This window comes from Enterobacter cloacae complex sp. P17RS (assembly GCF_014895885.1).
GTDB classification, from domain to species: Bacteria; Pseudomonadota; Gammaproteobacteria; order Enterobacterales; family Enterobacteriaceae; genus Enterobacter; species Enterobacter bugandensis.
Genome location: NZ_JADBQK010000005.1, coordinates 3,513 through 59,938, shown reverse-complemented (window position 1 = coordinate 59,938; position 56,426 = coordinate 3,513). Strand labels below are relative to the sequence as shown.

Sequence of the window (56,426 nt, the reverse complement as noted above, 5' to 3'; positions counted from 1 at the left end):
AGCAGCAGGATCAGCCAGGCATTGTTGCGGCCAAAAAAGTCACGCAGCGGTTCGGCCACGGCCTGCTCCAGCGAGCGGGGAACCGGAATGACGTCGCTCGGTTCGGGTGCAAATAGCGTAGCGATAATGCAGGGGATGAGCAGGGCAGCCATCAGCCAGTACATGCCCTGCCAACCGAGATAACGGTCGGCCAGCCACAACGCCAGCCCGCCTGAGACCAGCATCCCGAGGCGATAGCCCAGCACGCTGATCGCCGCACCGGCACCGCGCTCTTCCGCAGGTAACACGTCCGTTTTCCAGGCGTCGAACACGATATCCTGAGAGGCGGAACAGAAGGCTATCACCACCGCAAGCGCGGCCATCCAGCGGAGCTGTGTTGTCGGCTCAAGAAAGCCCATCGCCGCAATCGCCAGCAGCAGCAGAACCTGAGTCATCACTAACCAGCCGCGACGACGCCCCAGAAACGGCGGCGTATAGCGATCCATCACCGGCGACCACAGGAACTTAAAGACATACGCCTGACCGACAAGCGAGAAGAAACCAATGGTTTTGAGATCGATGTTCTCAACCGTCATCCACGCCTGAAGCGTGCCGGAGGTGAGCGCGAGGGGTAAACCGGAGGCAAAGCCGAGGATCAGCAGAATTGCTGATTTCGGTTGCTGGAAAATGCGTAAGTAGTGACTGGACATGTTCTTATGAACTGACCCGGTGAAGCACCGGGTCAGTGAGCAGGATTAACGTGCGTTCTGCTTGATAAAGTCGTGAATGCTGGTGTCCTGCGCCATATCGGCGATGGTGTCCGTCAGCACGCTGTTAACGGCGTTAGCAATATTCTTGTTAGAGGCCTGGAACGCGCCTTCAACAGAGTAGCTGGCGCGGTAGTTTTTGGTCATCTTGTTGCCGTTCTTCGCGGTGGCAATGATGGCGATATCCGCTTTGGTCGCAATGTTGTAGCGCACGTTGCCCTGAGAGACGTCTGCGTACAGGTTGTTGACGATAATCTGCAGATCAACCGCGCCGCTTGGGCCAATCATGTAGCCGCGAGCGGTCATTTGCTTCTCAAGCACTTCCTGCAGCAGGAAGCGCAGGTCGCGGGACGCGGTCAGCGTCACCTGCTGGTTGTCGCGGGTCACTTTTGCCAGCGCCTGGTCCTGACGCTGATCGGCACCGTTAATGCTCACGGTGACGCCCATCAGGCTTGGGTCCTGCTGAGGCAGGGTGATTTTTGGTGAGACATCAATAGTGGTAGGCGGAGTCGCACAGCCTGCCAGCATAAAAAGGGCTACCAACGGAAAGAAGAGTTTTTTAAACATTTTCAGGTTCTCAACGAATCGTAAGCATTAAAGAGAGAAAAATTGCCGCCATCATATCATCGACTACGGCCAGGGGAAGTGGTCAACGCATGTAAATTCATCGTCTTGTCTGAAAACTGACCAGCTCATCCTTTTTCTCCTCCCGCCAGAGACGACAGGTATGAGTCTCACCGTGAACTTCATGCATTTGAATGAGAAAATCAGACGAAAGCTAAATATTTGTTGTCAAGGTGTAATGGAAACGGTAAAAGCGGCTAACATTTAAAGGGATGGGTGACATCTTAGCGTTGTCGGAGGAGTAATTTCATGATGATACGTGAACAGATAGAAGAAAAATTAAGGGCAGCGTTCAACCCTGTGTTCCTCGAAGTCGTCGACGAAAGCTATCGTCATAACGTGCCGGCAGGTTCTGAAAGCCACTTTAAAGTGGTTCTGGTTAGCGATCGCTTCACGGGAGAACGTTTCCTGAACCGACATCGCCTGATCTACAGCACCTTGACGGAAGAACTCTCCACGACCGTGCATGCGCTGGCACTGCATACCTACACCATTAAGGAATGGGAAGGCTTGCAGGATACGGTTTTTGCGTCGCCGCCTTGTCGCGGTGCAGGCACCATCGCCTGAAAAATCGGATTTGCAACGGCTGGAGCTTTTCCAGTATGTTGCTTACAGATTTCCTCAAAACGGCCTACGGGCCGTTTTGTTTTGTCTGAGTTTTGAGCGGATGGTGCGATTTTAAGGCTAAAAATAGCCTTAAAGTGTGAAAAAAGCCGCAGCAACATGCTCCAACCGTTCTCGACTCACCTAAGTGATGCCGCTATAATGCCGCGTCTTATTGAATGTCTTCGGGATGATTCTGGCGACAGGGAATGTGAATCTGCACTAAGAGAGCATCCCGGTATAACAGACAGATTCAGAGTTGACCGAGCACTGTGATTTTTTTGAGGTAACAAGATGCAAGTTTCAGTTGAAACCACTCAAGGCCTTGGCCGCCGTGTAACGATTACTATCGCTGCTGACAGCATCGAAACTGCTGTGAAAAGCGAGCTGGTCAACGTAGCAAAAAAAGTACGTATTGACGGCTTCCGTAAGGGCAAAGTACCAATGAATGTTGTTGCTCAGCGTTATGGCGCTTCCGTGCGTCAGGATGTGCTGGGTGAACTGATGAGCCGCAACTTTATCGACGCGATCATCAAAGAAAAAATCAATCCAGCCGGCGCGCCAAACTACGTGCCAGGCGAATACAAACTGGGCGAAGACTTCACCTACTCCGTAGAGTTCGAAGTGTACCCGGAAGTTGAGCTGAAAGGCCTGGAATCTATCGAAGTTGAAAAACCGATCGTTTCCGTGACTGACGAAGACGTTGACGGCATGCTGGACACCCTGCGTAAGCAGCAGGCCAACTGGAAAGAGAAAGAAGGCGCTGTTGACGCGGAAGACCGCGTAACCATCGACTTCACCGGTTCTGTAGACGGCGAAGAGTTCGAAGGCGGCAAAGCGTCTGACTTCGTACTGGCAATGGGCCAGGGTCGTATGATCCCAGGCTTCGAAGACGGCATCAAAGGCCACAAAGCGGGCGAAGAGTTCACCATCGACGTGACCTTCCCTGAAGAGTACCACGCTGAAAACCTGAAAGGTAAAGCAGCGAAGTTCGTCATCAACCTGAAGAAAGTTGAAGAGCGCGAACTGCCAGAACTGACTGAAGAGTTCATCAAGCGTTTCGGCGTGGAAGATGGTTCTGTTGCTGGCCTGCGTACCGAAGTGCGTAAAAACATGGAGCGCGAGCTGAACGGTGCTGTGCGTAACCGCGTGAAATCTCAGGCGATTGAAGGTCTGGTAAAAGCGAACGAAATCGACGTTCCTGCTGCCCTGATCGACAGCGAAATCGACGTGCTGCGCCGTCAGGCTGCACAGCGCTTCGGTGGCAACCAGCAGCAAGCGATGGAACTGCCGCGCGAGCTGTTCGAAGAGCAAGCGAAACGCCGCGTTGTTGTTGGCCTGCTGCTGGGCGAAGTGATTCGTACCCACGAGCTGAAAGCTGACGAAGAGCGTGTGAAGGGCCTGATCGAAGAAATGGCGTCTGCATACGAAGATCCATCAGAAGTGATCGAGTTCTACGGTAAGAACAAAGAGCTGATGGACAACATGCGCAACGTCGCACTGGAAGAGCAGGCTGTTGAAGCGGTACTGGCGAAAGCTAAAGTGACCGAAAAAGCGACCTCTTTCAACGAACTGATGAACCAGCAGGCGTAATTTCGCTCTAACGGTTTAAAGTTTGAACAAAAAACCCGTTGCCTTCCGGCGACGGGTTTTTTTTATCGCGGCATGGGTTCTGGAAGGGTGCTAAAACGCCCTTTCAGTGTTAGCGTTACAACAAAAGGTTGTTATGCTTGAAATAGGGCGTGGCGAACCCCATAAGTATGTAATCACGATGATTGAGACTGGCTGATAATCCGTCCATAAGGTTACAATCAGTACAGCAGGTGTTTTCAATTTTGAACCAGGAGACGGAAATGTCATACAGTGGCGAACGAGATAACTTTGCACCCCATATGGCGCTGGTGCCAATGGTTATTGAACAGACCTCACGCGGTGAGCGTTCTTTCGATATCTATTCCCGTCTGCTCAAGGAACGCGTTATCTTTCTGACCGGCCAGGTAGAAGACCATATGGCTAACCTGATCGTGGCGCAGATGCTGTTCCTGGAAGCGGAAAACCCGGAAAAAGACATTTACCTGTACATCAACTCGCCTGGCGGTGTGATTACGGCGGGCATGTCCATTTATGACACCATGCAGTTCATCAAGCCAGATGTCAGCACTATCTGTATGGGGCAGGCTGCATCCATGGGGGCCTTCCTGTTAACCGCAGGGGCGAAAGGTAAGCGTTTCTGCCTGCCTAACTCCCGCGTGATGATTCACCAGCCGCTGGGGGGTTACCAGGGGCAGGCGACGGATATCGAAATCCACGCCCGCGAAATTCTGAAAGTAAAAGCGCGCATGAATGAACTTATGGCGCAGCATACAGGTCAATCTCTTGAGCAGATCGAGCGCGATACCGAGCGCGATCGCTTCCTCTCTGCTCCAGAGGCAGTTGAGTACGGCTTAGTCGACTCCGTATTGACCCATCGTAATTGATGCCCGCGACGCGAGTGTGCCGCTATACTAAGGTAGGGCGGCACGCTGCTTAAAGCACACGCGTCTTAGAATGGCATTTGCGTCGTCATGTGCGGCACAAAGAACTTAAAAAGAGGTTTGGACTCATGACAGATAAACGCAAAGATGGTTCGGGCAAACTGCTGTACTGCTCTTTTTGCGGCAAAAGCCAGCATGAAGTGCGTAAACTGATTGCCGGGCCGTCCGTGTATATCTGCGACGAATGCGTCGATTTATGTAACGACATCATTCGCGAAGAGATTAAAGAAGTTGCGCCGCACCGTGAGCGTAGCGCATTGCCAACGCCGCATGAGATTCGTCATCACCTTGACGACTATGTCATCGGTCAGGAGCAGGCCAAGAAAGTGCTGGCGGTGGCGGTATACAACCATTACAAACGTCTGCGTAACGGCGACACCAGCAATGGCGTAGAACTGGGCAAAAGTAACATTCTGCTGATCGGGCCAACCGGCTCCGGTAAAACGCTGCTGGCGGAAACCCTGGCGCGCCTGCTGGATGTTCCGTTTACCATGGCGGATGCCACCACCCTGACCGAAGCCGGTTATGTGGGTGAAGACGTTGAGAACATCATTCAGAAGCTGCTGCAGAAGTGCGATTACGACGTTCAGAAAGCACAGCGCGGGATTGTTTATATTGATGAGATCGACAAGATCTCCCGTAAATCAGACAACCCGTCCATCACCCGTGACGTGTCGGGTGAAGGCGTGCAGCAGGCCCTGCTGAAGCTGATCGAAGGTACGGTTGCGGCCGTTCCGCCGCAGGGTGGACGCAAACATCCGCAGCAGGAGTTCCTGCAGGTCGATACCTCCAAGATCCTGTTTATTTGCGGCGGCGCGTTTGCTGGTCTGGATAAAGTCATTTCCCACCGTGTTGAAACCGGCTCCGGCATCGGTTTTGGCGCAACGGTGAAGGCGAAGTCCGAGAAAGCCAACGAAGGTGAACTGCTTTCGCAGGTTGAGCCCGAAGATCTGATCAAATTTGGTCTGATCCCTGAATTCATTGGCCGTCTGCCGGTTGTGGCAACGCTGAATGAGCTGAGCGAAGACGCGCTGATTCAGATCCTGAAAGAGCCGAAAAATGCGCTGACCAAGCAGTATCAGGCGCTGTTCAATCTGGAAGGCGTTGAGCTGGAATTCCGTGACGAAGCGCTGGATGCGATTGCCAAGAAAGCGATGGCCCGTAAAACCGGTGCGCGTGGTTTGCGCTCTATCGTTGAAGCGGCATTGCTCGACACCATGTACGATCTGCCGTCGATGGAAGACGTCGAAAAAGTGGTTATCGACGAGTCCGTGATCGGCGGCCAATCCAAGCCGCTGCTGATTTACGGTAAACCGGAAGCCCAGCAGGCATCTGGCGAATAATTCACCAAATCATACAAGCAGTTAATCAAAAAGGGGGGATTTTATCTCCCCTTTACTTTTTCCGTATTCATAGCGTTGAATGTGTGGGAAACATCCCCATATACTGGATACATGTTAATGGTTATGTGAAGCACTGTGACATGACCAGCTTACCTGGCGGACACTAAACTAAGAGAGAGCTCTATGAATCCTGAGCGTTCTGAACGCATTGAAATCCCCGTATTGCCGTTGCGCGATGTGGTGGTTTATCCGCACATGGTCATACCCTTATTTGTAGGGCGGGAAAAATCTATCCGTTGCCTCGAAGCCGCCATGGATCATGATAAAAAAATCATGCTGGTGGCCCAGAAAGAAGCATCAACGGATGAGCCGGGTGTAAACGATCTTTTCACCGTCGGGACCGTGGCCTCTATTTTACAAATGCTGAAGCTGCCGGACGGCACCGTGAAGGTGCTGGTCGAAGGCTTACAGCGTGCGCGTATTACCACGCTGTCAGACGATGGCGAACACTTCTCTGCCAAGGCAGAGTACCTTGATTCGCCTGAACTTGATGAGCGCGAGCAGGAAGTGCTGGTACGTACCGCGATTAGCCAGTTCGAAGGCTATATCAAGCTGAACAAGAAAATCCCACCAGAAGTGCTGACGTCGCTGAACAGCATCGACGATCCTGCGCGTCTGGCGGACACCATCGCTGCACACATGCCGCTGAAGCTGGCTGACAAACAGTCCGTGCTGGAGATGTCCGACGTTAACGAACGTCTGGAATACCTGATGGCGATGATGGAGTCTGAAATCGATCTGCTGCAGGTTGAGAAGCGCATTCGTAACCGCGTGAAAAAGCAGATGGAAAAATCTCAGCGTGAGTACTATCTGAATGAGCAAATGAAGGCCATTCAGAAAGAGCTGGGCGAGATGGACGACGCACCGGACGAAAACGAAGCGCTGAAGCGTAAGATCGACGCGGCGAAGATGCCGAAAGAGGCGAAAGAGAAAGCCGAAGCAGAACTGCAGAAGCTGAAAATGATGTCTCCGATGTCGGCTGAAGCAACCGTCGTGCGCGGCTACATTGAGTGGATGGTGCAGGTTCCGTGGAACGCCCGCAGCAAGGTCAAGAAAGACCTGCGTCAGGCCCAGGAGATCCTCGATACTGACCACTACGGCCTGGAACGCGTGAAAGACCGCATCCTTGAGTACCTCGCGGTACAGAGCCGTGTAAACAAAATTAAAGGCCCAATTCTGTGCCTGGTAGGACCGCCGGGGGTGGGTAAAACCTCTCTGGGCCAGTCCATCGCCAAAGCGACCGGACGTAAGTACATCCGTATGGCGCTGGGCGGCGTGCGTGATGAAGCGGAAATCCGTGGTCACCGCCGTACCTACATCGGTTCTATGCCGGGTAAACTGATCCAGAAAATGGCGAAAGTGGGCGTTAAAAACCCGCTGTTCCTGCTTGATGAGATCGACAAAATGTCGTCGGACATGCGCGGCGACCCGGCGTCTGCTCTGCTGGAAGTGCTTGATCCAGAACAAAACGTGGCGTTCAGCGATCACTATCTGGAAGTGGACTACGACCTCAGCGATGTAATGTTCGTGGCGACCTCCAACTCCATGAACATACCGGCACCGCTGCTGGACCGTATGGAAGTGATCCGCCTTTCCGGTTATACCGAAGACGAAAAGCTGAACATTGCTAAACAGCACCTGCTGCCGAAGCAGATTGAGCGTAACGCGCTGAAAGCCAACGAGCTGACCGTCGAGGACAGCGCGATTATCGGCATCATTCGCTACTACACCCGTGAAGCGGGCGTGCGTAGCCTTGAGCGCGAAATATCTAAGCTGTGCCGTAAGGCGGTAAAACAGCTGCTGCTGGATAAGAGCCTGAAGCACATCGTGATTAACGGTGACAATCTGCATGCCTACCTGGGCGTTCAGCGCTTCGACTATGGCCGCGCGGATAACGAAAACCGCGTGGGTCAGGTGACCGGTCTGGCATGGACGGAAGTGGGCGGCGATCTGCTGACCATCGAAACCGCCTGTGTGCCGGGCAAAGGCAAGCTGACCTACACCGGCTCGCTGGGTGAAGTGATGCAGGAGTCCATCCAGGCTGCGCTGACCGTGGTGCGCGCGCGCGCGGAAAAACTGGGTATCAACCCTGATTTCTACGAAAAACGCGACATTCACGTTCACGTTCCTGAAGGGGCGACGCCGAAAGATGGCCCAAGCGCGGGTATTGCCATGTGTACCGCTCTGGTTTCCTGTCTGACGGGCAACCCGGTACGTGCCGATGTGGCAATGACTGGTGAAATTACGCTGCGCGGTCAGGTCCTGCCAATCGGCGGATTAAAAGAAAAACTGCTGGCGGCACACCGCGGTGGGATCAAAACCGTATTGATCCCTTACGAAAATAAACGCGATCTGGAAGAGATTCCGGACAACGTGATTGCCGATCTGCAGATCCATCCTGTTAAGCGAATTGAGGAAGTTCTCAGTCTCGCACTGCAGAATGAACCCTCCGGAATGCAGGTTGTAACCGCAAAATAGTGACCTCGCGCAAAGAGCGTCAATAAAAACAAGGCTGGTAAGTCATTTCGCACTTGCCAGCCTTTTTTTGTATAGCTAATTTAGATTGCTGATTAGGTCAGCCATCAACAACGGGTGTTGTAAGGTCATGGCAGGCCTGATATAACTGCTGCGCGGTCGCGTTGTGAAGGACTCAGGCGCGATATAAATTATAAAGAGAGGAAGAGAACAGTGAATAAATCTCAACTGATTGACAAAATTGCTGCTGGTGCTGATATTTCTAAAGCTGCAGCTGGACGTGCGTTAGATGCATTAATTGCTTCTGTTACTGAATCTCTGCAGGCTGGGGACGACGTTGCACTGGTAGGCTTCGGTACTTTTGCTGTTAAAGAGCGTGCTGCCCGTACTGGCCGCAACCCTCAGACCGGTAAAGAGATCACCATTGCTGCTGCTAAAGTGCCGGGTTTCCGTGCAGGTAAAGCGCTGAAAGACGCAGTAAACTGATTGCTTTCCCGTTTCAGGGAAGCCGGATAGTACAAGGGCGCATCGTTTGATGTGCCTTTTTTGTTTGTCCAGACCTGATTTGTGCGAGTTTATGCGAGTTGTGGGCTGACAATCGCCCCGTTTTCTTGTCACAATACGCCTTCACGCGCGACGGGCAGGATTTTCCGTCAGCGTCAGGTAACCAGTCACCTACAGCGGAGTGTTGTTACACCATGATGGACAGCTTACGCACGGCTGCTAACAGTCTCGTGCTCAAGATTATTTTCGGTATCATTATCGTGTCGTTCATATTGACCGGCGTGAGCAGTTACCTTATTGGCGGTGGCGCGAACTATGCCGCAAAAGTGAATGGCCAGGAAATCAGCCGTGGTCAGTTCGAGAATGCTTTTGCCGGTGAGCGTAACCGTATGCAGCAACAGCTGGGCGACCAATTCTCTGAACTGGCGGCGAATGAAGGGTACATGAAAACCCTGCGCCAACAGACACTGAACCGTCTTATCGACGAAGCGCTGCTGGATCAGTATGCCAAAAAGCTGGGCCTTGGCATCAGCGACGAGCAGGTCAAAAAAGCGATCTTCGCCACTCAGGCATTCCAGTCTAACGGTAAATTCGACAACGCGCGTTACAACAGTATCGTTAACCAGATGGGCATGACGGCGGATCAGTACGCGCAGGCGCTGCGTAACCAGCTGACAACCCAGCAGCTCATTAACGCTGTCGTGGGTACCGATTTCATGCTTAAAGGTGAAACCGACGAACTGGCCGCGCTGGTGGCCCAGCAGCGCGTGGTCCGTGAAGCGACAATTGATGTGAACGCCCTGGCGGCGAAACAGCAGGTGAGCGACGCAGACGTTAATGCTTACTACGAGCAGAATAAAAACGCCTTTGTTTCTCCGGAGCAGTTCCGCGTCAGCTACATCAAGCTGGATGCAGCTGCGCTGCAGGAAAGCGCGTCTGATGCCGAGATCCAGTCTTACTACGACCAGCATCAGGATCAATTCACTCAGCCGCAGCGTAACCGCTACAGCGTGATTCAGACCAAAACTGAAGCGGATGCTAAGGCGGTACTGGATGAGCTGAACAAAGGCGCTGATTTCGCCACCCTTGCGAAAGCGAAATCCACCGACATTATCTCTGCGAAAAACGGCGGTGATATGGGCTGGCTGGAAGACGCAACCACGCCCGACGAGCTGAAAAATGCTGGCCTGAAAGAGAAAGGCCAGCTGTCTGGTGTGATTAAATCATCCGTTGGTTTCCTGGTCGTGCGTCTGGACGACATCACCCCGGCGAAAACCAAGCCGCTGGCTGAGGTTCGTGATGATATTGCCGCGAAAGTGAAACAGGAAAAAGCCCTGGATGCTTACTACGCGCTGCAGCAGAAGGTGAGCGATGCTGCCAGCAACGACAACGAATCTCTGGCAGGTGCAGAGCAGGCGGCGGGTGTGAAAGCGGTTGAGACCGGCTGGTTTGGTCGTGACAACCTGCCGGAAGAGCTGAACTTCAAACCGGTTTCTGATGCCATCTTTAACGGTGGTCTGGTGGGCGAGAACGGCACGCCGGGCAGCAACTCTGACATCATTACCGTTGACGGCGATCGCGCCTTTGTTCTGCGCGTCAGCGAGCACAAGCCAGAAGCGGTCAAACCGCTGGCGGAAGTGAAGGATCAGGTCGTCGCTCAGGTTAAGCACAACAAAGCAGAACAGCAGGCTAAACTGGACGCTGAGAAGATTCTGGCCGATCTGAAAGCGGGTAAACAGGACGCGCTTAAAGCGGCAGGTCTGAGCTTCGGTGAGGCGAAAACGCTGAGCCGTACCGGTCAGGACCCAATCAGTCAGGCCGCGTTTAGCCTGACGCTGCCGGCAAAAGACAAGCCAAGCTTCGGTACCACCACCGATATGCAGGGTAACGTTGTTCTGCTGGCGCTGGACGACGTGAAAGCCGGCACTCTGCCAGAAGCGCAGAAGAAGGCGATGGTTCAGGGCATTACTCAGAACAATGCTCAGATTGCTTTCGAAGCCATGATGAGCAACCTGCGTAAAGACGCCAAAATCAAGCTGGGCGATGTCATGACTCAGCAGCAGTAATTACGTGTCTGCTCGCAGATTTTCGTAACGCTCTGCAAAAACTAAAGGCCGCTTTCGCGGCCTTTTCCATTTCTGCAATCTGCTGTTTGTGCCTGTTTTCACAGGCGGCTATCGTTGCGTGGCTGTCAACAAACAAGGAGATAACAGCATGAAATGTGGAATCAAAGCCCTGTTAATTACGCTGGCTATTGCCACCACCGGGATGAGCGCGGGCGCGCAGGCGGCGACGCCCGCCGCCAAACCACAGGCTACGCAGAGCAAGTCTGACGCGGCCGCGCCGGTACAAGGGCAGATCAAAGCGGCTGACGCCGGTAAAAATGCGGATGATGACGGTACGCGGGTCAGCATTAACTCGGCCTCGGCAGAGGATCTCGCCCGCGCAATGAATGGCGTGGGCCTGAAAAAAGCGCAGGCTATCGTCAGCTATCGTGAAGAGTACGGCCCATTCAAAACGGTCGACGATCTCAAACAGGTTCCGGGCATGGGCAGCGCGTTGGTTGAGCGCAACCTCTCACACCTGACACTGTAATAACGCAATTTCTTGCACTGCGGCAAAAGTTTGCCAGGATAAAGAGGTCATACCAGTTATGACCTCTGATCCTATAACAATGAAAGGCTATTGCGCTATGCAGACAAAAATCAAAGTACGCGGTTTCCATCTTGATGTTTATCAGCACGTCAATAACGCTCGCTATCTCGAGTTTCTTGAAGAAGCGCGCTGGGACGGGCTGGAAAACAGTGAAAGCTTTCAGTGGCTGACCGCGCACAACATCGCGTTCGTGGTCGTCAATATCAACATCAACTATCGCCGTCCGGCCGTGCTGGGCGATGTGCTCACCGTGACCAGCCAGGTACAACAGCTAAACGGCAAGAGCGGCGTGTTAAGCCAGGTGGTGACGCTCGATCCAGAAGGGCAGGTGGTGGCTGATGCACTGATCACCTTTGTCTGTATCGATCTGAAAACCCAGAAAGCGCTGCCGCTGGAAGGGGAGCTGCGGGAAAAGCTGGAGTTGATGATCGCGTAGGATTTTGTCTTTTATAAAAGACAAAAGGATTTTTCAGGGATAGAATAATGGACAGGGACTACGTTGTTGAACGTTACCGGACCCGTGACGGGAAAGTGCCGTTTGAGGAGTGGGTAGCCAGAATGAATCGAAGGGATCCGGATACGGTTTTCCGGATCCTTATGCGGATCAACCGCGCAATAAAACGTAATTTTGGCGATTACAGATACCTCAGGGAAGGTGTTTGGGAGATGCGAGTCGACAGTGGCCCCGGCTACAGAATCTATTTTGCAGTAAAGAATCGGCAGGTTTTATTGTTACTTATCGGTGGTGACAAAAAGAGCCAAAAAGCGGATATCAAACTGGCAATAGATTACTGGAAAGATCATCAAATTAAAGGACAATCGAATGAGCGCCACTGAACGAAAATATTCGAGTTCTGTTAGCCATCATGATGCTGTTGTGAAAATGCTACGAGAGAATCCTTCCTACGCTCAGCGTTATTTGCAAACAGCCCTGGAAGAAATCTATGAAGACCAGGGGATCCCTGCCTATCTCATTGCACTCCGCCAGGTTATCGAAGCACGCGGTGGCATCGGAGAAATTTCTGCTAAATCAGGCCTCTCTCGTCAGCAGCTATACCGAACCTTATCAGACAACGGCAACCCAACGCTGACAACGCTGATGAAAGTCACCCGTGCTGCCGGTGTGAAACTGTTCGACAGCACGGTTAAGTAGCCCTATTTAAGCCCGGTCTTTTTCTGCATCGCGGCCATCACGCCGGCTTTATCGGCAAGATAGTGGTTAAGCCCGTTAGCGCGCAGATTACAGGCGGCGCACTGGCCGCAACCGTCGCCTTTGATGCCGTTATAGCAGGTGAGGGTTTCGCTGCGAACCAAATCCAGCTTGCCCCAGTAGTCGGCCAGCGCCCAGGTTTCGGCTTTATCCAGCCACATGAGCGGGGTTTCAAAGCGCGTCTCTTTCGCCATCCCCAGACTGACGGCGTGGTTGAGCGCTTTGACAAACTCATCGCGGCAGTCCGGGTATCCTGAGAAGTCGGTCTCGCATACGCCCGTAATTACCGCTTCGGCTTTTACCTGATAGGCATAAATCGCCGTCAGGGTCAGGAACAGAATATTACGCCCCGGCACAAACGTGTTCGGAATGCCGCTGGCATCGGGTTCGTAGTCCGGTACAGGAATACTGTCCCGGGTGAGGCTGCTGACGGCCAGTTCATTTAACAGCGTAACGTCCAGCACCTTGTGCGCGCGTGCCCCTAGTTTGAGGGCCAGTTCACGGGCAACGTCGATTTCAGCGCGGTGACGCTGGCCATAATCGAAAGTCACACAGTGAACTTCATCATACTGATGAAGGGCCTGAACCAGGCAGGTTGTAGAGTCTTGTCCTCCGCTGAACACGACGACGGCACGTTTCATAAATCATCTCGACTGTTACGGTAAAACCGTTATGTTACCGTCTGGCTACGGCGGCGACCAGCTTCTTCACGATTTGGGGGCGGGTAGCCAGGCTTCGGTAAAATCAAACCAGCCGCGGGTGTTGAGGCGTATGCCGTTTACTCCCGGCGGGGCGCTGATTTGATATTGATAGTTAAAAAGCGGCGTCAGCACCGCATTCTCCATCAGGCGGTTGAAAATGGCTTGCAGACCGGCGTGTCGGTCCCGAGCTTCGGCCTGAGACTGCACCGCATCCAGCGTGGCTTGCAGATGGGCGTAGGCCGGTGCGCTTAAGACGTGCGGCCACAGGGCATCGCAGCGCAGCCACTGCTCAAGCGTATACGCTGGCGCTTCGCCAATCAGCCTGTCCCCCATCATGATGTCTGCATCGGCAAGCTGCTGGCATCCGTCCCACGTCTTGGCGTCGTGGAAGATGACGGTCAGGTCACAACCCTGTTGCGCCAGGTACGCCTTTAACTGGCTGGCCATGGTGTGAAGCTCAACGGGAAGATGGTAAACCAGCGTCAGCGCCTCAGGCAGGGCAACGTCCGTTAAGTCAGGCCATTCGGGGATTGTCCAGCCGGGAAGCAGTTCCCCGGTGGGCGTAATGAGTCCTTCGTTGAGCGGAAGCGTGTGCAGAAGCCTGGAGAGATGGATGATATTGATAAGCCGCTTCGCCTGGATCTCACTCAGACGCGCGCTCTGTTTCAGCGTGAGGTAACAGAAGCCCAGGCTGGTGCTGCTGCTGACCAGCCTCAGGGTTTCAAGCTCATCGGCCTCGCCAATCGCAATTTGCACCGGGTGACGACAGCTGGTGCCCAGCCTGTAATCAAACAGCTGGGGGGTGATCCAGTATTCGATGGCTTTGAGCAGAGGATGGCTCAGGTGGTATTGCTCATGGCTTTCCAGACGAACCAGGTCGGGCTCAAAGGCGGCCAGCCGGAAGGGGCCGCAGCCAAGTTCAGGATAATCGGGATGCGCCAGACGGCTGCAGTAGGTTGCCAGCCTGTGCGCCAGCCAATAGTCCGGTTGATGCAGCATAAATGTCAGACACTGTGGATGCGTTGTTTCGATACGTAAAACGCTCCTGAACAGGGTGCGCAGGGCGGGAAGCGTCAACAGTGCCGTCAGGCTTCGCTGGAGCTGCGCCGTTTCTATTTTATCGCCGTTATGCCAGTGCAGGGTGGAGCGAATGTAGAAATGCCAGCGCAGCCCGTCAGCAGAGACCTCCCAGTGATGCGCGAGATCGCCCGTGGGTTCACTGCTGTTACCGTTAAAACGCGTCAAGCCTGAAAATACCTGTCCCGCCAGATGCTGCTCCGCCCGGCCAGGCAAAAAGCCCGGCTGAAGCGGCTCCAGCGAGCGATAGTAGGGGATGCGCAGCGTCGGCGTGTCGTTTTGCCACTGCCCGCCTAAAAACGGATGCAACAATGATCTCAGCGCTTCAGGAGCAAGCTGGGCCAGCTCCAGCGCGTTATGCTGCTGCCCGCTCTTCAGCGCCTCTTCCATCATCGCATTGCGCAGTGACTCCGGGCTGGCATGGAACGTCAGCTCACCGCGCTTGCCGCGACCAGACCGCGCGTGCCAGCTGAGCCAGCCCGCCTCCTGAGCCTGACGCAGCAGGGTGCGGACATGCCGCTCGCTACAAAAACAGCGGCTGGCAAGCTCACTTATGGTGACCTGCTGTGGAGCGCCAGCGGAAGGTTGCCACAGGCGTTGATACTGGTTAAGACGGTTAAGCTGGCGCATAAGAAACCCGGAACAATAATTTTCATCTATTCACTATTACTTCCGTATATCTCACACGATACTGATGCACAAGTTAATCGCATCACATTTCAGGAGTAATCATGGCCCGCCTCGCTGCATTTGATATGGACGGTACGTTGTTAATGCCGGATCACCGTCTGGGGGAGAAAACGCTGAGTACCCTGAAGCGTCTGCGCGAGCGTGATGTCACCCTGACGTTTGCCACTGGCCGCCACGTGCTGGAGATGCGTCATCTGCTGGGCACGTTTTCCCTGGATGCGTTTTTAATCACGGGTAACGGAACGCGCATTCACACCGTTGAAGGAGAGGTGCTGCACCGCCAGGATCTCAACCCGGAAGTGGCGGATATTGTTCTGCACAGCACGTGGGACACGCAGGCCAGTATCCACGTATTCAACGATCAAGGCTGGTTTACCGGAAGCGAAATCCCCGAATTGTTGCACGCGCATGTTTATAGCGGCTTCAAATACCAGCTTATGGATCTGCGCCGGATCCCCGCCCACGCGGTGACCAAGATTTGCTTCTGTGGCGATCACGACGATCTTTGCCGCTTACGCATTCAGTTAAATGAGGCGCTGGGCGACTGGGCGCACCTGACCTTCTCGGCGGTTGATTGTCTTGAAGTCCTGCCGGTGGGCTGTAACAAAGGTTCAGCCCTGGCGGTGCTCAGCGACCACCTGGGCTTAACGCTGCAGGAGTGTATGGCGTTTGGCGACGCCATGAATGACCGCGAAATGCTGGGCAGCGTTGGGCGCGGCCTGATTATGGGGAATGCGATGCCGCAGCTGATCGCAGAGCTTCCTCATCTGCCGGTTATCGGACACTGCGGCAACGAAGCGGTGTCCCATTTTTTGACGCATTGGCTGGACAACAACAACCTCCCATATTCCCCCGAATAGTGAGACCCTTCCAGCAAGCCAGACCTCGGTCTGGCTTTTTTTTATTTCAGCAGCTGCGCAATCTGCGCTTTCCACGGAGTGATGTCGCCGATGTTGGCCTGTACCCACTCCGCATTGTAGTAGGTCTCAAGGTAGCGCTCGCCGCTGTCGCACAGCAGCGTGACGATAGAGCCGGTACGGCCTTCCTCGCGCATGCGTGCCGCAAGCTGCAGTGCGCCCCACATGTTGCTGCCCGTTGATGCGCCCACCTTGCGGCCGAGCTGCGTCTCCAGCCAGTGCGCGGTGGCGACGCTGGCGGCGTCCGGCACCCGGAGCATTTCGTCGACAACGTCAGGAATGAACGACGGTTCCACGCGCGGGCGGCCAATTCCTTCAATTTTACTGCCCACCGGGCTGCGCAGGCCGGCATCGCGGCTTTGCCAGTAGTCGAGGAACACGGAGTTCTGGGGGTCAACCACCATCAGCTGGGTATCGTAGCCCTGACAGCGAATGTAGCGTCCGATAGTGGCTGACGTGCCGCCCGTACCGGCGCTCATCACAATGTACGACGGAACCGGATGCGGCTCGTGAGTCATCTGGCGGAAAATACTGTCGGCAATGTTGTTATTGCCGCGCCAGTCCGTTGCGCGCTCGGCATAGGTGAACTGGTCCATATAGTGGCCGTTTAGCTCGCGGGCGAGCATTTCAGAGGCGGCATAGATTTCGCAGGCGCTTTCCACAAAATGGCAGCGTCCGCCGTAAAATTCGATCTGCTCGATTTTTCGTTTTGCGGTGCAGGAGGGCATCACGGCGATAAACGGCAGGCCCAGCAGACGAGCGAAATAGGCTTCAGACACCGCCGTTGAACCGGATGAGGATTCAATGATGGTCGTGCCTTCTTTGATCCAGCCGTTGCACAAACCGTATAAAAACAGAGAGCGCGCCAGGCGATGCTTCAGGCTACCGGTAGGATGGGTGCTTTCATCCTTCAGGTAGAGCTGAATACCGTCAAATCCCGGCAGGGGGAGGCGAATCAGGTGGGTATCCGCCGAGCGCTGGTAGTCGGCATTGATTTCGCTGATGGCATGTTTAACCCAGGTGCTATTCATCGTAGTTATCCGTTTGTCATTTTGTGCCCAGCATAGCGAAAAGCACAGAAAAAATTGTTGCTATCTGGCCTTTAAAATAGAATGAAGGGAGAAAAATTTTCTCTATGAGGTGGGTATGCTAGATAAAATTGACCGCAAGCTCCTTTCATTGCTGCAAAGTGACTGTACCCTCTCTTTGCAGGCGCTGGCAGATGCCGTTAATCTGACCACCACACCGTGCTGGAAGCGCCTAAAAAAGCTGGAAGATGACGGCATTCTTCTGGGGCGCGTCGCATTACTCGATCCCGAAAAACTGGGGCTTGGGCTGACGGCATTTGTGCTGATAAAAACCCAACACCACAGCAGCGAGTGGTATTGCCGCTTCGTCACTCAGGTGTCTGAGATGCCCGAGGTGCTCGGCTTCTGGCGTATGGCCGGCGAGTACGACTACCTGATGCGCGTCCAGGTGGCTGACATGAAGCGCTATGATGATTTCTACAAGCGGCTGGTGAACAGCGTCCCGGGCTTGTCGGACGTCACCTCAAGCTTCGCCATGGAACAGATTAAGTACACCACAGCCTTACCTATTGAATAACTTCGTAAAATACCTTCAGGAACAAACCGCGTGCGATTATTTGCCCAATTAAGCTGGTACTTTCGTCGGGAGTGGCAACGCTACCTCGGTGCAGTCGCCCTGCTTATTATCATTGCCATTTTGCAGCTGATCCCGCCGAAGGTGGTGGGCTACGTCGTGGATGGCGTCACTGAACAGCATTACACCACCGCACGGGTGTTGATGTGGGTCGGCACGCTGGTGCTGACGGCGGTCATTGTTTATCTCCTGCGCTACGTCTGGCGCGTGCTGCTGTTTGGTGCGTCCTATCAGCTGGCCGTTGAGCTGCGTGAAGATTTTTACCGCCAGCTAAGCCGACAGCATCCCGAATTTTATCTGCGTCATCGCACCGGTGATCTCATTGCCCGCGCGACCAACGACGTCGATCGCGTGGTCTTTGCCGCCGGGGAAGGGGTGCTGACGCTGGTGGACTCGCTGGTGATGGGCTGTGCGGTGCTGATCGTCATGTCCACGCAGATCAGCTGGCAATTAACCCTGCTCGCCCTGCTGCCGATGCCGATCATGGCGCTGGCGATCAATCGCTACGGCGAACAGCTGCACGAGCGCTTCAAGCTGGCGCAGGCGGCGTTTTCTTCTCTGAACGATCGCACCCAGGAGAGCATGACCAGCATCCGCATGATCAAAGCGTTTGGCCTGGAAGATCGGCAGTCCGCGCTGTTTGCGGCCGATGCTGCAGACACGGGGGCGAAAAACATGCGCGTCGCGCGTATTGATGCGCGATTTGATCCAACGATTTATGTCGCAATCGGCATGGCAAACCTGCTTGCCATTGGCGGCGGGAGCTGGATGGTGGTGCAGGGCACATTGACCCTGGGGCAATTGACCAGCTTTGCGATGTATCTGGGGCTGATGATCTGGCCGATGCTGGCGCTGGCCTGGATGTTTAACATCGTAGAGCGCGGCAGCGCCGCCTACAGCCGCATCCGCGCCATGCTGGCCGAAGCGCCGGTGGTCAATGACGGCAGCGAAGCGGTGCCGGAAGGGCGCGGCGTTATGAACGTCGACGTTCGCAAATTTGTCTATCCGCAAACGGAACATCCGGTGCTGGAGAACGTTAGCTTTACGCTGCGGCCGGGCCAGATGCTGGGCATCTGCGGCCCGACGGGGTCCGGAAAAAGTACCGTGCTCTCTCTGCTTCAGCGCCACTTTGACGTCACCGAGGGCGATATCCGTTTCCATGATATCCCCCTGGCGAACCTGCTGCTGGATGAGTGGCGTGGCCGACTGGCGGTAGTCAGCCAGACGCCGTTTTTATTTTCGGACACCGTGGCGAATAACATTGCGCTTGGTCACCCGTCGGCGACGCAGGAAGAGATCGAACACGTGGCGCGCTTAGCCAGCGTACATGACGATATTTTGCGTCTGCCGCAGGGCTACGAAACGGAAGTCGGGGAACGTGGCGTCATGCTGTCCGGCGGGCAGAAACAGCGAATCTCGATTGCCCGCGCGCTGCTGCTGAATGCTGAAATCCTCATTCTGGATGATGCGCTCTCCGCCGTGGATGGTCGTACCGAGCATCAGATTCTGCATAACCTGCGCCAGTGGGGCGACGGACGCACGGTGATTATCAGCGCCCACCGTTTGTCAGCGCTCACCGAGGCCAGCGAAATTCTGGTCTTACAGCACGGACACATTGCCCAGCGCGGGCAGCATGAAACGCTTGCCGAGCAGCCGGGCTGGTATCGCGATATGTACCGCTATCAACAGCTTGAGGCGGCGCTGGACGATGCGCCGGAACAGGATCAGGAGGCCACCAATGCGTAAGCTCGGAACGATGTGGCCGACGCTCAAACGTCTGCTGGCCTACGGCTCGCCGTGGCGCAAACCGCTCTCCGTGGCCGTGCTTTTACTCTGGATAGCGGCGATTGCTGAGGTGAGCGGGCCGCTGCTCATCAGCTACTTCATCGACAATATGGTCGCCAAAAGCTACCTGCCGCTGGGGCTGGTGGCGGGCTTAGGCGTGGCCTACGTTGGGTTGCAGCTGGCGGCGGCAGGGCTGCACTATGCGCAGTCGCTGCTGTTTAACCGTGCCGCCGTGGGCGTGGTTCAGCAGCTGCGCACGGATGTAATGGACGCGGCACTTCGCCAGCCGCTCAGCGAGTTTGATATCCAGCCGGTCGGGCAGGTGATTTCGCGCGTGACCAACGATACCGAAGTGATCCGCGACCTGTACGTCACCGTGGTCGCGACGGTGTTACGCAGTGCGGCGCTGATCGGCGCGATGCTGGTGGCGATGTTCAGCCTCGACTGGCGCATGGCGCTGGTGGCGATTACCATCTTCCCGGCGGTGCTGATCGTGATGATCATCTACCAGCGCTACAGCACGCCAATCGTGCGTCGGGTGCGCGCCTATCTGGCCGACATTAACGATGGCTTCAACGAAGTGATTAACGGCATGAGCGTCATCCAGCAGTTCCGCCAGCAGGCGCGCTTTGGCGAGCGGATGGGCGAAGCCAGCCGATCGCACTATATGGCGCGTATGCAGACGCTGCGCCTCGACGGCTTCCTGCTGCGTCCGCTGCTCAGCCTTTTCTCTGCGCTGGTGCTTTGCGGTTTACTGATGCTCTTTGGCCTTAGCTCAAGCGGTACGATTGAAGTGGGCGTGCTGTACGCTTTTATTAGCTATCTGGGGCGCCTTAACGAGCCGCTGATCGAGCTCACGACCCAGCAATCGATGCTGCAGCAGGCGGTCGTCGCCGGCGAGCGCGTGTTTGAGCTGATGGACAGGCCGCGCCAGGCCTACGGTCGTGACGAGCGACCTCTGCAAAGCGGCGCCATTGCCTTTGATAACGTCTCGTTTGCCTATCGCGAAGACCGGCTGGTGTTGCAGGACATTACGCTGGATGTCCCGTCGCGCGGTTTCGTGGCGCTGGTGGGACATACGGGAAGCGGCAAGAGCACGCTCGCCAGCCTGTTGATGGGCTACTACCCGGTCACGCAAGGCGAAATCCGCCTCGACGGACGCCCGCTCGCGTCTCTCAGCCACAACGTGTTGCGTAAAGGCGTCGCGATGGTGCAGCAGGATCCGGTCGTCCTGGCCGATACCTTCTACGCCAACGTGACCCTGGGGCGAGACTACTCTCAGGAGCAGGTATGGGAGGTGCTGGAAAAAGTGCAGCTGGCAGACCTGGCGCGCGGGTTTAGCGACGGGATTAATACCCGGCTGGGCGAGCAGGGAAACAACCTCTCCGTTGGGCAAAAGCAGCTTCTCGCGCTGGCGCGGGTGCTGATTGAAACCCCGCAGGTGCTGATTCTGGATGAAGCGACGGCCAGCATTGACTCCGGCACCGAGCAGGCCATCCAGCAGGCGCTGGCCGCGGTACGCGACCATACGACGCTGGTGGTGATTGCCCATCGCCTTTCCACCATTGTCGATGCCGATACCATTCTGGTGCTGCATCGTGGACAAGCCGTAGAGCGCGGGACGCACCGTGAACTGCTGGAAGCCAAAGGGCGCTACTGGCAGATGTATCAGCTTCAGCTGGCGGGCGAAGAGCTCGCGGCCAGCGTGCGCGAGGAAGAGTCGCTCAGCGCCTGATGCACCAAAACAAAGCAACGCGCTAACAGTCATTCCTGTTGGTGCAATACTGAAACGCACCGTGCACCGACATGGTGCGTTTTTTTTCGCCGGTTCGTTAAGGAAGACGGCATAACGCTCGTCGCACCGCTTTTCTCTCTCGTTTTCATTTCTGGCACATCCCTTGCAATACCTTCTGCGTGAGCTGCGGCCATTACCGAATTCTGACTGGAGGGGATCTATGAAGCTGGTTACGGTGGTAATCAAACCATTCAAACTGGAAGACGTGCGTGAAGCATTGTCCTCAATGGGTATTCAGGGACTGACTGTCACCGAAGTGAAAGGCTTTGGTCGTCAGAAGGGTCATGCCGAGCTTTATCGCGGGGCGGAATACAGCGTTAACTTTCTGCCAAAAGTAAAAATTGATGTCGCGATTGCTGACGATCAGCTTGATGAAGTGATTGATGTGATTAGCAAAGCGGCCTACACCGGCAAAATTGGCGACGGCAAAATTTTCGTTGCCGAACTGCAGCGCGTCATTCGCATTCGTACCGGCGAATCTGACGAAGCGGCACTGTAAATAACGCCTGGCACACAGTGATAGGGATCGAGAAAATGAAGATAGCAACACTTAAAACGGGTCTGGGTTCGCTGGCACTGCTGCCGGGCCTGGCGCTGGCTGCTCCTGCCGTGGCAGACAAAGCCGATAACGCCTTTATGATGATCAGCACCGCGCTGGTGCTGTTCATGTCTATCCCGGGCATTGCGCTGTTCTACGGCGGCCTGATCCGCGGCAAAAACGTTCTCTCCATGCTGACGCAGGTTGCCGTGACGTTCGCGCTGGTCTGCGTGCTGTGGGTGGTTTACGGTTACTCGCTGGCCTTCGGTACCGGCAACGCCTTCTTTGGTAACTTCGACTGGGTAATGCTGAAAAATATTGAGCTGACCGCGCTGATGGGCAGCTTCTACCAGTACATCCACGTCGCGTTCCAGGGCTCGTTCGCCTGCATTACCGTCGGGCTGATTGTGGGCGCGCTGGCGGAGCGCATCCGTTTCTCTGCCGTTCTGATCTTCGTGGTGGTCTGGCTGACCCTCTCCTATGTGCCGATTGCGCACATGGTCTGGGGCGGTGGTCTGCTGGCAACGCACGGCGCGCTGGACTTTGCGGGCGGTACCGTTGTCCATATCAACGCCGCGGTAGCGGGCCTGGTGGGCGCATACCTGATTGGCAAACGCGTGGGCTTCGGTAAAGAGGCGTTCAAACCGCATAACCTGCCGATGGTGTTTACCGGTACGGCTATCCTCTACTTTGGCTGGTTCGGCTTCAACGCCGGCTCCGCAAGTGCCGCGAACGAAATCGCCGCGCTGGCGTTCGTGAACACCGTTGTGGCGACGGCGGGTGCAATTCTCTCCTGGGTATTCGGTGAGTGGGCGGTACGCGGTAAACCTTCCCTGCTGGGTGCCTGTTCAGGGGCGATTGCCGGTCTGGTCGGTATCACCCCGGCGTGTGGCTATGTGGGTGTCGGTGGTGCGCTGCTGGTGGGACTGGTCGCGGGCCTGGCAGGTCTGTGGGGCGTCACCGCACTGAAACGCGTGCTGCGCGTGGATGACCCTTGCGATGTGTTCGGCGTCCACGGCGTGTGCGGCATCGTCGGCTGTATCATGACCGGCATCTTCGCCGCGAAATCACTGGGTGGCGTGGGCTACGCAGAAGGTGTCACCATGGTTCATCAGGTGCTGGTGCAGCTGGAAAGTATCGCTATCACCGTGGTGTGGTCTGCCGTTGTCGCCTTCATTGGCTATAAGCTGGCGGATATGACCGTTGGGCTGCGCGTACCGGAAGAGCAGGAGCGCGAAGGTCTGGACGTCAACAGCCACGGCGAGAATGCGTATAACGCCTAATAAAAAGCAAAACGGCAACTTCGGTTGCCGTTTTTAATGTTTATTCCCTCTCCCATGGGAGAGGGGCAGGGTGAGGGCATCAGGCCGCACACTATCACCCGCGATTACGCATTACCCCTTCCTGCACCGTAGAAGCGACCAGCACGCCGTCCTGGGTATAAAACTCTCCACGCACAAACCCGCGAGCGCTCGACGCTGACGTACTCTCCACGCTGTAAAGCAGCCACTCATTCATATTGAACGGACGGTGGAACCACATGGAGTGATCGATGGTTGCGACCTGCATCCCTTTTTCAAGGAAACCAACGCCGTGCGGCTGTAGCGCAACCGGCAGAAAGTTAAAGTCTGACGCGTAGCCCAGCAGATACTGATGCACGCGGAAATCTTCCGGCACGGTGCCATTGGCTCGGATCCAGACCTGACGTTTCGGCTCGGCGGTGTGGCCTTTCATGGGGTTGTGGAACTCAACCGGGCGGATCTCCAGCGGTTTATCGCAGAGAAACTTCTCTTTGACCTGCGGCGGAAGCAGATGCGCCAGCGCGCGGGCGATATCGGTCTCTGATTTGAGTTCGTCCGGCGACGGTGCTGGCGGCATCACTTTCTGATGTTCATACCCCGGTTCCGGCGCCTGGAAAGAGGCGGTCATATAAAAGATAGGCTTACCGTTCTGAACGGCCGCCACGCGGCGTGCGCTGAAGCTGTTACCGTCTCTCAGGACTTCAACGTCATACACGATCGGTTTTGCGCTGTCGCCAGGGCGTAAGAAATAGCTGTGGAATGAGTGCACCAGACGGTCTGCAGGGACGGTCTCCTTTGCAGCGTAGAGCGCTTGTCCAACGACCTGGCCGCCGAAAACCTGACGTAAGCCGAGGTCTTCGCTCTGCCCGCGATAGAGTCCTTCCTCAATTTTTTCCAGATTCAGTAATGTCAGCAGATTGTTCAGTGCCTGACTCATAATTGTCCTCAATAAACGCCGTAGCGAAAGATAGGCAGAGTATAACGCAGAAATGAAAGTGGTCCGATGGGTAGAATAATCTGAATGTCGGCACGTTTTTAGGCATTAATCGGTGATCTGTGCCACACTTAAAAACGTTATGTGATTGAAACGACATCGGATGGGATCGATCCCGCTGGTGCATTGATGATAAGGAGACTTCAATGAAACTCGTGCCCATGCTAAGTGGTGTAGCTATTGCGGTGGCGTTGTCCGCCTGTGCCGGTAAGAGCGCCCAGGTGCCGGTACCAGCTGCAGATCCGAACGGGATTAATACCCTTTCACAGCAATCCATTCAGCAGCCTAACGTTTCCGGTACAATCTGGATTAAACAGAGAGTCGCTCTGCCGCCGGATGCGGTATTAACGGTCACGCTGTCTGATGCTTCCCTGGCGGACGCGCCGTCGAAGGTGCTGGCTCAGCGCGCGGTCCGTACTGAAGGTAAGCAGGCTCCGTTTAGCTTCGTGTTGCCGTATAACCCATCAGACGTGCAGCCGAATGCCCGTATTCTGCTGAGCGCAGCGGTAACCATCAACGGCAAGCTGGTCTTTATCACCGATACGGTCCAGGAAGCGATTAACCACGGTGGAACCAAAATCGACCTGAATCTGGTGCCGGTGCAGCAAACCGAAGTCCCGGTTGCTCCACAGACCAATCAGCCGTCCCTGCCAACCCCACCGACCCAGATGTAACTGTTGCTCTTACCCTCTCCTTCGGGGGAGGGTTTAGTACACCCAGCGGTATTTCTGCAAATCAATCTGTCCTGCGCCCGACACCTGCACACCCTCTGAAAGCAATGCCTGACGCTGACGCTGGCGATCCGGCCCGGTCAGCGAGATAGCGCCATGACGGTTCACCACACGATGCCAGGGCAGCGTACTGCCTTCCGGCAGCCGCTTCAGGACGCCACCGACCTGTCGCGCCGCGCGTGGAGAGCCTGCCAGCCTTGCCACATCACCGTAGGTGGTGACGTAGCCTTCCGGAATCGAGGCCACGATTTGCCATACGCGCTGGGGAAAGGAGTCGTTTTCGTCCATACCTTCACCTGTGGGGATGTTTGGACCGTCATGGTAAACGAAGATCGCCCTGATTGCTGCGCCTGTTTGCGCAAGAAACCAGCATCCGGTTCCTGGTCGCTTGCAATTGGCTCTTCGCACAGGGATAATGCGCCAGCGCGTTGGTTATCAACGCTCTCAATGGGGGCTCTGTTGGTTCTCCCGCAACGCTACTCTGTTCACCAGGTCAGGTCCGGAAGGAAGCAGCCAGGGCAGACGACGTGGGTGCCGGGATGTAGCTGGCAGGGCCCCCACCCATTTGTGGCCTCATCCATCTTTCCTGTTCCCATCTCTTTTTAGCCTTTATTCCACAATAATATAATGCCTATACCGTGTAATATATATTTCATCGCTCTGAAATATTACTGTCATAAACCTGTAATAATAGACTGGCATTTTATAATTGGACGTCTATTTTCGTCAAAATTCAAAAAAATATAGATCTGGATAACAGTGATAACTTCGTGTATTAAATAAAGTACTTATTCCGAAGGGAAGTGACAAACATGGCTACTGCAGTTTTAAATGTTAAAATTGACGAAGCGCTAAAAGAAAGACTCCGCCACTATGCGGAAGTAAATAACGAAAATTTAAGCGTGACCACAGAGAAACTGCTGCTGCTGGCGTTTGAAGCAGTAGAAGAGGCGGGAGTATCGGAAGAGGATATTGATAATCAGCATACGGAAGAAGAGAGTGTTTCTCCTTTTACTCCTAAAGAAATCAAGGCTCTACGTAAACTTCTGAAGAAGAGAAAATGAAACAACAACTGTCAACTGCCAGTGACTACAACGAGGCCTGCGCTCTGTTGCGTTCAGGCTACGTGAAGCATGTACGTCTTGGCTGGAATGTTGGAAGCGATGAGTTCTTTCGTATTGCGTCTGACTGGTGTGATACCGGTGCAAAAATAAAGAAAGACGGTGATAATTTCGTTATTTCCCTGAAAGGTTTCCCCATTCCTCCTCAGCACTAAATCCTGACCAGTGAAAATTGCTGACTGCATATATTACAGTCAGCAGTTTTTATTTTATGATCCAGTTCAAAATTTTAATATTAAACCAGGCGGCGTTTTACTGCTGGCGTATTTGAATTTAGCGCGAGCCATAACGGTTTAATCCGCAGCAATGCCGCTTCCAGCTCCGCTGGCTCCAGCGAAAAGGGCATACGTAAAAAGCGGTCAAACGCCCCCGATAAGCCAAACCGCGTTCCGGTTCCCAGGTTAATCCCGATGATTTCTGCCCGTGCGGCAAGCTGTGTCGCCAGCATGCCAGGAAGTTCGATCCAGTAAGAGAGTCCGCCCTCCGCCTCATGAAACGTCCACTCCGGGAAATGTTCTCGCAGCAGGTTACTGCATCGATCGCGCCGTTCCGCCAGCATCTTGCGGCGAGCGGGCAGAAAACGCTCGCTATTGTCGATAAGCCATAGCGTCGCCAGCTGCTCAAGCAGCGGCGAGCCTAAATCCAGCGTATCGCGCGTCTGGGCGAGCGTGGCGATAGTCCGCGAGGAGGCGCGGATCCAGCCGAGACGCAGCCCGCCCCAGAAGCTTTTTCCGGCAGAGCCTAGCGTAATCACGCTGGCCTGCGGGTTAAACGATGCCAGCGGTGGCGGCGGTGGCGAATCAAACCAGAGATCGACCATCGTTTCATCCACGACCAGCGCCGTGCGGGTCTGGGCTGCTATATCAGCGATTGCCTGACGGGTGGCGATATCCATGCATCGACCGGTTGGGTTGTGAAAATCTGGCATCAGGTAGGCCAGGCGCGGCGCGGTCTGGGCAAGCGTAGCCGCAAAGCCATCCGTATCCCAGCCCGTTTCCGGCAACGACACTCCTACTGGCCGACACTGTGCTCCCTGAATAGCGGCAATCGCCAGCGGATAGGTGGGGTGATCGACCACGACGCGATCCCCCGGTCCGGCCATCATCCGCAGCACCAGCGCGAACCCGCTGACGGCACCGTTGACCACCATCACCTCGTCTGCCCGGGTTGGAAGACCTCGCGCGGTATAGCGCGCAGCGATGGCCTCCCGTAGCGCCGGCAGCCCAAGCTGCTCGTAGCCCGTCAGCGAGAGGTGTTGAGTAATAGCCGTAAGTGCATGGGTGTAAGCCTGGTGGATCTCCGGCCCGGCGCTGAGGGCGGCAGTGGAAAGATCCAGGGCGACGCTCGCTGCGGAAAGGGTGGGAACGGCGCGTGCATCCGGGAGGATGACGCGCGACCCGCTGCCGTGGCGGCTTTCAAGATAACCCTCTTCACGCAGGTGGGCGAGGGCGCTGCTGACGGTGGTCCGGCTCACGTTCAGCGCCGTCGCCAGCTCACGCTCACCCGGCAGGCGCGTATGCAGCGCCAGCCGGCCATCAAGGATTAATAAGCGCAGCGCGTCGGCCAGCTGGCGCCAGAGCGGAGTGCGGGATGAAGTTTGCTGCCAGTGCCCTAAAAGGCGTACCACAGACTGGCTTCCGAAGCGGCGTGATGACATAAGCAGTCCACTATTTAAAAACTGGACATTAATCTTAGTGCCATTTTAGGTCAGGATGAAAGTCGGGTTCACTGGAGAAGATAAAAATGGTACGTCGTCTGCTACAACTTTATGTCGGTTTAGGGCTGTATGGGCTTTCCACCGCGATGTTTATTCGTGCGGATCTGGGGGTCGATCCGTGGGATGTGTTTCACCTTGGCGTGGGAATACAGCTGGGGATGAGCATTGGGACGGTGATCATTTTGACCGGGGCTGCGGTGCTCTTACTGTGGATCCCACTGCGTCAGATGCCCGGTCTTGGCACGATAAGCAACGTGATTTGTATCGGTCTGGCGGCGGATGCCAGCATGGCGCTTATCCCCGAGCTGAGTTCGTTATCCGTGCGCATCGCTTTCCTGGTGTCGGGCATCGTGATGAACGCGATCGCCACCAGCATGTACATCGGGGCCGGTTTCGGGCCTGGTCCGCGCGACGGCCTGATGACCGGCATTCACGCCCGGCTGGGGTGGTCCATTCGCAGCGTGCGCACCTCCATCGAAGTGTCCGTCCTGCTGATTGGGTGCGTGCTGGGTGGCTCGTTTGGGGTGGGAACCGTGGCGTATGCTCTGACCATTGGCCCGCTTATTCAGCTCTGTTTGCCCTGGTTCCGCCAGAAGCCGCGCGGTGAGAAAATGACGCAGCCGGAGCGGGTTGTTTAATTTGCGAAGCGCTCACATGTTTTAACGGCGTCGCTGTGCCAGAATAGACGCTTCGAAAATCGCGATGCCAGAACGCATGAAAGCAATCACTCTTTATGATGTCGCCCTCCTTGCGGGGGTTTCTTATCAGACCGTTTCCCGCGTGATTAACGACGCGGAGCACGTCTCTGCCCGCACGCGGGAAAAGGTGCAGCAGGCAATGGCTGAGCTGCATTACGTTCCCAACCTGCGGGCGCAGCAGCTGGCGGGGAAACGCACCCGTACGCTGGGGCTCATCACCACCGATCTGGCGCTGCACGCGCCTTCGCAAATTGTCTCGGCGGTAAAATCCCGGGCTGCAGGGCAGGGGGCGAGCGTCCTGATTTCCATGGTGGAGCAGCCGCAGCAGTGTCAGGCGGCGCTTCAGGCGCTGCTGGCGCAGCGGGTAGACGCGCTGCTGGTAAATGTGCCGCTTGACGATCCGCACGCCGAAGCGCTCAGGTCGCTGGCGACGCCCGTCCCGGTGCTGTTCCTCGACGTGTCACCGTCAGCGCAGGTAAATAGCCTCGTGTTTAACGCCGAAGAGGGGGCACGCCTGGGCGTTGAGCATCTGCTTTCGCTGGGGCATCAGCATATTGCCCTGCTGAGCGGGCCGGAAAGCTCGGTCTCTGCGCGCGCGCGTCTGGCGGGATGGAAAGCGACGCTGGCGCAGGCGGGTCTCGACGCGGCTGCGGTGGCCTACGGCGACTGGAGCGCGGCCAGCGGCTATGAGAAGGGACATGTGCTGCTCTTGGGGGCGGTACTGCCGGATGCCATTCTGGTGGCGAACGATCAGATGGCGCTTGGGGTAATGCGCGCCTGTGCGGAAAAAGGGATAGCTGTTCCTGGCCAGATATCGGTGGTCGGGTTTGACGATACGGCCGACAGCGCCTGGTTTTCTCCGCCGCTGACGACCATTCGTCAGGCGTTTCGCGAGGCTGGCGAGCGCAGCGTGGAGTGGCTTCTGTCCCCCAGCGGGGGGGAGGAATGCTGGCAGGTTCAGCTGCCGGTAACGCTGGTGACCCGACATTCCAGCGCGCGCCGCACCCCGCAGCAGGCCGAACGCGAGGATCTGGCGCAGCAGCTCAGAAGCCTGGCCCTCCTTGCCGGGCAGCTTGCCCGCAAATAAAACTTTGTGATCGGACTCGCTACCCCGCGATTGCGTGCTTTACCGTCGCCGGGTGCCAGGGCATGTTAACCAAAATTGTGAGCGCTTCGCAAAGAGGTTAATATGCCCAACACTTTATCGCTGACTCTCAGCGCCATTCTGGCCCGACGGGACTGGGAAAACCCGGGTGTCACCCAGTGGAACCGTCTGGAGGCACATGCGCCGTTACACAGCTGGCGTCTTGAACAGCCTGCCCTGGATGATGCTGGATCCGCCAGCAGACGCTACCTCAATGGGGTGTGGCGATTTAACTACTTTCCTGCACCTGAGCAAATCCCGGAGGCGTGGGTAACCGAAGACTGTGCGGACGCCGTTGCGATGCCCGTGCCGTCGAACTGGCAGATGCAGGGGTTTGACACGCCCATCTATACCAACGTCACCTATCCTATCCCCGTTAATCCGCCTTTTGTGCCGCAGGAAAACCCAACCGGCTGTTACTCGCTCACATTTGATGTGGATGACGCGTGGCTTCAGAGCGGGCAGACCCGCATCATCTTTGACGGCGTGAACTCTGCGTTTCATCTGTGGTGCAACGGGCGGTGGATGGGCTATTCCCAGGACAGCAGGCTGCCTGCCGAATTCGATCTCTCGACGGTCCTGCGGCCCGGTGAGAACCGCCTGGCGGTCATGGTGTTGCGCTGGTGCGACGGCAGCTATCTGGAAGATCAGGACATGTGGCGCATGAGCGGTATTTTCCGCGATGTGACGCTGCTGCATAAACCCGAAACGCAGATTGCCGATTATCGCGTGGTGACGGACCTGAATGCGGAGCTGGACCGCGCGGTGCTTAAGGCAGATGTCGCGCTGGCAGGGGCGGGCTTTGCAGACTGCGAGGTGGTCTTTACCCTGTGGCGCAAGGGTGAAAAATGCGCCAGCGTTTCCCGGCGTCCGGGGTCTGCCGTTGTGGACGAGCGCGGCAGCTGGGACGAACGCTTAACGGTGGCGATCCCCATTGACCGCCCCGCGCTCTGGAGTGCTGAAACGCCGGAACTGTATCGCCTGACGATGGCGCTTCTCGGCCCGCAGGGTGAGGTGCTGGAGGTTGAGGCGTGCGATGTGGGCTTCCGCCGCGTTGACATCAGCAACGGCCTGCTGAAGCTTAACGGTAAGCCGCTGCTGATCCGCGGGGTTAACCGACACGAGCATCACCCGGAAAACGGTCAGGTGATGGACGAGGCGACCATGCGTCGCGACATCGAAATCATGAAGCAGCATAACTTCAACGCCGTTCGTTGCTCGCACTACCCGAACCATCCGCTGTGGTACCGGCTTTGCGATCGCTACGGGCTGTACGTCGTTGACGAAGCCAATATTGAAACCCACGGCATGGTGCCGATGAGCCGCCTCGCTGACGATCCACGCTGGCTGCCCGCCATGAGTGAGCGCGTAACCCGCATGGTGCAGCGCGATCGCAATCATCCCTCAATTATCATCTGGTCGCTGGGTAACGAGTCCGGCCACGGCGCGAATCATGATGCGCTGTACCGCTGGCTGAAAACCACCGATCCCACGCGCCCGGTACAGTACGAAGGCGGCGGGGCGAATACGGCGGCGACCGATATTGTTTGCCCGATGTACGCCCGGGTCGATTGGGATCAGCCTTTCCCGGCGGTGCCTAAATGGTCAATCAAGAAATGGATCGGCATGCCCGACGAAACGCGTCCGCTGATCCTCTGTGAATACGCCCACGCGATGGGAAACAGCTTCGGCGGGTTTGCGAAATACTGGCAGGCGTTTCGCAGCCATCCTCGCCTGCAGGGTGGGTTTGTCTGGGACTGGGTCGATCAGGCACTGACGAAGAAAGACGAAAAGGGCAACGCGTTCTGGGCCTACGGCGGGGACTTTGGCGATACGCCGAACGATCGCCAGTTCTGCCTCAATGGCCTGGTCTTCCCCGATCGCACGCCGCATCCGGCGCTGTACGAGGCGCAGCGCGCCCAGCAGTTCTTTACCTTTACGCTGGTCAGTACCTCTCCGCTGGTGATTGAGGTGCAAAGCGGCTACCTGTTCCGCCCTACCGATAACGAAGTGCTGAGCTGGACGGTTGCCCGGGATGGGAAGGTACTGGCTTCGGGCGAGGTGACGCTGGCGATAGCCCCTGAAGGCGTTCAGCGTCTGGAGATCGCTCTGCCGGAATTGAAAGCCGAGCCGGGGGAAGTCTGGCTGAATGTTGAAGTGCGCCAGCCGCGGGCAACGCCGTGGTCACCGGCTGGCCATCGCTGCGCGTGGGAGCAGTGGACGCTTCCGGCCCCACTCTTTATTGCACCGCCAGCCTCTACGGGCGAGCCGCCGGTTTTAACGCAAAACGACCGCATCCTGGCGATCGCGCATCGTCAACAGCGCTGGCAGTTCGATCGCGCATCCGGATACCTGACTCAATGGTGGCGAAATGGCGTTGAAACGCTGCTTTCACCCGTGACGGATAACGTCAGCCGCGCGCCGCTGGACAACGACATTGGGGTGAGCGAAGCGACGCGCATCGATCCAAACGCGTGGGTTGAACGCTGGAAAGCGGCGGGCATGTACGATCTCACCTCGCGCATGCTGCACTGTGAGGCAGAGCAGCATGCGCGTGAGGTGGTGGTTACCACGCTTAATGTCCTGGAGCATCGCGGCAGGGCGCTGTTCCTGAGCCGTAAAATCTGGCGGGTGGACGAGCAGGGGGTTCTGCATGGCGACATTCAGGTCGATATTGCGTCTGATATCCCGGAGCCCGCGCGCATTGGCCTGAGCGTTCATCTCGCTGAAACGCCAGAAAAGGTTGACTGGCTGGGGCTGGGGCCGCATGAAAACTACCCGGACAGAAAGCTGGCGGCGCAGCAGGGGCGCTGGACACTCCCCCTGGCAGACATGCACACGCCGTATATCTTCCCGACGGAAAATGGTTTGCGCTGCGATACCCGCAAACTTGTGCTGGGTGCGCATCAGCTGAATGGCGCGTTCCATTTCTCAGTGGGCCGCTATAGCCAGCAGCAGCTGCGTGAGACAACCCATCACCATCTGCTGCGGGAAGAGCCGGGGTGCTGGCTCAACCTCGATGCGTTTCATATGGGGGTGGGCGGCGATGACTCCTGGAGCCCCAGCGTTTCACCGGAATTTATCCTGCAGACGCGCCAGCTTCGTTATACCTTTAGCTGGCAGCAGACTCTTACCTGACCAGAGAGGCGGCCACCGGGCGTGGCCGCCTGCTTACCCCAGAATGCCGCTCAGGCCATGCAGGCTCATGTAAATCCCTACCACGATAATCAGCGCGGCGGAGATCCACGGCGCTTTGCGGGAAAGTTCGCTGAATCCGGGCCAGCGTTTTGTCGCGTGCTTAAGGCTTAAGGCGGCAATCGCGCCGGAAGCGACCAGCGTTAATGCCAGACCGATGCTGAAGCTGAATACCAGCGTCGCGCCGAGCGCAAAATGCTTCAGCTGCAGGCAGATCAGCAGAACGGTGATGGACGCCGGGCAAGGGATAAGCCCGCCGGTCAGGCCAAACATCGCGATCTGTCCTGTCGTCACGTTTTGTCCGTTGAAACGCCGGTTGATATCCTGCGCGTGCGCGCGCTGGTGGGCGTCCTGCCACTCCTCTTCAACCAGCGGGTGTTCATGGTGATGGTGATGATCATGGTGGTGGTCATGATCATGGTCATGATGGTTGTGGCAATCGTGATGATGATCGTGTGGCCGGCTCTCTTTCCAGGTTCGCCACGCCATCCACAGGGCGATTGCAACGATCAACACCCCGGAGATCAGCTGGAACCAGGGTTCGGACGTATGTGCGTCCCAGCCGCGGCCAAACCATAGTCCTGCCATGGCAATGATCCAGACTACCGCCGTATGGGAAAGCGTAGCCGCCAGACCGAGCAGCACCGCCTGCTTCAGCGTGCCGCGGATAGCCACGATAAAGGCAGCCATCATTGTTTTTGAGTGGCCCGGCTCCAGGCCATGCAGCGCACCGAGCAGGATAGCGCTGGGAACAAACAGCCAGGCATTACCCTGCTGCAGGAGTGAAGCAAAATCGTTCATTGAAATTTCCAGTATGGAAAGCGTGCGCAAATAGTACTCCCCCCCAGTAGCCTAATACTACCCCCCAGTAGAAAAATACTCAGGGGGAGTAGAGCGTGATATGCTTTAAAAGCCAAAACTGAGGGAGACAGAGATGTCACATACCGTTCGCGATAAGAAGATGTTATTGACTCGCCTGAAGAAAATTCAGGGGCAGAGCACCGCGCTGGAGAAAATGCTCAACAGCGATCACGAATGTGCCGAGGTGTTACAGCAGCTGGCGGCGATCCGTGGCGCGGTCAATGGCATGATGATGCAGGTGATTGAAGGGCATCTTACCGATCATGTCGTGAAAGAGCCCGAAGAGGCGCAGCGTGAAGCCGATCTTGGCGTCGTGCTGCAGGTGATCAAATCCTATCTTAAGTAGAGCGCGTGGCGAGGTTGTTCTCTGCCCAAAGGATAAATTCCGTCCTGGGCAGCGCCTTACTGTAGAACCACCCCTGCCCATACTGCACGCCGTGGCGGTGCAGCCAGGTAAGCTGCCCTTCGGTCTCCACGCCTTCCGCCACCATTGCCAGCTGCAGCGACTTCGCCATTTCGATAATGTGCGGCGTTACGTTTTTGTACTCCAGTGCATCCACGAACGATTTGTCAATTTTTAGCGTGTCGACATCGAGATGCTGCAGATAGCTGAGGCTGGAATAGCCCGTGCCAAAATCATCAATGTAGACAGGGTGGCCCGAACGGCGAAACGCGGCGATAGCCGGCGCGCTGATTTTGGGGTCGGCAAAGCCACGCTCGGTTAACTCAAGGGCGATTTGTCGGGGATGAATCTGCCACTTATTCAGGAGTTGGCTCAGTAAAGGCGGCAGATTACCGGAGGTCAAATCGGCCGGGGCGAGGTTGATGGAGATATGCTGATCGGGGTGGAGCTGTAGCCAGTGGCCCATATCTTCAAACACTTTTTCCATAACTAACTGCGTCAGCTGCGAGATGAGGCCGGTTTGCTCGGCAAGCGGCACAAATATATCAGGCGAGAGACTGCTTCCGTCTGGCTGGGGCCAGCGCGCAAGCGCTTCCGCACCCACGATTTTTCCACTGCACAGCGCCACGATGGGCTGATAGTGAACCACAAAATCGCGGCTGTTAATGGCGTCCAGCAGGCGATTGCGCGGCGACTGAATACGTCGCAGGATCCGCAGGACAAACAGTGCCGCCAGCAGGCTTATCAGGACGCCAAACGGCAGCCAGAAAAGCAGCTGTCGGTGCCAGCTTTCAGCCAGAGGGGTGAGCGCTGCCCACGTGACGACAGTAAATCCAAGCTCAGGGACTGGCTTCATGACGTACATGGAGCCCTTGTACTGAACGCTGGAGACGCCTCGATCGTTGATCCGATCGCGGATATGCGGATCAAGCGTGTTACTGCTGGCGAAAATAAGATGCGTTGCGCTTCCCACCAGAGCGGCATCAATGGCAATCGCCCCGAAAGGGATCACATCCACAAGCGAGACAGGATCGACCAGAACAAGGTAATGGCCCTTCCCGAGCACGGCCATATAGCGGTGAAAGCCAAGATCGTTCTGTGCGGTAAGCCACGCGCTGTAGCCATCTTCGGTGATACGCATGGGGGGAGGATAAGCGGCGGATTTACTGGCCTGCTCAAGCGAAGAGCAGAGGGGTTTGAGGTTGTCGATATAGATCACCTCCTGGATATAGCGCCACGAGAACGCGACCCGACGTATTTCCCTCAAATGCAGCGGACTACAGGGAACGCCCTTAAATCCCTGCAGGTGATTTAACGCTTCTTTAGCCTGATCCACGACTCTGTCGGTGCGCATCAGCACCCGAGAAGCATAGCTATCCAGCGCATCAACAAATTTCTCTTCTGCCTGGCGATGGGCAAGCCAGATGCTGAGGCAAATGGGAACCAGCACGGAAAAGATAAGTACGCCAGTCACCAGACTGACCAGATGTCGGGTTTTCATGCTGTCGTTTCCTTTCTCATATGCCCGAATCCGGACGCTGAGTTTCCTGCCTGAAGAGAAAGATTTTACCGCGAAATGAAATAGTTATAGCACGTGGGGGCAGGGTTTTCATGTTATCTAAAGCAAATTAGAAAATATCCTCAGGAGAGAGAGGGTTGTTTTTTCAACCTTGCCTGGATATTATTTTGTTATGTTATAACAAAACACAAAGGGTTTATGATGAAACCAAACATCCATCCAGCGTATCGCACCGTGGTATTCCACGACACCAGTGCCAATGAATACTTTAAAGTGGGTTCAACCATTAAAACCGACCGCGAAATTGAGCTCGACGGTGAAACGTATCCGTACATCACTATCGAGGTTTCTTCAAAATCGCATCCGTTTTATACCGGTAAGCAAAAAACGTTTTCCACGGATGGCAGCGCAGCGCGCTTCCGCAAGCGTTTTGGCGGTTTTCTTAATGCGAAGCGGGGCTAACCATGCAGGTGCTTAACTCATTGCGCAGCGCAAAACAGCGTCACCCGGATTGCCAGATAGTCAAACGCAAGGGACGCTTATACGTGATTTGCAAATCCAATCCGCGTTTTAAGGCGGTGCAGGGACGTAAAAAAAGACGCTAGACGCGCGTTTCTCGCCAGCTTTCCAGGGATCTTTTCTGTTTGCCATCGGCAGTAAAATTGTCGGTGGCAAGCCAGCTTTCAAAGGCGCTCGCCAGCGCCGGCCACTCTTTGTCGAGAATCGAAAACCAGTCGGTATCCCGGTTACGGCCTTTTATGACCAGCGCCTGGCGAAAACGGCCTTCAAACTGAAAGCCCAGACGCAGTGCCGCTTTGCGTGATGGTTCGTTCAGGCTGTTGCACTTCCATTCATATCGCCGGTAGCCCAGGGTATCGAACGCGTACCGCATCAGCAGATATTGCGCTTCTGTTGACATGGGCGTGCGGCTTAACAGCACGGAGAAGTGAACGTGTCCCACTTCCACAACGCCGTTTTTAGGATCGATCCGCATCAGGGCCAGCGTCCCGACCGGGGCCTGGGTCTGATTATCGATAACGGTAAAGTGCATCGGGTCAGATAACTCACACACGCTTGCCACCCATTCGGCAAACTCAGCGGCCGTGGCATCGGGTTCACGCAGAAGCCACGTCCAGCTCCGGGTGTCTCCGGCCAGAGCATAGGCGGAGAACAGCGCCCCGGCATGCTCCACGCGCAGCGGTTCAAGCCGACAATAATGCCCCTGCAGTACCACCCGGGACGGATGAGGGCGAGGCTGCCAGTCGGTAAGGGCTTCGCCCACAGGTTGTCCAAACTCATTGAATGTCTTCATCTTTATTTCCGTGACGTTGAGAAGAGTTCCAGATTAGAAAATTACTGGTTCCTTAAAAAGAACCACTCAGCTATGTTTTGGTGGTACCACAAGGAGATGAGATGAACATACCGGGCGATGAACTTTATACCTTGCTCCATGCTGCGCTTAAAACGCGTGGGGAAGAGACGCTCCAGCGCGCGCTCTATCTCGCTTTGCGGGAGGCCATACTGGGCGGAAGGCTTCGGTCCGGCAGCCAGCTGTCCGGCTCGCGAACGCTGGCGCAGCAGCTTTCCGTTTCACGGAACACCGTCAATGCGGCGCTGGACCAGCTCACGCTCGAAGGCTATTTGCTGCGTAACCGTCAGGGGACGCGGGTGGCGCAATTCGCCCATCGTGCCAGCCCGCGGGTTCTGACCGATCCTGAGGTCAGGCTGGCAAAACGTGTCGTTCAGCTGCCTGCGCCTGTGCCGCGCGACACCCCGGTGATGGCCTTTACGCCGGGAACGCCCGCCATCAACTATTTCCCCTTGCCGCTGTGGCGGCGATTGTACGATCGCGTCCTGCGGGAGGAGGGGAGCGCTCTGCTGGGCTATGGCGACCCGGCCGGTGAGCCGTCGCTGCGGGCAGCCATCGCCCGTCACCTTGCGCTTTCTCGCGGCATTGACTGCGACGCCAGCCAGATTGTGATAACCGAAGGGGCGCTGGAGGGCGTCAATCTGTGCACGATGCTGTTAAGCGAGCCGGGGGATGTCGCCTGGGTGGAAAATCCCGGCTACAGCGGAGCCAAAAGCGCCTTCGTCAAAACCGGCCTTGCGATGATCGGCATACCGGTGGATGACGAGGGAATGTGCTGGGAAGGGCTGCATGCGCCTTCACCTGCGCTCGTTTTCACTTCGCCGTCGCATCAGTTTCCTTACGGGAGCGTGCTCAGCGCGCGGCGGCGTCTGGCGCTGCTGGAACTGGCCCGCCAGCACAAGGCGTGGATCATTGAGGACGATTATGACAGCGAGTTCCGCTATGTCGGCGAGCCCGTACCGGCGATGCTGGGCATGGTTAACAATGCGCCCGTTGTGTATCTGGGGACGTTTAGTAAAACGCTGTTTCCGTCGCTCCGAATGGGGTTCATGGTGTTACCGCCAGCGCTGGCGAAAGCAGCGCGTCCTGCTATCGGCTCGCTGCTGCGCGGCGGGCATCGCGCAGAACAGCGCACCCTGGCGCTGTTTATCGAGGAGGGGCACTATGCCCGTCATCTTGCCGCCATGCGTCGCCTGTATCGTAAGCGTTACCGCCAGCTGCGGGAGGTGCTGAGCGCAGAGCTTTATACTCCGCACCGTGTTCTTGCCGGTGAAGGGGGAATGCACCTGACATTGGCGATTGACGGTATCGACGACCAGCGGCTGGTGGAGAAAGCGAGGGCATTTCAGCTGGCACCTGCTGCGCTGAGCGGCTATTACCTGGAGACGAAGCAGGGGCAAACCGGCCTGGTTTTAGGTTACGGCAACACCTCTGCTTCGCAGTTTGCACCGGGTATCCGACGCCTGCAGGCGTTAATTACGCAGCAGCAGGGCGGGAAAGGGTAAAAACATCATAAAAAGAGAGCTGGCCTTTCGTTGCGACCATTTTCTGCAGCTTCTCTTTGTGCACGGTTTCGACAGCCGGAGAGTGCAGGATGCTGTCGATAAGCTCATTTGGCACAAAACGCGTGTTGTACCATTCGCCGTTGTAGCATACCCGGAAATCGAGGACGTCGATATCTTCGTAACGGTAGCGGGGATTCACGTCGAAAAAGAAAAAGGCGTTAAACACGACAAACAGCACCACCAGCAGCCAGACGGAGTCCACCAGCGTTTCGGACTTCAGCATGACAATCAGCGTCGCCAGCCAGGCGGCATACATGGCAACAAACAGCCCGGGATGTTTGCGGATAAAGCTAATGCTAAAGCGCGGGCGATTGTCTCGCTTTTCGCGGTGGTTAAGATCGTCGATGGTGGCGGTAAGCAGGCGCTGTATCTCGGTCATTTTTGGCCTTTTGAGAGTTGACAATACAGGGTATCTGCCAATTTTAGGGGAGCCATCCGGCTGAAAAAAGTAACAGTCGGGCGCTAAAAGACCATAACAGTTGGCTCCCCGGATTGTTACAGCGTTTTGATGATTTTCGCCGGGTTGCCGCCCACGACGACGTTAGCCGGCACGTCTTTCGTCACGACGGCACCGGAAGCCACAACCACATTATCCCCGATGGTGACGCCTGGGTTAATGACCGCACGTCCACCAATCCAGACATTATTGCCAATGGTGACGGGCTTACCAAACTCCACTCCGCTGTTACGTTCTTGCGCATCCAGCGGATGGGTGGCCGTATAAATATGAACGCCCGGCGCGAGCATGCAGTTGTCGCCAATATGTACAGGGCAGACATCCAGCATTACGCAATCGAAGTTGGCGTAAAAGTCTTTGCCCAGATAAATGTTATATCCATAGTCACAGCGGAAGCTCGGCTCAATATACGCCCCTTCGCTTTGTCCCAGCAGTTCCGCCAGAATGTTCTGGCGTTCTGTTTTTTCGTCAGGCGCGGTGTGGTTATAGCGGTGAAGCAGATGGCGCGCCCGAAGCCGGTCGGCGCGTAACGTCTCATCACCAGGGCGGTAATGTTCACCTGAAATCATCTTCTGTTTTTCTATGCTCATCGGAAACCTCTCTGGATGTTATTCCTGAAGGGTAATCGCAACAGGCGTTAAGGGGAACGTTCCCGGGAGGCCGATGTGACCACAGTCACAACATTGTTGCTGATGAGCGCGTTTAACACGGAGACCTGGCTTTCGCGCAGGGAGCATAACGGGACAGGTGAATACAGCTTATAACGTGGCGTAGAACCTCTACAGACACACTTCAAAGATTAACGGACAAATTTCCATACAGAAGTAGGGATTTTGTCATACAGCTTATTCATCGTTAGCTCTGCAAGGCGATGGTCAGCGGCTGAATAAAATACCGCCAGTTCATTATCAGAAAGCTCGTATTTATTCTTTTCAATGACGCGTTCAAGGGTGTCAATTGACTGACAACGTCGTAAGCGCATCAAATAATCGATTTTTGTGAGTGGTTTATCAGACATAAATTCACCTTAGTAATTGTAATAATTTTAACAGGAAAGACTAACCGGGTTAGCTCTGCTCACGTTGACGAAACAGCGGAATAGCCGGTTTCCCGATTTACGCCATTTTTGCAAATCCTGAGTGTTAATGCCGTAACTGCTGAACAACATAAAGGTGTCGTCCAGGTATTCATCAATTTGCTCAATGAGCTTATTATCTTCATTGTACTTAATTTTATAATTAAGTGCGAAGGTAGCGATATGCTCTATCAGCTCATTCAACTGTAAATTGATGGCAGACGTTGGGTCATTTACCCAGCCATGGTTGCTTTCATCAAGATTGGCAAGGCAGTCATGGTACAAGGATTCGCAGAGAAATTTCAACTGCGCGATATCATGCCTTTTTGGCGAGTACTCGTCCATAGCGCATCCCCTTCTGAGTGATTTCTTACTCACCGAACATCATTGTCGGGATGGATACATCTGACTTAGCTACATGAGCGCTGTGTTCCTGATAACCTAACTATAAGCCACTCCTTCCTGGATTTCACCGCGCTATTACGAAAAATTACAAATAAAACCGCAGGCTGCGAGCGTCTACGCAAATGTTCATCCGAAACTGAACTTTTTTATCAGGATTAACGGTAGTTTTTTCGCTTCCTTACATTTCATTGGCTTAGCTTACAGCCATAAGAAAAGTTCACATCCGGAGTTCCGTTTGTCTTAACTTTTAATTAGGAATATTCCTAACAACTTAAGCAGGGAAATAGATTTAAAAAAATCCTGAGTTCACCTATTAAGTTATCAGTTAAATATGATATGTCTGTTTAAGATGACAGAAAATAAATAGGACCTCAATAAGCTTATTTTATGATTTTTTCTGAAAATGAAAAAGGCCGCAAATGCGGCCTTTTTATTATATGAAACCGGTATCAGTGAGGTTCTACCGAATGACTGTGCTCAACATCTTCATTCTTCCGGCTGAAGCGGCGGCGCACCACCACGAAGAACACCGGGACGAAGAAGATAGCCAGTACGGTCGCGGTGATCATACCGCCCATTACACCTGTACCGACCGCGTTCTGCGCACCGGAGCCTGCACCGGAGCTAATAACCAGCGGCATTACGCCGAGGATGAACGCCAGAGAGGTCATCAGGATTGGACGCAGACGCATACGCACCGCTTCCAGCGTCGCCTCAATAAGGCCTTTACCCTCTTTCTCCATCAGATCTTTGGCGAATTCAACGATAAGTATCGCGTTCTTCGCCGACAAGCCAATGGTTGTCAGCAGGCCTACCTGGAAGTACACGTCGTTGGTCAATCCACGGAACGTTGCCGCAAGCAGCGCACCAATAACCCCGAGTGGAACCACCAGCATAACGGAGAACGGAATTGACCAGCTCTCGTACAGCGCCGCCAGACACAGGAAGACCACAATCAGTGAAATGGCGTACAGGGCAGGGGCCTGGTTTCCGGACAGACGTTCCTGATAGGACATACCAGTCCAGTCATAGCCGATACCCGCAGGCAGTTTGCTGGCCAGCTCTTCCATCAGGTTCATGGCTTCACCGGTGCTTCGGCCTGGTGCGGCCTGACCCAGGATTTCCATCGACGGCAGACCGTTGTAACGTTCCAGACGCGGAGAGCCGTATTCCCAGTGTGACGTTGAGAAGGATGAGAACGGCACCATTTGACCGTTGCTGCCGCGAACGTACCAGTTGTTAATATCGTTCGGCAACATACGGTACTGCGCTTCGGACATGACGTACACTTTCTTCACGCGACCACGGTCGATGAAGTCGTTGACGTAGCTACCGCCCCAGGCCGCGCCCAGCGTGGTATTGATGTCGCTGATGGACACGCCCAGCGCCTGCGCTTTTTCCTGATCGATGTTGATCTTATACTGCGGCGTATCTTCCAGTCCGTTTGGACGTACGCCGACCAGCAGGTCAGGGTGTTTAGCCACTTCGCCGAACAGCTGGTTACGCGCCTGCGTCAGTTTCTCGTGACCCAGACCGCCCTGGTCGATCAGCTGGAAGTCGAAGCCGGTCGCCGTACCCAGTTCAACAATCGCTGGCAGGTTAAAGGCGAAGACCATCGCATCTTTAATCTGCGAGAAGGTGCCCATGGCACGGCCCGTGATCGCTTCAACTTTATTCTCATCGCCCGGACGATCCGCCCAGTCTTTCAAAGAAACGAAGGCGATACCGGTGTTCTGACCACGACCCGCAAAGCCAAAGCCGTTAACCGCAAACACGGATTCAACGTTCGCTTTCTCTTTGGTGAGATAGTAGTCCGTCACTTCGTCCAGCACCTTCTGGGTACGCTCTTGCGACGCCCCTGCCGGAAGCTGTGCCATCGTCAGGAACACGCCCTGGTCTTCATCTGGCAGGAACGAGCTTGGAAGACGAACGAACAGGAACGCCATCCCCACTACGATGATGATATAGAGCAGCAGATAACGACCGGTGCTGCGCAGGATATTGCCCACGCTGTCGGTGTAGTGGTGCGCGCTCTTATCAAACATGCGGTTAAACCAGCCGAAGAACCCTTTATGCTCGCCGTGACCGCCTTTCTGAACCGGCTTCAGCATGGTGGCACACAGCGCTGGCGTCAGGATTAACGCTACCAGTACCGACAGCGCCATCGCGGAGACGATGGTAATGGAGAACTGGCGGTAAATCGCACCCGTAGAGCCCCCGAAGAAGGCCATCGGGATAAATACCGCGGACAGCACCATCGCAATACCGACCAGCGCGCCCTGGATCTGGCCCATAGATTTACGGGTGGCTTCCTTCGGCGGTAAACCTTCTTCCGCCATCACGCGCTCGACGTTTTCTACCACCACGATGGCGTCATCCACCAGCAGGCCGATGGCGAGCACCATCCCGAACATCGTCAGGGTGTTTATCGAGAACCCAAAGGCTGCAAGGATGGCGAAGGTCCCCAGCAGAACGACCGGCACGGCGATGGTTGGGATCAGCGTCGCGCGGAAGTTTTGCAGGAACAGATACATCACCAGGAACACCAGGATGATCGCTTCTACCAGCGTTTTAACCACTTCGTGAATCGAAATTTTAACGAACGGCGTAGTGTCATACGGATAAACGATTTTCAGGCCTGACGGGAAGAACGGTTCCATCTTCTTCAGTTCCGCACGGATCGCCGTCGCGGTGTCCAGGGCGTTCGCGCCTGTCGCCAGTTTGATACCCAGACCGGACGCCGGTTTACCGTTAAACTTCGCGATGATGTCGTAGTTCTCACCACCCAGCTCAACCCTGGCCACGTCGCGCAGACGAACCTGCGAACCGTCCTGGTTCACCTTCAGCAGAATTTTGCTGAACTCATCGGCGGAGGTCAGACGGGTTTGCGCGATAATGGACGCGTTAAGCTGCTGGCCTTTCACCGGCGGCGTACCGCCTAGCTGACCGGCTGCCACCTGGGCGTTCTGCGCTTTAATCGCGTTAATCACGTCAACCGGCGTCAGCTGGAAGTTGTTCAGTTTGTTCGGATCCATCCAGATACGCATCGCGTACTGGGAACCGAACAGCTGAACGTCACCCACACCGGACGTACGGCTGATGGCGTCCTTCATGTTAGCGCCCACGTAGTCGGAAATATCCTCCTGCGTCATGGTGCCGTTGGTGTTAATCACGCCGACAACCATCAGGAAGCTGCTGGACGATTTCTCGACGCTCACACCCTGCTGTTGCACTTCCTGCGGCAGAAGAGGCATTGCCAGCTGCAGTTTGTTCTGCACCTGAACCTGCGCAATGTCCGCATCCGTACCGGATTCAAAGGTCAGGGTGATCTGAACCGTACCGGTGGAGTCACTGTTTGAGGACATGTACATCAGGTTATCGATACCGTTCATGTTCTGTTCGATAACCTGAGTCACGGTATCCTGCACCGTTTTCGCATCAGCCCCCGGGTAGGTTGCGGAGATCGTTACCGCCGGTGGCGCAATCGTTGGATATTGCGCAACAGGCAGCTTCAGGATCGCAAGTCCCCCGGCCAGCATGATGATAATGGCGATCACCCACGCAAATATGGGGCGATCGATAAAGAAATTAGGCATGTCTTAACGGCTCCTGTTTAAGTTAAGACTTGGTTTGTTCTGACTGGCCAGCGGCCGAAGCTTGTTGTTTATCGTCAGATGTCACTTCCTGTGCTTTTACCTGCGCGCCAGGACGTACTTTTTGCAAACCAGTAACAATCACGCGATCGCCATCTTTCAGACCTTCCGTCACCAGCCATTTATCGCCAATCGCCTGCGTGGCGGTGATATTGCGCGTTTCGACTTTGTTATCTGCCCCAACAACCAGTGCGCTCGCATCGCCGCGTGGCGTACGGGTCACACCCTGCTGTGGAACAAGAAGTGCGGTTGGATTCGTTCCTTCTTCCAGACGCGCGCGAACGAACATACCTGGCAGCAGATTTTTGTCAGGGTTCGGGAAAATCGCACGTAAGGTGATGGAACCGGTGGTCTGGTCGACCGTCACATCGGAGAATTCCAGAGTACCTTCCTGCGGGAACTTGATACCGTCGTTGGTAACCAGCTCCACTTTGGCTTTGCCGTTTTCCTGTTTCAGGGTGCCGTTAGCCAGCTCCTGTTTCAGGCGCAGGAAATCGTTGCTGGACTGCGTCACGTCAACGTAGATCGGATCAAGCTGCTGCACGGTAGCCAGCGCAGTGGTCTGCCCGTTCTGCACCAGCGCCCCTTCCGTCACGGCAGATTTACCAATACGACCGCTGATAGGGGAGGTCACTTTGGTATAGGCCAGGTTAATGCGTGCAGTTTCGACAGCCGCTTTGGCTGCTACCACGGCCGCGTTAGCCTGCTGGGCATCTGCCAGCGCGGTATCGTAATCCTGTTGACTGATGTACTTCGTGCCGAGCAGTTTCTGATAGCGGTTCAGCGTCAGCTGAGCGATTTTTGCCGCCGCTTGTGCTTTAGCCAGGTCACCTTTCGCGCTTTCATAAGAAGCCTGATAGGTCGCGGGATCAATCTGATACAGAGACTCACCGGCCTTCACATCGCCGCCTTCGGTAAAGTTACGTTTCAGGATAATGCCGCTAACCTGAGGACGCACTTCCGCAATGCGGTAAGCGTTTGTACGGCCTGGTAATTCTGTGGTGATCTGTAGAGGTTCAGATTTGAGTGTCACAACGCCGACTTCTGGCGCCTGCTGAGCTCCTTGTTGAGCCGGTTTGTCGTCACATCCTGTAAGCGCTAAGCTGCCTGAGAGCATCAGAACGACCGCCAGAGGCGTTAACCCTCTGTTTTTGTTCATATGTAAACCTCGAGTGTCCGATTTCAAATTGATCAAGGGTCCTGAGTCTAAAAACCCATTGCTGCGTTTATATTATCGTCATGCTATGGTACATACATTCACAAATGTATGTAAATCTGACTCCTGTAAATTCACCCACCTATGGCACGAAAAACTAAACAACAAGCGCTGGAAACCCGACAACACATTCTGGATGTGGCGATACGTTTGTTCTCTCAGCAGGGTGTTTCTTCTACCTCGCTGGCGCAAATTGCTCAGGCTGCCGGTGTGACGCGGGGAGCGATTTACTGGCATTTTAAAGATAAGTCAGATCTGTTCAGTGAAATCTGGGAGCTTTCAGAGTCCAGCATTAGCGATCTCGAGAGTGAGTATCGGGCAAAATTCCCTGACGATCCACTCTCAGTATTAAGAGAAATATTAGTATATATCCTTGAAGCAACGGTAGTTGAAGAGCGTCGCAGATTAATGATGGAAATTATCTTTCATAAATGTGAGTTCGTGGGCGAAATGGCGGTGGTGCAACAGGCGCAGCGCAGCCTCAGCCTGGAGAGCTACGATCGTATCGAACAGAACCTGAACCTGTGTATGCAGGCAAAGCTGTTACCGGCCAATTTACTCACCCGCCGGGCGGCCATCCTGATGCGCAGCTACATTTCAGGTCTGATGGAAAACTGGCTTTTTGCGCCGCAATCCTTTGACCTCAAAGAGGAAGCCCGCAGCTTCGTGGCGATTTTACTGGAAATGCTACAGCTCTGCCCGACGCTGCGCAGCGACGCGCCTTCGCTCACGGCCTGAGCCCTTCCAGGATTTATCTCAGAGGCTTACGTTCTCGCTATTCTGCTTCCGACGAGCGTGATATTCTTCACGCCGGACTATTTTCGGTCATCTGCTGACATCATTCACAACTATGCTGCCCATCAATCGCTCGCAACATCCTGTATTTGCATTGCTCTTTGCTATGCTGTTTTTCTTCTCCACCGCGCCGCTTACCTGGGCCCGCGCAGACAACAGCACTGATATTCCCTCGCGCAGTGAAATTCAGTCGCAGCTCGACACCCTGAACAAACAAAAAGAGCTCTCTCCTCAGGAGAAACTCACCCAGCAGGATCTGACGGAAACGCTGGAAAACATTGATAAGATTGAGCGCGTTAAAGCTGAAACCACCCAGCTTCGTCAGAAGGTGGCGCAGGCGCCGGAGAACATGCGTAAGGCCACGGAAGCGCTGAGCGCGCTGAGCGACGTCGATAACGACGATGAAACGCGCAAAACGCTCTCCACGCTCTCCTTACGCCAGCTGGAATCGCGCGTCGCGCAATTGCTCGACGATCTGCAAACCGCACAGTCTGACCTCGCGACCTACAACAGTCAGCTCGTCTCCCTGCAAACCCAGCCCGAGCGCGTGCAAAACGCGATGTACGCCGCGTCTCAGCAGCTGCAGCAGATCCGCAACCGCCTGAACGGCACGACGGTAGGGGAGGGCACGCTGCGCCCGACCCAGCAAACCCTGCTGCTGGTTCAGCAGTCGCTGCTCAATGCGCAAATCGAACAGCAGCGTAAAAGCCTGGAAGGGAATACGGTGCTGCAGGACACGCTCCAGAAACAGCGTGATTACGTGACGGCGAATATTAATCGTCTGGAGCATCAGCTTCAGCTGTTGCAGGAGGCGGTAAACAGCAAACGCCTGACCCTGACGGAAAAAACCGCTCAGGAAGCCGTCTCGCCGGACGAAACTGCCCGCATTCAGGCCAACCCGCTGGTGAAGCAGGAGCTTGAGGCTAACCACCAGCTCAGCCAGCGCCTGATACTGGCGACGGAAAGCGGCAACTCGCTGGTTCAGCAAAATATTAAAGTGAAGAACTGGCTGGATCGCGCGCTGCAGGCGGAACGCAACATCAAAGAGCAGATCGCGGTCTTGAAGGGCAGCCTCCTGCTGTCGCGTATTCTCTACCAGCAGCAGCAGACGCTGCCGTCCGCCGACGAGCTGGAGGACATGACCAACCGCATTGCGGATTTACGTCTGGAGCAGTTTGACGTCAACCAGCAGCGCGATGCCCTTTTCCAGAGTGATGCCTTCGTCGCCAAAATTGAAGAGGGGCACTCCAGTGACGTAAACCCGGAAGTGCATGACGCGCTGCTCCAGGTTGTGGATATGCGCCGTGAACTGCTGGACCAGCTCAATAAACAGCTGGGCAACCAGCTGATGATGGCAATTAACCTGCAGATTAACCAGCAGCAGCTGGTCAGCGTGTCAAAAAGCCTGCAGGAGATTTTGACGCAGCAGATTTTCTGGGTGAACAGCAACAAGCCGATGGACTGGGACTGGATTAAGTCCTTCCCGGAGACGCTGAAAACGCAGATTAAGAGCATGAAAATCACCGTGAACTGGGAGAAAGCCTGGCCTGCGGTAATGATTGCTTTCCTGGCGGGCTTACCGCTGCTGCTGATTGCCGGTCTGATCCGCTGGCGTTTGAAATGGCTGAAACAGTACCAGGCGAAGCTGGCCTCGGAAGTGGGGCAACTGCGTAACGACAGCCAGCTCCATACGCCAAAAGCGATTCTGATCGATCTCATTCGCGCGTTGCCGGTGTGCCTGATTATTCTGGCCGTGGGCCTGATCCTGCTCACGATGCAGCTTAACGTCAGCGATCTGCTCTGGGCGTTCAGTAAAAAACTGGCGCTGTTCTGGCTGGTATTTGGCGTGTGCTGGAAGGTGCTCGAAAAAGACGGCGTGGCGGTGCGTCACTTCAACATGCCTGCGCAGCTGACCAGCCACTGGCGTCGCCAGATTGTGCGCGTCAGCCTGGCGCTCCTGCCGCTGCACTTCTGGTCGGTAGTCTCCGAGCTTTCCCCGCTGCATCTGATGGATGATGTGCTGGGTCAACTGGTCATTCTGCTCAACCTGCTGCTGATTGCGATCCTGATGTGGCCGATGTGCCGCGACAGCTGGCGTGATAAAGAGTCCCACAATATCCGTCTGGCCACCGTGACGGTGCTGGCGATCATTCCGCTGGCGCTGATGGTGCTTACGGCAACGGGCTACTTCTACACCACGCTGCGCCTGTCCGGGCGCTGGATCGAGACGGTCTATCTGGTGATCGTCTGGAACCTGCTCTATCAGACCGTGCTGCGCGGCTTAAGCGTCGCGGCCCGCCGCATTGCTTACCGTCGTGCCATTGCGCGTCGTCAGCATCAGGTGAAAGAGGGGGCTGAAGGCGCGGAGCCGCAGGAAGAGCCGACCATCGCGCTGGAGCAGGTTAACCAGCAGACGCTGCGTATCACCATGCTGGTGATGATCGCGCTGTTTGCGGTGATGTTCTGGGCGATCTGGTCTGATTTAATTACCGTCTTCGCCTATCTCGACAGTATTACCCTCTGGCAGTACAACGGTACCGAAGCCGGCGCGGCGGTGATGAAAAGCGTCACCATGGGCAGCCTGCTGTTTGCGCTGGTGTCGTCGGTGGTGGCCTGGGCGCTGATTCGTAATCTGCCGGGTCTGCTGGAAGTGCTGGTGCTCTCAAGGCTGAACCTGCGCCAGGGGGCGTCTTACGCCATCACCACCATCCTGAATTACGTCATCATTATCGTCGGGGCGATGACGGTATTCGGCTCGCTGGGCGTCTCGTGGGATAAACTGCAGTGGCTGGCGGCGGCCCTCTCGGTCGGTCTTGGTTTTGGCCTGCAGGAGATCTTCGGTAACTTTGTCTCCGGCCTGATTATCCTCTTCGAACGTCCGGTGCGTATCGGCGATACCGTCACCATCGGTACGTTCTCCGGGACCGTCAGCAAGATCCGAATTCGTGCGACCACCATCACTGACTTCGATCGTAAAGAGGTGATCATCCCGAACAAAGCGTTCGTGACCGAGCGTCTGATCAACTGGTCGCTCTCGGATACCACCACGCGCGTGGTGATTCGCCTCGGCGTGGCCTACGGTTCCGATCTGGATAAAGTGAAAGAGGTATTGCTTAAAGCCGCTAAATCGCATCCAAAAGTCATGCACGATCCTGCGCCAGATGTCTTCTTCACCACCTTCGGGCCAAGCACGCTGGATCACGAGCTGCGTTTATACGTGCGTGAACTGCGCGATCGCAGCTACACCGTTGATGAACTGAACCGCGCGATCGACCGCCTGTGCCGTGAAAACAACATTAACATCGCCTTCAACCAGCTTGAGGTTCACCTGCATAATGAGAAAGGTGACGAGCACACGGAAGTGAAGCGCGACATTAAGGGCGACGACCCGACTCCGGCTTAATCTATTTTCCCTCTCCCACAGGGAGAGGGTTAGAGTGAGGGGGAAGTTTCCCCTCAAAATCCCGCCGCACAATCTCCAGCGCTTTAAGCACCGTCTCGACCGGGATCTCATGATTCTCCAGCAGCATAATCAAATCGACGGCCAGCTTGACCTCGTCGGGTGCATTTTCCAGTGACATAGATGTGGCTCCAGTTAACGGGTCAGGCGTTCAATCACGCGTTCAATCTCATCCAGCGCCTGACGGCAGCGGACGATGCGGCCTTCCAGCGCGCTAATCTCGCGCATCAATAGCTGCTGCTCTTCCAGCGTTTCGCTATTGTTCAGGCGGGCTTCGCGCTCGCGCTTCATCTCCAACAGACGCCGCTCAAACTCCTGGTTCTCCAGCCGCTTGCGCTGCCATTTTCCCAGCCCAGGCGAGGCGCTGTCCCACGCCCGTAGCGGCCAGGCGGCGATTTCGCGGTGCAGGGCAGTGATCTGCTCGGTAAGATGCTCCGCAAGCCACACCACCTGTTCCTGTTGTTCACTCTCAACCGCGTGGCGAAGCTCATCGAGGTTGGTCTGCATCTCAGCAAGGTAATCCTGAATGACGGTGCTGCGGGTGCGGAAAAGCTGCCGGTCAAAGCGCGGTTTCAGCGTGGCGTGTCCCATCAGCGGCGTGGCCTGCGCCCGCAGAGCGATCAGCTGATTTTGCAGCCTCTCAAGAAGCAGTGCTGTTTTCAATGCGCTCTCCAGTGGTAAAGTAGCCGTTCAGTTTGATAACGATTCGCATTATGCAGCGTACTATTTTAATCATCATTGGCTGGCTCGCGGTAGTGCTGGGTACGCTAGGTGTGGTTTTGCCCTTGCTGCCGACCACCCCGTTTATCCTGCTGGCCGCCTGGTGCTTCGCCCGATCGTCGCCGCGTTTTCACCACTGGCTGCTGTATCGCTCGTGGTTTGGCGGCTACCTGCGGCACTGGCAAAAACACCGGGCCATGCCGCCCGGGGCCAAGCCGCGCGCCATTGCCTTTATCCTGATCACCTTCGCCGTTTCGTTATGGCTGGTGAACATGATGTGGGTGCGTATTCTGCTGCTGGCGATCCTGGCCTGCCTGCTGATCTTCATGTGGCGGATCCCCGTGGTTGATGAAAAGCAACAAAAGCACTGAAGCCTCATCATGGCGGTTGCAATTATGGCGCGCAGCCAGTAAATTCGACCGTTTTCGAGCACAGGTGCGCCTGGTCAAAGGTTAAACAACTGTTACTTTGACCGACTCGTCGCGCGCCGTGAGTAACACTGTTTCATTTAGGCACAAACCGATGACCGCAACTGCACAGCAGCTTGAATATCTGAAAAATAGCATCAAAAGCATCCAGGACTATCCAAAGCCTGGCATTCTTTTCCGTGATGTCACCAGCTTGCTGGAAGACCCGAAAGCGTACGCGCTCAGCATTGAACTGCTGGTGGAGCGTTATAAAAACGCCGGGATCACCAAAGTAGTAGGTACCGAAGCCCGTGGCTTCCTGTTTGGCGCACCGGTTGCGCTGGCGATGGGCGTGGGTTTTGTGCCGGTGCGTAAGCCGCGCAAACTGCCGCGTGAAACCATCGCGGAGAGCTACGAGCTGGAGTACGGCACCGATCAGCTGGAGATCCACGTTGACGCGATCAAGCCCGGCGACAAAGTGCTGGTGGTGGACGATCTGCTGGCAACCGGCGGCACTATCGAAGCGACCGTCAAGCTGATCCGCCGTCTGGGTGGGGAAGTGACCGACGCGGCCTTCATCATCAACCTGTTCGATCTTGGCGGTGAACAGCGCCTGGAAAAACAGGGCATTACCAGCTACAGCCTGGTGCCTTTCCCGGGTCATTAATCCCGGTTTTCACAACCTCGCTCAATGGGTGAGGTTGTGATAGCATTCCCCTCCATAAATTCACCTTCCAGCGTTGCAGAGCCTGCCCATGAGTTATCAGGTGTTAGCCCGTAAATGGCGACCACAAACCTTTGCTGACGTTGTCGGTCAGGAACATGTGCTGACGGCCCTGGCGAACGGCTTGTCGCTAGGTCGCATCCATCACGCTTATCTTTTTTCCGGCACCCGCGGCGTCGGTAAGACTTCTATTGCCCGTCTGCTGGCGAAAGGTCTGAACTGCGAAACCGGGATCACCGCCACCCCGTGCGGCGTGTGTGACAATTGCCGCGAGATCGAGCAGGGGCGTTTTGTCGATCTGATCGAGATCGACGCCGCCTCGCGCACCAAGGTGGAAGACACCCGCGATCTGCTCGACAACGTGCAGTACGCCCCGGCGCGCGGCCGCTTCAAGGTCTACCTGATCGATGAAGTGCACATGCTGTCGCGCCACAGCTTTAACGCCCTGCTGAAAACGCTGGAAGAGCCGCCCGCGCACGTTAAATTCCTGCTGGCGACCACCGATCCGCAAAAGCTGCCGGTCACCATCCTGTCGCGCTGCCTGCAGTTCCACCTGAAGGCGCTGGACGTTGAGCAGATCCGCGCGCAGCTTGAGCACATCCTTGATGAAGAGAAGATCGTTCACGAGCCGCGCGCCCTGCAGCTGCTGGCCCGCGCGGCTGACGGCAGCCTGCGTGATGCGCTAAGCCTGACCGACCAGGCGATTGCCAGCGGTGACGGCAAGCTCTCGACCGAAGCGGTCAGCACCATGCTCGGCACGCTGGATGACGATCAGGCGCTGTCGCTCATCGAAGCGATGATTGCCGCCAACGGCGAGCGCGTGATGTCGCTGGTGAACGCGGCCGCTGCCCGCGGTATTGAGTGGGAAGCGCTGCTGGTCGAGATGCTCAGCCTGCTGCACCGCGTGGCGATGCTGCAGCTGTCTCCGTCGGCCATCGGTGCGGATATGGCCGCTATTGAACAGCGGATGCGTGAACTTGCCCGCACCGTGCCGCCTGCCGACGTGCAGCTGTATTACCAGACGCTGCTGATTGGCCGCAAAGAGTTACCGTTCGCGCCGGACCCCAGGATGGGCGTCGAAATGACGCTCCTGCGCGCGCTGGCGTTCCACCCGCGCATGCCGTTGCCGGAACCGGAAGCGCCGCGGCAGTCTTTTGCCCCGGTCGCCCCTACGGCGGTGATGTCACCGCAGCAGGTGCCACCGCAGCCGACGCCGCCGCCACAGCAAAACGTACCGCTGTCGGATGCCACCAGTTCGGTGCTTGCCGCACGCAGCCAGCTGCAACGTGCGCAGGGAGTAACCAAACCAAAAAAGAGTGAACCGGCAGCGCCAGGAAGAGCGCGGCCGGTGAACAACGCCGCGCTTGAACGACTGGCCTCGGTAACGGAGCGCGTACAGTCGCGTCCGGTACCGTCCGCGCTCGAGCAGAAAGCCCCGGTGAAAGAAGAGGCTTACCGCTGGAAGGCGACCACCGTTGTTGAAACGGTCAAGGAAGTGGTCGCCACGCCGAAAGCGCTGAAAAAGGCGCTGGAGCATGAAAAAACGCCGGAGCTTTCCGCTAAGCTCGCCGAAGAGTCCATCGCGCGCGACGCCTGGGCCGCTGAGGTCAGCCAACTCCAGCTGCCGAAGCTGGTGGAGCAGGTCGCGCTGAACGCCTGGAAAGAGCAGGACGGCAATCAGGTGCGTCTGCACCTGCGTCCGGGCCAGCGGCACCTCAATTCCCCTGGCGCGCAAAAGGCGCTGGCCGAGGCGCTTGCTGCTTTACAGGGTTCACCGGTTGAATTGACTATCATTGAAGATGATAATCCGGCAGTGAAAACGCCGCTCGAGTGGCGCCAGGCCATTTATGAAGAGAAGCTCGCGCAGGCGCGCGAGGCAATTATTGCGGATAACAACATCCAGACCCTGCGCCGGTTCTTCGACGCCGATCTGGATGAAGAGAGTATTCGCCCCATTTGATCGTGAGTCTGACTTACGGTTGTAATCCTTAACGTGAAAGAAGAGAGAAGCCTATGTTTGGTGGAAAAGGCGGTCTGGGTGGCCTGATGAAGCAGGCTCAGCAGATGCAGGAAAAAATGCAGAAGATGCAGGAAGAGATCGCTCAGCTGGAAGTCACGGGTGAATCCGGTGCCGGTCTGGTCAAGGTGACCATCAACGGTGCGCACAACTGCCGTCGCGTTGAAATCGACCCGAGCCTGCTCGAAGACGACAAAGAAATGCTGGAAGATCTGGTTGCAGCCGCGTTTAACGATGCCGCTCGCCGTATCGACGAAACCCAGAAAGAGAAAATGGCCTCTGTTTCCAGCGGTATGCAGCTGCCGCCGGGCTTTAAGATGCCATTCTGATGCAAACCAGTCCGCTGCTCACGCAGTTAATGGAAGCACTGCGCTGCCTGCCGGGCGTTGGCCCGAAGTCGGCGCAGCGCATGGCGTTTACGCTATTGCAGCGCGACCGCAGCGGCGGGATGCGCCTGGCGCAGGCTTTAACCCGCGCCATGTCAGAAATTGGTCACTGTGCGGATTGCCGGACCTTTACCGAGCAGGACGTGTGTAACATCTGTACGAACCCGCGTCGTCAGGAGAACGGTCAGATTTGCGTGGTGGAGAGTCCGGCGGACATCTACGCCATCGAACAAACCGGGCAGTTTTCCGGCCGCTACTTTGTGCTGATGGGGCATCTCTCCCCGCTGGACGGCATTGGCCCGGACGATATCGGTCTCGATCGCCTTGAACAGCGTCTTGAGTCCGAAACCATCAAAGAGGTGATCCTCGCCACCAACCCGACGGTGGAAGGAGAGGCAACCGCCAACTATATCGCCGAGCTGTGCGCGCAGTACGGCGTTGACGCCAGCCGCATCGCCCACGGCGTGCCGGTCGGCGGCGAGCTGGAGATGGTCGACGGCACCACGCTGTCGCACTCGCTGGCCGGACGACACAAGATTATTTTCTGACCAAACGGAGGCTGCGCGCGCGGCCTCCGCTTGAAAATTTCCCCCCTTATCCCCATCTCTCACTCAACGTTTTACAACCCCATTAAATGGCATTGTTGAGGTCGACTTAGATGAAAGGACAAGAAACCCGTGGTTTCCAGTCAGAAGTAAAACAGCTTCTGCACCTGATGATCCATTCCCTGTATTCCAACAAAGAAATTTTCCTGCGTGAGCTGATTTCCAACGCCTCCGATGCGGCGGACAAGCTGCGCTTCCGCGCGCTGTCCAACCCGGATCTGTATGAAGGCGACGGCGAGCTGCGCGTGCGCGTCTCTTTCAACAAAGAGAACCGCACCCTGACCATCGCTGATAACGGCATCGGGATGAACCGCGACGAGGTGATCGACCACCTTGGCACCATCGCTAAATCCGGCACCAAAGCGTTCCTGGAGTCTATGGGCTCTGACCAGGCGAAAGACAGCCAGCTGATTGGCCAGTTCGGTGTAGGCTTCTACTCGGCGTTCATCGTGGCGGACAAAGTCACCGTGCGCACCCGTGCCGCGGGCGACAGCGCCGAGAACGGCGTGCTGTGGGAATCCAAAGGGGAAGGCGAATACACCGTTGATGACATCACCAAAGCGGATCGCGGCACCGAAATCACCCTCCACCTGCGCGAAGGCGAAGATGATTTCCTGAACGACTGGCGCGTACGCTCCATCATCAGCAAATATTCCGACCACATCGCGCTGCCGGTAGAAATTGAAAAACAGGAAGAGAAAGACGGTGAAACCGTTGTTTCCTGGGAGAAAATCAACAAGGCGCAGGCGCTGTGGACGCGTAACAAGGCTGAAATCAAAGACGACGAGTACAACGAGTTCTACAAGCACATCGCCCACGACTTTACCGACCCGCTGACCTGGAGCCACAACCGCGTGGAAGGGAAGCAGGAGTACACCAGCCTGCTGTATATCCCTGCACAGGCACCGTGGGACATGTGGAACCGCGATCACAAGCACGGCCTGAAGCTGTACGTGCAGCGCGTCTTCATCATGGACGATGCCGAGCAGTTCATGCCGAACTACCTGCGCTTTGTTCGTGGCCTGATAGACTCCAACGATCTGCCGCTGAACGTCTCCCGTGAAATCCTCCAGGACAGCACCGTCACCCGTAATCTGCGTAACGCCCTGACCAAACGTGCGTTGCAGATGCTGGAAAAACTGGCGAAAGACGACGCGGAAAAATACCAGACCTTCTGGAAACAGTTCGGCCTGGTGCTGAAAGAAGGCCCGGCTGAAGACATGGCGAACGTTGAAACTATCGCCAAACTGCTGCGCTTCGCCTCTACGCACACCGACTCCTCCGCCCAGACCGTGTCGCTGGAAGAGTACGTCTCCCGCATGAAAGAAGGGCAGGAGAAGATCTACTACATCACCGCTGACAGCTATGCGGCAGCGAAGAGCAGCCCGCACCTGGAGCTGCTGCGTAAGAAAGGCATCGAAGTGCTGTTGCTTTCTGACCGCATCGACGAGTGGATGATGAACTACCTGACCGAGTTCGACGGTAAGGCGTTCCAGTCCGTTGCCAAAGCCGACGAGTCCATCGACAAGCTGGCGGATGAAGTGGACGAAAGCGCGAAAGAAGCCGAGAAGGCGCTGGAGCCGTTCGTTGAGCGTGTCAAAACCCTGCTGGGCGACCGCGTGAAAGAGGTACGCTTCACGCACCGTCTGACCGATACTCCGGCGATTGTCACCACCGATGCCGACGAAATGAGCACCCAGATGGCGAAGCTGTTCGCCGCGGCGGGCCAGGCCGTGCCGGAAGTGAAATATATCTTTGAGCTTAATCCGGATCATCCGCTGGTGAAACGCGCGGCGGATACCCAGGATGAAGCTCGCTTTGCCGAGTGGGTTGAACTGCTGCTGGATCAGTCCCTGCTGGCCGAGCGCGGCACCCTGGAAGATCCTAACCTGTTCATTAAACGTGTGAATGCGCTGCTGCTGGCGTAACTGACCAGGTCTCCCCTGGTCTTCTCCCTCTCCCCGTGGGA

53 protein-coding genes, 1 other RNA gene, 1 pseudogene and 1 other annotated feature (1 of these 56 only partly in view) are annotated in these 56,426 nt (G+C 56.0%); of the genes and pseudogenes, 36 read left to right on the top strand and 19 right to left on the bottom strand.

Annotated elements, in window-relative coordinates:
• Positions 1–689: the 5' portion of a muropeptide MFS transporter AmpG gene (ampG, locus tag IM265_RS04965; RefSeq protein ID WP_028012159.1), read on the bottom strand. 787 nt of this gene lie to the left of the window's left edge; 689 of the gene's 1,476 nt are visible here — the first part of the coding sequence; it begins with the start codon at positions 687–689; its stop codon lies beyond the left edge, outside the window.
• A gap of 45 nt (positions 690–734) precedes the next feature.
• A complete protein-coding gene (locus IM265_RS04960; RefSeq protein WP_028012160.1) occupies positions 735–1,313 on the bottom strand; it encodes a lipoprotein in 579 nt (192 codons plus the stop codon).
• A 306-nt stretch (positions 1,314–1,619) separates the two neighbouring features.
• On the opposite strand from IM265_RS04960, the gene bolA reads away from it, so the two are divergent.
• The 11 genes from bolA to IM265_RS04905 all read left to right on the top strand — a co-directional run bounded on the left by bolA (position 1,620) and on the right by IM265_RS04905 (position 12,697).
• A complete protein-coding gene (bolA, locus tag IM265_RS04955) occupies positions 1,620–1,937 on the top strand; it encodes a transcriptional regulator BolA (RefSeq protein WP_003859051.1) in 318 nt (105 codons plus the stop codon).
• A 330-nt stretch (positions 1,938–2,267) separates the two neighbouring features.
• On the top strand, positions 2,268–3,566 hold the full coding sequence (tig, locus tag IM265_RS04950) for a trigger factor (protein ID WP_008503318.1): 1,299 nt from the start codon (positions 2,268–2,270) through the stop codon (positions 3,564–3,566).
• Between the two features lie 260 nt (positions 3,567–3,826).
• Positions 3,827–4,450 (top strand): ATP-dependent Clp endopeptidase proteolytic subunit ClpP, encoded by a 624-nt coding sequence (gene clpP / locus IM265_RS04945; RefSeq protein WP_014069126.1) that lies wholly within the window; start codon positions 3,827–3,829, stop codon positions 4,448–4,450.
• A gap of 125 nt (positions 4,451–4,575) precedes the next feature.
• The gene (gene clpX, locus IM265_RS04940) at positions 4,576–5,850 is read left to right on the top strand and encodes an ATP-dependent protease ATP-binding subunit ClpX (protein ID WP_028012161.1); all 1,275 of its coding nucleotides are present in this window, start codon (positions 4,576–4,578) and stop codon (positions 5,848–5,850) included.
• Between the two features lie 183 nt (positions 5,851–6,033).
• Positions 6,034–8,388, top strand: a complete 2,355-nt coding sequence (gene lon, locus IM265_RS04935) for an endopeptidase La (protein ID WP_023334706.1) — start codon at positions 6,034–6,036, stop codon at positions 8,386–8,388.
• A gap of 210 nt (positions 8,389–8,598) precedes the next feature.
• Positions 8,599–8,871: a nucleoid-associated protein HU-beta gene (gene hupB, locus IM265_RS04930; RefSeq protein WP_002444653.1), complete on the top strand. Its 273-nt coding sequence runs from the start codon at positions 8,599–8,601 to the stop codon at positions 8,869–8,871.
• 212 nt (positions 8,872–9,083) lie between these two features.
• The gene (gene ppiD / locus IM265_RS04925; protein WP_028012162.1) at positions 9,084–10,955 is read left to right on the top strand and encodes a peptidylprolyl isomerase; all 1,872 of its coding nucleotides are present in this window, start codon (positions 9,084–9,086) and stop codon (positions 10,953–10,955) included.
• 148 nt (positions 10,956–11,103) lie between these two features.
• Positions 11,104–11,484, top strand: a complete 381-nt coding sequence (locus IM265_RS04920) for a helix-hairpin-helix domain-containing protein (RefSeq protein ID WP_126345104.1) — start codon at positions 11,104–11,106, stop codon at positions 11,482–11,484.
• 97 nt (positions 11,485–11,581) lie between these two features.
• On the top strand, positions 11,582–11,980 hold the full coding sequence (locus IM265_RS04915; RefSeq protein WP_025756175.1) for a YbgC/FadM family acyl-CoA thioesterase: 399 nt from the start codon (positions 11,582–11,584) through the stop codon (positions 11,978–11,980).
• A 47-nt stretch (positions 11,981–12,027) separates the two neighbouring features.
• On the top strand, positions 12,028–12,381 hold the full coding sequence (locus tag IM265_RS04910) for a type II toxin-antitoxin system RelE/ParE family toxin (RefSeq protein WP_028012164.1): 354 nt from the start codon (positions 12,028–12,030) through the stop codon (positions 12,379–12,381).
• Positions 12,368–12,697, top strand: coding sequence for an addiction module antidote protein (locus tag IM265_RS04905; protein WP_028012165.1), 330 nt, complete (start codon positions 12,368–12,370; stop codon positions 12,695–12,697). Before IM265_RS04910 ends, IM265_RS04905 begins: the two co-directional genes overlap by 14 nt.
• A 2-nt stretch (positions 12,698–12,699) precedes the next feature.
• Here the strand turns inward: IM265_RS04905 and queC are convergent, their stop codons facing one another.
• Together queC and IM265_RS04895 are read right to left on the bottom strand one after the other, a co-directional pair.
• The gene (gene queC, locus IM265_RS04900) at positions 12,700–13,395 is read right to left on the bottom strand and encodes a 7-cyano-7-deazaguanine synthase QueC (RefSeq protein WP_193031416.1); all 696 of its coding nucleotides are present in this window, start codon (positions 13,393–13,395) and stop codon (positions 12,700–12,702) included.
• Positions 13,396–13,461: 66 nt separating this feature from the next.
• A complete protein-coding gene (locus IM265_RS04895; RefSeq protein ID WP_193031415.1) occupies positions 13,462–15,162 on the bottom strand; it encodes an SgrR family transcriptional regulator in 1,701 nt (566 codons plus the stop codon).
• A 101-nt stretch (positions 15,163–15,263) separates the two neighbouring features.
• Between IM265_RS04895 and cof the strand changes: the two genes are divergently transcribed.
• Positions 15,264–16,082, top strand: coding sequence for an HMP-PP phosphatase (gene cof, locus IM265_RS04890; protein WP_193031414.1), 819 nt, complete (start codon positions 15,264–15,266; stop codon positions 16,080–16,082).
• A gap of 41 nt (positions 16,083–16,123) precedes the next feature.
• Here the strand turns inward: cof and IM265_RS04885 are convergent, their stop codons facing one another.
• On the bottom strand, positions 16,124–17,170 hold the full coding sequence (locus IM265_RS04885; protein WP_193031412.1) for a PLP-dependent cysteine synthase family protein: 1,047 nt from the start codon (positions 17,168–17,170) through the stop codon (positions 16,124–16,126).
• 115 nt (positions 17,171–17,285) lie between these two features.
• On the opposite strand from IM265_RS04885, the gene IM265_RS04880 reads away from it, so the two are divergent.
• The 5 genes from IM265_RS04880 to amtB all read left to right on the top strand — a co-directional run bounded on the left by IM265_RS04880 (position 17,286) and on the right by amtB (position 23,202).
• Entirely contained in the window at positions 17,286–17,744 is a 459-nt protein-coding gene (locus IM265_RS04880; protein ID WP_008503307.1) for an Lrp/AsnC family transcriptional regulator, read from the top strand.
• A gap of 30 nt (positions 17,745–17,774) precedes the next feature.
• Positions 17,775–19,547: a SmdA family multidrug ABC transporter permease/ATP-binding protein gene (locus IM265_RS04875; RefSeq protein ID WP_045259904.1), complete on the top strand. Its 1,773-nt coding sequence runs from the start codon at positions 17,775–17,777 to the stop codon at positions 19,545–19,547.
• On the top strand, positions 19,540–21,321 hold the full coding sequence (locus IM265_RS04870; protein WP_049137520.1) for a SmdB family multidrug efflux ABC transporter permease/ATP-binding protein: 1,782 nt from the start codon (positions 19,540–19,542) through the stop codon (positions 21,319–21,321). The genes IM265_RS04875 and IM265_RS04870 overlap by 8 nt, the downstream gene beginning before the upstream one ends.
• A gap of 220 nt (positions 21,322–21,541) precedes the next feature.
• Entirely contained in the window at positions 21,542–21,880 is a 339-nt protein-coding gene (gene glnK, locus IM265_RS04865) for a P-II family nitrogen regulator (protein WP_008503304.1), read from the top strand.
• A 35-nt stretch (positions 21,881–21,915) separates the two neighbouring features.
• A complete protein-coding gene (gene amtB, locus IM265_RS04860; RefSeq protein ID WP_014882787.1) occupies positions 21,916–23,202 on the top strand; it encodes an ammonium transporter AmtB in 1,287 nt (428 codons plus the stop codon).
• A 94-nt stretch (positions 23,203–23,296) separates the two neighbouring features.
• Here the strand turns inward: amtB and tesB are convergent, their stop codons facing one another.
• Entirely contained in the window at positions 23,297–24,157 is an 861-nt protein-coding gene (gene tesB / locus IM265_RS04855; RefSeq protein ID WP_028012172.1) for an acyl-CoA thioesterase II, read from the bottom strand.
• Positions 24,158–24,360: 203 nt separating this feature from the next.
• Between tesB and IM265_RS04850 the strand changes: the two genes are divergently transcribed.
• Complete coding sequence (locus IM265_RS04850) at positions 24,361–24,888, top strand: YbaY family lipoprotein (RefSeq protein ID WP_028012173.1); 528 nt, start codon at positions 24,361–24,363, stop codon at positions 24,886–24,888.
• Between the two features lie 33 nt (positions 24,889–24,921).
• Here IM265_RS04850 and IM265_RS04845 read toward each other — a convergent pair.
• Positions 24,922–25,318: pseudogene (locus IM265_RS04845) on the bottom strand (MGMT family protein).
• A gap of 84 nt (positions 25,319–25,402) precedes the next feature.
• On the opposite strand from IM265_RS04845, the gene ffs reads away from it, so the two are divergent.
• The 3 genes from ffs to IM265_RS04830 all read left to right on the top strand — a co-directional run bounded on the left by ffs (position 25,403) and on the right by IM265_RS04830 (position 26,221).
• Positions 25,403–25,499, top strand: an RNA gene (gene ffs / locus IM265_RS04840) — signal recognition particle sRNA small type.
• Between the two features lie 258 nt (positions 25,500–25,757).
• The gene (locus IM265_RS04835) at positions 25,758–26,009 is read left to right on the top strand and encodes a hypothetical protein (protein WP_006176926.1); all 252 of its coding nucleotides are present in this window, start codon (positions 25,758–25,760) and stop codon (positions 26,007–26,009) included.
• The gene (locus IM265_RS04830; protein WP_028012176.1) at positions 26,006–26,221 is read left to right on the top strand and encodes a hypothetical protein; all 216 of its coding nucleotides are present in this window, start codon (positions 26,006–26,008) and stop codon (positions 26,219–26,221) included. The genes IM265_RS04835 and IM265_RS04830 overlap by 4 nt, the downstream gene beginning before the upstream one ends.
• 80 nt (positions 26,222–26,301) lie before the next feature.
• Here the strand turns inward: IM265_RS04830 and IM265_RS04825 are convergent, their stop codons facing one another.
• A complete protein-coding gene (locus IM265_RS04825; protein ID WP_100170677.1) occupies positions 26,302–27,723 on the bottom strand; it encodes a PLP-dependent aminotransferase family protein in 1,422 nt (473 codons plus the stop codon).
• Positions 27,724–27,809: 86 nt separating this feature from the next.
• Here IM265_RS04825 and IM265_RS04820 point away from each other — a divergent pair, with 86 nt between their 5' ends.
• From IM265_RS04820 to IM265_RS04810, 3 genes are all read left to right on the top strand, one after another.
• Positions 27,810–28,421 (top strand): YitT family protein, encoded by a 612-nt coding sequence (locus IM265_RS04820; protein ID WP_028012178.1) that lies wholly within the window; start codon positions 27,810–27,812, stop codon positions 28,419–28,421.
• Between the two features lie 76 nt (positions 28,422–28,497).
• Positions 28,498–29,568: a LacI family DNA-binding transcriptional regulator gene (locus tag IM265_RS04815; RefSeq protein WP_193031408.1), complete on the top strand. Its 1,071-nt coding sequence runs from the start codon at positions 28,498–28,500 to the stop codon at positions 29,566–29,568.
• A 102-nt stretch (positions 29,569–29,670) separates the two neighbouring features.
• On the top strand, positions 29,671–32,763 hold the full coding sequence (locus tag IM265_RS04810; RefSeq protein ID WP_193031407.1) for a beta-galactosidase: 3,093 nt from the start codon (positions 29,671–29,673) through the stop codon (positions 32,761–32,763).
• Between the two features lie 33 nt (positions 32,764–32,796).
• Here IM265_RS04810 and IM265_RS04805 read toward each other — a convergent pair whose 3' ends face one another.
• Positions 32,797–33,621 (bottom strand): nickel/cobalt efflux protein RcnA, encoded by an 825-nt coding sequence (locus tag IM265_RS04805; protein ID WP_193031406.1) that lies wholly within the window; start codon positions 33,619–33,621, stop codon positions 32,797–32,799.
• A gap of 133 nt (positions 33,622–33,754) precedes the next feature.
• Here IM265_RS04805 and IM265_RS04800 point away from each other — a divergent pair, with 133 nt between their 5' ends.
• Positions 33,755–34,027 carry a metal/formaldehyde-sensitive transcriptional repressor gene (locus tag IM265_RS04800; RefSeq protein ID WP_028012182.1) on the top strand — a complete coding sequence of 91 codons (273 nt, stop codon included), beginning with the start codon at positions 33,755–33,757 and terminating at the stop codon, positions 34,025–34,027.
• Here the strand turns inward: IM265_RS04800 and IM265_RS04795 are convergent.
• Positions 34,020–35,585: an EAL domain-containing protein gene (locus IM265_RS04795; RefSeq protein ID WP_193031405.1), complete on the bottom strand. Its 1,566-nt coding sequence runs from the start codon at positions 35,583–35,585 to the stop codon at positions 34,020–34,022. The genes IM265_RS04800 and IM265_RS04795 overlap by 8 nt on opposite strands.
• Positions 35,586–35,804: 219 nt before the next feature.
• Between IM265_RS04795 and IM265_RS04790 the strand changes: the two genes are divergently transcribed.
• Positions 35,805–36,065: a type B 50S ribosomal protein L31 gene (locus tag IM265_RS04790; protein WP_006176933.1), complete on the top strand. Its 261-nt coding sequence runs from the start codon at positions 35,805–35,807 to the stop codon at positions 36,063–36,065.
• A gap of 2 nt (positions 36,066–36,067) precedes the next feature.
• The gene (gene ykgO, locus IM265_RS04785) at positions 36,068–36,208 is read left to right on the top strand and encodes a type B 50S ribosomal protein L36 (RefSeq protein WP_003859006.1); all 141 of its coding nucleotides are present in this window, start codon (positions 36,068–36,070) and stop codon (positions 36,206–36,208) included.
• Here ykgO and IM265_RS04780 read toward each other — a convergent pair.
• The gene (locus IM265_RS04780; RefSeq protein WP_059357441.1) at positions 36,205–36,915 is read right to left on the bottom strand and encodes a GNAT family N-acetyltransferase; all 711 of its coding nucleotides are present in this window, start codon (positions 36,913–36,915) and stop codon (positions 36,205–36,207) included. The two genes, ykgO and IM265_RS04780, sit on opposite strands and share 4 nt — an antisense overlap.
• A 101-nt stretch (positions 36,916–37,016) precedes the next feature.
• Between IM265_RS04780 and IM265_RS04775 the strand changes: the two genes are divergently transcribed.
• A complete protein-coding gene (locus tag IM265_RS04775) occupies positions 37,017–38,477 on the top strand; it encodes a PLP-dependent aminotransferase family protein (protein ID WP_069733270.1) in 1,461 nt (486 codons plus the stop codon).
• On the opposite strand, the gene IM265_RS04770 is transcribed toward IM265_RS04775, so the two are convergent.
• The 6 genes from IM265_RS04770 to acrA all read right to left on the bottom strand — a co-directional run bounded on the left by IM265_RS04770 (position 38,449) and on the right by acrA (position 45,286).
• Positions 38,449–38,916, bottom strand: coding sequence for a YlaC family protein (locus tag IM265_RS04770; RefSeq protein ID WP_028012186.1), 468 nt, complete (start codon positions 38,914–38,916; stop codon positions 38,449–38,451). The two genes, IM265_RS04775 and IM265_RS04770, sit on opposite strands and share 29 nt — an antisense overlap.
• 116 nt (positions 38,917–39,032) lie before the next feature.
• Entirely contained in the window at positions 39,033–39,584 is a 552-nt protein-coding gene (gene maa, locus IM265_RS04765; RefSeq protein WP_028012187.1) for a maltose O-acetyltransferase, read from the bottom strand.
• Between the two features lie 209 nt (positions 39,585–39,793).
• Complete coding sequence (locus tag IM265_RS04760; RefSeq protein ID WP_008499287.1) at positions 39,794–40,012, bottom strand: HHA domain-containing protein; 219 nt, start codon at positions 40,010–40,012, stop codon at positions 39,794–39,796.
• A gap of 27 nt (positions 40,013–40,039) precedes the next feature.
• Positions 40,040–40,414, bottom strand: a complete 375-nt coding sequence (tomB, locus tag IM265_RS04755; RefSeq protein ID WP_028012188.1) for an Hha toxicity modulator TomB — start codon at positions 40,412–40,414, stop codon at positions 40,040–40,042.
• A gap of 509 nt (positions 40,415–40,923) precedes the next feature.
• Positions 40,924–44,070, bottom strand: a complete 3,147-nt coding sequence (acrB, locus tag IM265_RS04750; protein WP_047367620.1) for a multidrug efflux RND transporter permease subunit AcrB — start codon at positions 44,068–44,070, stop codon at positions 40,924–40,926.
• A 22-nt stretch (positions 44,071–44,092) separates the two neighbouring features.
• Positions 44,093–45,286, bottom strand: coding sequence for a multidrug efflux RND transporter periplasmic adaptor subunit AcrA (acrA, locus tag IM265_RS04745; protein ID WP_028012190.1), 1,194 nt, complete (start codon positions 45,284–45,286; stop codon positions 44,093–44,095).
• A gap of 141 nt (positions 45,287–45,427) precedes the next feature.
• On the opposite strand from acrA, the gene acrR reads away from it, so the two are divergent.
• Positions 45,428–46,081: a multidrug efflux transporter transcriptional repressor AcrR gene (gene acrR, locus IM265_RS04740; protein ID WP_100170671.1), complete on the top strand. Its 654-nt coding sequence runs from the start codon at positions 45,428–45,430 to the stop codon at positions 46,079–46,081.
• Positions 46,082–46,193: 112 nt separating this feature from the next.
• Complete coding sequence (mscK, locus tag IM265_RS04735; protein WP_048957834.1) at positions 46,194–49,541, top strand: mechanosensitive channel MscK; 3,348 nt, start codon at positions 46,194–46,196, stop codon at positions 49,539–49,541.
• A gap of 1 nt (position 49,542) precedes the next feature.
• Here the strand turns inward: mscK and rsmS are convergent, their stop codons facing one another.
• Both rsmS and priC read right to left on the bottom strand, forming a co-directional pair.
• Entirely contained in the window at positions 49,543–49,719 is a 177-nt protein-coding gene (rsmS, locus tag IM265_RS04730) for a pleiotropic regulatory protein RsmS (RefSeq protein WP_063438294.1), read from the bottom strand.
• Positions 49,720–49,733: 14 nt separating this feature from the next.
• Positions 49,734–50,261 carry a primosomal replication protein N'' gene (gene priC / locus IM265_RS04725; RefSeq protein WP_193031404.1) on the bottom strand — a complete coding sequence of 176 codons (528 nt, stop codon included), beginning with the start codon at positions 50,259–50,261 and terminating at the stop codon, positions 49,734–49,736.
• Positions 50,262–50,311: 50 nt separating this feature from the next.
• Between priC and IM265_RS04720 the strand changes: the two genes are divergently transcribed.
• The 6 genes from IM265_RS04720 (at position 50,312) to htpG (ending at position 56,385) form a co-directional block, all read left to right on the top strand.
• Positions 50,312–50,689 (top strand): DUF454 family protein, encoded by a 378-nt coding sequence (locus tag IM265_RS04720; RefSeq protein ID WP_028012194.1) that lies wholly within the window; start codon positions 50,312–50,314, stop codon positions 50,687–50,689.
• A gap of 151 nt (positions 50,690–50,840) precedes the next feature.
• Positions 50,841–51,392 carry an adenine phosphoribosyltransferase gene (gene apt, locus IM265_RS04715; protein ID WP_000127359.1) on the top strand — a complete coding sequence of 184 codons (552 nt, stop codon included), beginning with the start codon at positions 50,841–50,843 and terminating at the stop codon, positions 51,390–51,392.
• Positions 51,393–51,480: 88 nt separating this feature from the next.
• A complete protein-coding gene (gene dnaX, locus IM265_RS04710) occupies positions 51,481–53,409 on the top strand; it encodes a DNA polymerase III subunit gamma/tau (protein ID WP_193031402.1) in 1,929 nt (642 codons plus the stop codon).
• Positions 52,739–52,803 (top strand) — a sequence feature (DnaX frameshifting element). (Overlaps the previous gene by 65 nt.)
• 53 nt (positions 53,410–53,462) lie before the next feature.
• Complete coding sequence (locus IM265_RS04705; RefSeq protein WP_003858972.1) at positions 53,463–53,795, top strand: YbaB/EbfC family nucleoid-associated protein; 333 nt, start codon at positions 53,463–53,465, stop codon at positions 53,793–53,795.
• Complete coding sequence (recR, locus tag IM265_RS04700) at positions 53,795–54,400, top strand: recombination mediator RecR (RefSeq protein ID WP_006809843.1); 606 nt, start codon at positions 53,795–53,797, stop codon at positions 54,398–54,400. Before IM265_RS04705 ends, recR begins: the two co-directional genes overlap by 1 nt.
• A gap of 110 nt (positions 54,401–54,510) precedes the next feature.
• Positions 54,511–56,385: a molecular chaperone HtpG gene (gene htpG / locus IM265_RS04695; protein ID WP_045259919.1), complete on the top strand. Its 1,875-nt coding sequence runs from the start codon at positions 54,511–54,513 to the stop codon at positions 56,383–56,385.
• Positions 56,386–56,426 lie beyond the last annotated feature (41 nt).

Excerpts from the sequence above, each read along its gene's own strand:
- IM265_RS04780 (WP_059357441.1), bottom strand. The coding sequence starts at position 36,915 with ATGAAGACATTCAATGAGTTTGGACAACCTGTGGGCGAAGCCCTTACC.
- mscK (WP_048957834.1), top strand. The coding sequence starts at position 46,194 with ATGCTGCCCATCAATCGCTCGCAACATCCTGTATTTGCATTGCTCTTT.
- IM265_RS04895 (WP_193031415.1), bottom strand. The coding sequence starts at position 15,162 with ATGCGCCAGCTTAACCGTCTTAACCAGTATCAACGCCTGTGGCAACCT.
- IM265_RS04820 (WP_028012178.1), top strand. The coding sequence starts at position 27,810 with ATGGTACGTCGTCTGCTACAACTTTATGTCGGTTTAGGGCTGTATGGG.
- acrB (WP_047367620.1), bottom strand. The coding sequence starts at position 44,070 with ATGCCTAATTTCTTTATCGATCGCCCCATATTTGCGTGGGTGATCGCC.
- IM265_RS04770 (WP_028012186.1), bottom strand. The coding sequence starts at position 38,916 with ATGACCGAGATACAGCGCCTGCTTACCGCCACCATCGACGATCTTAAC.
- acrA (WP_028012190.1), bottom strand. The coding sequence starts at position 45,286 with ATGAACAAAAACAGAGGGTTAACGCCTCTGGCGGTCGTTCTGATGCTC.
- IM265_RS04760 (WP_008499287.1), bottom strand. The coding sequence starts at position 40,012 with ATGTCTGATAAACCACTCACAAAAATCGATTATTTGATGCGCTTACGA.
- IM265_RS04800 (WP_028012182.1), top strand. The coding sequence starts at position 33,755 with ATGTCACATACCGTTCGCGATAAGAAGATGTTATTGACTCGCCTGAAG.
- ykgO (WP_003859006.1), top strand. The coding sequence starts at position 36,068 with ATGCAGGTGCTTAACTCATTGCGCAGCGCAAAACAGCGTCACCCGGAT.
- IM265_RS04885 (WP_193031412.1), bottom strand. The coding sequence starts at position 17,170 with ATGAATAGCACCTGGGTTAAACATGCCATCAGCGAAATCAATGCCGAC.
- lon (WP_023334706.1), top strand. The coding sequence starts at position 6,034 with ATGAATCCTGAGCGTTCTGAACGCATTGAAATCCCCGTATTGCCGTTG.
- clpP (WP_014069126.1), top strand. The coding sequence starts at position 3,827 with ATGTCATACAGTGGCGAACGAGATAACTTTGCACCCCATATGGCGCTG.
- tesB (WP_028012172.1), bottom strand. The coding sequence starts at position 24,157 with ATGAGTCAGGCACTGAACAATCTGCTGACATTACTGAATCTGGAAAAA.
- tomB (WP_028012188.1), bottom strand. The coding sequence starts at position 40,414 with ATGGACGAGTACTCGCCAAAAAGGCATGATATCGCGCAGTTGAAATTT.
- IM265_RS04810 (WP_193031407.1), top strand. The coding sequence starts at position 29,671 with ATGCCCAACACTTTATCGCTGACTCTCAGCGCCATTCTGGCCCGACGG.
- acrR (WP_100170671.1), top strand. The coding sequence starts at position 45,428 with ATGGCACGAAAAACTAAACAACAAGCGCTGGAAACCCGACAACACATT.
- ppiD (WP_028012162.1), top strand. The coding sequence starts at position 9,084 with ATGATGGACAGCTTACGCACGGCTGCTAACAGTCTCGTGCTCAAGATT.
- IM265_RS04850 (WP_028012173.1), top strand. The coding sequence starts at position 24,361 with ATGAAACTCGTGCCCATGCTAAGTGGTGTAGCTATTGCGGTGGCGTTG.
- IM265_RS04830 (WP_028012176.1), top strand. The coding sequence starts at position 26,006 with ATGAAACAACAACTGTCAACTGCCAGTGACTACAACGAGGCCTGCGCT.
- clpX (WP_028012161.1), top strand. The coding sequence starts at position 4,576 with ATGACAGATAAACGCAAAGATGGTTCGGGCAAACTGCTGTACTGCTCT.
- rsmS (WP_063438294.1), bottom strand. The coding sequence starts at position 49,719 with ATGTCACTGGAAAATGCACCCGACGAGGTCAAGCTGGCCGTCGATTTG.
- IM265_RS04790 (WP_006176933.1), top strand. The coding sequence starts at position 35,805 with ATGAAACCAAACATCCATCCAGCGTATCGCACCGTGGTATTCCACGAC.
- IM265_RS04870 (WP_049137520.1), top strand. The coding sequence starts at position 19,540 with ATGCGTAAGCTCGGAACGATGTGGCCGACGCTCAAACGTCTGCTGGCC.
- recR (WP_006809843.1), top strand. The coding sequence starts at position 53,795 with ATGCAAACCAGTCCGCTGCTCACGCAGTTAATGGAAGCACTGCGCTGC.
- IM265_RS04805 (WP_193031406.1), bottom strand. The coding sequence starts at position 33,621 with ATGAACGATTTTGCTTCACTCCTGCAGCAGGGTAATGCCTGGCTGTTT.
- IM265_RS04915 (WP_025756175.1), top strand. The coding sequence starts at position 11,582 with ATGCAGACAAAAATCAAAGTACGCGGTTTCCATCTTGATGTTTATCAG.
- IM265_RS04835 (WP_006176926.1), top strand. The coding sequence starts at position 25,758 with ATGGCTACTGCAGTTTTAAATGTTAAAATTGACGAAGCGCTAAAAGAA.
- IM265_RS04705 (WP_003858972.1), top strand. The coding sequence starts at position 53,463 with ATGTTTGGTGGAAAAGGCGGTCTGGGTGGCCTGATGAAGCAGGCTCAG.
- amtB (WP_014882787.1), top strand. The coding sequence starts at position 21,916 with ATGAAGATAGCAACACTTAAAACGGGTCTGGGTTCGCTGGCACTGCTG.
- IM265_RS04905 (WP_028012165.1), top strand. The coding sequence starts at position 12,368 with ATGAGCGCCACTGAACGAAAATATTCGAGTTCTGTTAGCCATCATGAT.
- maa (WP_028012187.1), bottom strand. The coding sequence starts at position 39,584 with ATGAGCATAGAAAAACAGAAGATGATTTCAGGTGAACATTACCGCCCT.
- queC (WP_193031416.1), bottom strand. The coding sequence starts at position 13,395 with ATGAAACGTGCCGTCGTCGTGTTCAGCGGAGGACAAGACTCTACAACC.
- IM265_RS04910 (WP_028012164.1), top strand. The coding sequence starts at position 12,028 with ATGGACAGGGACTACGTTGTTGAACGTTACCGGACCCGTGACGGGAAA.
- IM265_RS04880 (WP_008503307.1), top strand. The coding sequence starts at position 17,286 with ATGCTAGATAAAATTGACCGCAAGCTCCTTTCATTGCTGCAAAGTGAC.
- IM265_RS04825 (WP_100170677.1), bottom strand. The coding sequence starts at position 27,723 with ATGTCATCACGCCGCTTCGGAAGCCAGTCTGTGGTACGCCTTTTAGGG.
- IM265_RS04720 (WP_028012194.1), top strand. The coding sequence starts at position 50,312 with ATGCAGCGTACTATTTTAATCATCATTGGCTGGCTCGCGGTAGTGCTG.
- IM265_RS04920 (WP_126345104.1), top strand. The coding sequence starts at position 11,104 with ATGAAATGTGGAATCAAAGCCCTGTTAATTACGCTGGCTATTGCCACC.
- IM265_RS04815 (WP_193031408.1), top strand. The coding sequence starts at position 28,498 with ATGAAAGCAATCACTCTTTATGATGTCGCCCTCCTTGCGGGGGTTTCT.
- dnaX (WP_193031402.1), top strand. The coding sequence starts at position 51,481 with ATGAGTTATCAGGTGTTAGCCCGTAAATGGCGACCACAAACCTTTGCT.
- IM265_RS04960 (WP_028012160.1), bottom strand. The coding sequence starts at position 1,313 with ATGTTTAAAAAACTCTTCTTTCCGTTGGTAGCCCTTTTTATGCTGGCA.
- apt (WP_000127359.1), top strand. The coding sequence starts at position 50,841 with ATGACCGCAACTGCACAGCAGCTTGAATATCTGAAAAATAGCATCAAA.
- glnK (WP_008503304.1), top strand. The coding sequence starts at position 21,542 with ATGAAGCTGGTTACGGTGGTAATCAAACCATTCAAACTGGAAGACGTG.
- bolA (WP_003859051.1), top strand. The coding sequence starts at position 1,620 with ATGATGATACGTGAACAGATAGAAGAAAAATTAAGGGCAGCGTTCAAC.
- tig (WP_008503318.1), top strand. The coding sequence starts at position 2,268 with ATGCAAGTTTCAGTTGAAACCACTCAAGGCCTTGGCCGCCGTGTAACG.
- htpG (WP_045259919.1), top strand. The coding sequence starts at position 54,511 with ATGAAAGGACAAGAAACCCGTGGTTTCCAGTCAGAAGTAAAACAGCTT.
- IM265_RS04775 (WP_069733270.1), top strand. The coding sequence starts at position 37,017 with ATGAACATACCGGGCGATGAACTTTATACCTTGCTCCATGCTGCGCTT.
- IM265_RS04795 (WP_193031405.1), bottom strand. The coding sequence starts at position 35,585 with ATGAAAACCCGACATCTGGTCAGTCTGGTGACTGGCGTACTTATCTTT.
- cof (WP_193031414.1), top strand. The coding sequence starts at position 15,264 with ATGGCCCGCCTCGCTGCATTTGATATGGACGGTACGTTGTTAATGCCG.